The sequence below is a fragment of the Rhizobium sp. PAMB 3174 genome (genome assembly GCF_052908375.1).
On the sequence record NZ_CM128608.1, the window covers coordinates 1 to 56,304 of the forward strand.

Genomic DNA, 56,304 nt, shown 5'->3' on the forward strand with positions numbered 1-56,304 from the left:
ATTCGCTGCGGGTTGCCGGCGGTCTCGGCACCGTGCCGAAGCTGGTGGCGGAAAACATGGAAATCTACGCCCACCGGCTGCCGGTGGAAGAGGCGCTGGAACGGGTGGAGCGGGTCTACAAGCCCTATCACGCCTGCCTGCGCCGGCTGATCGCCCGGACACATGTGCATTTCGGCTTCGGCATTCTGGTCGACTGCCATTCGATGCCCGGCAATGTCCGCGTTGCCGGTCGCCGATCCGGCCAGATTTCATCATCGGCGACCGCTACGGCACGAGCGCGGCGGCGGACCTTTCCCGCGCGGCGATCCAGATCCTCGAGGAAATGGGCTTCAGCGCGATCCGCAACAAGCCTTATGCAGGCGGGTTCATCACCGAACATTACGGACGTCCGGCGCGCGGCCTGCATGCACTGCAGATCGAGATCAATAGGGCGCTCTATATCGACGAAGTAACGCTGCAGAAAAGGCCGGAATTCCATGCCGTGGCAGCAGCCATCGGTGCCTTCATGGAAAGGCTTTCCGAGTTCGTCGACGACTTCGCCGCCGATACTGCGCTTGCCGCAGAATAAAGCGACTTCTTTACTTTAGAATTGTCGGAAATACGCCGTCTCGGGCAAAAAAGAACCGCGCCTTAGGCGCGGTTAAGTCTAGGGAGGAAACACCCAAGGAGGGTATTTACAGTCGGAAGACTGTATGGAAACGTTATTTTTGCGGCGCACAAAAGTCAAGTGCCTAGCGAATGCGCGGCGATCAAAAAATGTGCATTTCGTCATTTTGCCGTGAAAATGCGCGCAAACTGCGGCATTTGCATCACACCCGTTTTCGGGTAGAGCAGGAGCATCGTTCCCGCCTGCAGATGGATGTCTCATGCTTCCCAATCGCGCCTTCTTTGATCTCCTCGCGGATGCCGCCAGCAAGGAAACCCTGCCGCGCTTCAGAAGCGGCGCCGCCGTCGTCAACAAGGAGGTCGGCAGCTTCGACCCGGTGACGGAAGGCGATCGCGGCGCGGAGACGGCGATCCGCGCGCTGATCGAGCAGCATTATCCCGAGCACGGCATCCTCGGCGAGGAGCACGGCAATATCGGCCTGGACCGCGAACTCGTCTGGGTCATCGATCCCATCGACGGCACGCGGGCGTTCATTTCCGGCGTGCCGGTATGGGGACGCTGATCGGGCTGCAGCAGAACGGACGCGCCGTCATGGGCATGGTCGACCAGCCGTTTACACGGGAGCGCTATTTCGCCGACGGCAACGCGTCCTGGTATGCCGGTCCGGACGGCACGCGCCAGATCAGGACGCGCGATTGCGGCTCGCTGTCGGACGCTATCCTGTTCACCACCTCGCCGCATCTTTTTGCAGGCGAGGACATGCCGCGATACCGGGCGGTCGAGGAGAAGGTTCGGCTGTTCCGCTACGGCACCGATTGCTATGCCTATGCGCTGCTGGCTGCAGGCTACGTCGACCTGGTGGTCGAAAACAGTCTCAAGCCCTATGACGTCGGCGCGCTCATCCCGCTGATCGAGCAGGCCGGTGGCGTCATGACGACGTGGGAAGGCGGCAGGCCGGAAAACGGTGGTCGCATCATCGCCGCCGGCAGCGCCGCGGTCCATGCGGAGGCGATGGCGCTTCTCGCCGGCTGATCAGGCCTCGGCGGCGGCCTCGGCGTCGCCGGCTTCCCGCTCTTCGGCATCCGCTCCCGGTATGAAGGCCTTGATCGCTTCCATCGCCTGGGCGCGAAAAATGTCGCGCTCCTGGAAGATTTCGTGGCGGGCGCCGGGAATGGTGATCAGGTGGCCGGCGCGGAAGTATTCCGCCAGCTTTTCGTGCGCCTCGATCGGGATCAGCCGGTCGTTGCTGCCGGCCAGCACCAGAGTGGGGATCATGATGGAGGCGAGGTGCTGGTGGCCGTGCACCTTTTTCATCGTCTTCGTCGCCTCGTAGATCCAGCGCGCCGTCGGCGGCCCGACCGCCAGCTCAGGATAAAGTTTCGTGATCTGCCGGCTGCGTGCAAACCGCGCCGGATCCGACGTCAGCACGTTACCGTCGAACGGCGGTTCACCAGCATCGGCGGTCAGCCTGCAGTCGCCAAGGCCAAGCATGGAAAATGCGCCGGCGATCCGGCCGATGGTGCCCTGCGACATGCCGTTGCGGCGAAGCGCAACGAAGGGCGAGGCGACGACGATGCGCTCGATGCGGTTGGCAAGCCTCGGCGCGGCCGACAGCGTGATCAGTCCGCCGGTCGAATGGGCGATGAGATAGAAGGGCAGGCGGGTATCGGGCAGCACCACCTTCTGCAGAAAGGTTTCCAGGTCTTCCTCATAGTCGGCGAAGCGCCCGACGTGCCCCTTGCGCGGATCGGGCAGAAGGCGCTCGGAGCCTCCCTGGCCGCGAAGGTCGAAGGTCGCCACCCAGAAGCCGTGCTGGTTCAGGTCCCGGATGGTTTCGAAGTATTTTTCGATGCTTTCGTTGCGGCCCTGGACAATGATGATGGTGCCGCGGGCGAGGCTGCGCTCGGTGCGGAAGATCGCATAGCGCAGTGCCACACCATCGCGTCCGGTGAAGAAACCCGCCGTGTAGTTGCGCGGCGGCGGATTGTCGGCGCTCAGGCGCAGATTGGCTTCCATCATCAGTCTGATCCGGTGCGTCGGGAATTGAACGGAGCACCCATGAGTAGGCGCAAGCCCCGGCGCTCGTCAAAGAAAAAAGACCGGCCCGTCCAGTTACGCGCGACGAGCCGGCCAAGATAGGCTGAGGCGGGCGGGACGTTTTGCCCCAGCCGCCGGACGCATTCGGTCCGACGGTCTCCTTCATATTAAGTTCAAGCTGAATTTGGGTGGAACCGGCCGTTCACCCGAGGTTCAGGTTTGCGGCTCGCGCGCGGCTCTTGAATTCGAAATCGGCAATTCCCATCTCGTTTCTGCGGGCGCCGCTCAAAGTCAATGGGTCCGCAAAGTGCTTCGGTTTCGCCAGAACGGGACGCCGAAGATAAAAGCAACCGCACATCGTCGCTTCATGAAGGAGGACACCATGCGTCAATTTGATTTCTCCCCCCTCTATCGTTCCACCGTCGGCTTCGACCGTCTGTTCAACCTGCTCGACGGCGTCGGCCAGCCCGAACAGGCTCCCGCCTATCCGCCCTACAACATCGAGCGGACCGGCGAGAACAATTACCGCATCACGATGGCCGTCGCCGGCTTCGACGAAACCGAGCTTTCGATCGAATCCCATGCCCAGGTGCTGATCGTGAAGGGTGAAAAGGCCCAGGAGCTCGAAGACGGAAACGAGTACCTCTACCGCGGCATCGCCAAGCGTGCTTTCGAGCGCCGCTTCCAGCTTGCCGACCATGTGGAGGTCCAGTCCGCTTCGCTCAAGAACGGGCTCCTGCACATCGACCTTCTGCGCAACATTCCGGAGGCCATGAAGCCGCGCCGGATCGCGATCGACGCGAGCGCTGCGAACCAGCAGAAGGCCATCGAGGCACAGGCCAACGCCGCCTGACGCGCGAGCCTGACAATGCCTTGAACATGGAACGGCACCCCGATCGGGGTGCCGTTTTTCGTTGGTGGGACCGTGCCCGGCTTGCTACGCGGCAATAGCTGCAACCGGCCGGCAGCGATGCCAGAGCAGGGCGTCGAGCGACACCAGGCCGGCTCCCTTGATGGCGAGATAGGCAAGCGGGAAGACCCAGAGCAGCCGCTGGTCGGCAATCACGCTGTCGGGAAAGCGGTCGAAGAGCGCGCCGATCGTTTCGGCATCGACCATGTGCAGGGTAATGTCGACGAGGGTCTGCACGGCGATGAAGCCGATCATACCCAGTGCCGCGGCGCGGGTGAACAGCCCTGCAACGATCAGGGCCGGCAGGACGAATTCGGCATAAGTGCCGAGATGGACGATCAGGCCCCAGGGTAGGAAGCCGATGGCGTCCACATCGCCGCCGGCGGCATCCACCGCCTGCGGGACGATCTGGTAGTAGGCGCCGGCGGACAGGCGCACGAGCCCGAGCAGTCCGTCACCGACCTTGGTCAGCGCCGAGTTCAGGAAATAGAGGTAGAGGACGGCCAGGAAGACCAGCCGGGCGGCAAGTCCCAGGAACCAGCCGTCCAATGCTCGCTCGATGGAGGAAAAGATATCGGCATAGAGCCTTGTCAGCGTTTGCAGGATTGTCATTTCATGGCCCCCCAGGTCCGTCCGGCTCTCAGCCGGTAGTGCATTTTGTAAAGACGCCGGCCTCCAGCGTGCCGGCGATCGTGCCGGACAGATCGAGTTCCGGATTTTCTGTCATCGCCACCGTGGCCGCATCGCCAAGCGTCCGCCCCGCGGCCAGCGCTTCGAGGAAGCTTGCCGCACCTTTTGGAAGGTGACGCAGCTCGACGTCGAAGCCGGGTCTGGTGATCAGTCCGTCCTCGGCCTTTGTCGGGTCGAGATCGGCAAGCGTCTGCCCGGAGCGATCGCGCGAGACAATGGAAACGGCGGCGTGCGACGCGCGGAAAATCCGCGTCGCCGGATGAACGGTGAAGCGCAGGTCCGCGATTTGTTCGGGCGGAAAGGCGGAGAGGGCCGCCGGATCAAGCGGCGAGGCATCGGCCGCGTGAAACGCATCCAGCCAAAGACGTTCCAGCCGGGCGACATCCGGCAGGAAGGTCAGATGCCTTGCCGGCTCGAAGTCTGCGACGAAATCGGCGAAGTTTCCGCCATACTCGAAGATCAAACGTGACTGCGGCGGATGCTCCTGGACATAGATCCGGGCCATGGCGCGAAAATAGTCTTCGCCGACCAGCCGCTGGACGGTCGGGAAAATGTCGGCCAGCGCGTTTACAAGGCTGACGGAGACGTTGTTGCGGTAGACCGAAAAGCGCTTCGTCGCCTGCTTGCCGGCCGGGCCGACGACGCCGTCGGGCAAAGGCCGGTCGGGATCGAACAGCGCGCCGGAAAAGGCCGCGGCGAGCCTTGTCGTGGCGGTCTCAGCCATGCCGGGCTCCCATGAGGTAATTGCCGGCGTGGCCGTCCAGAATGGCCTCCGCCAGCAGCGCTTCCCGTTTCAACACGTCCCATTCGGGCACGTCATTGTCCCATTCGATGAGCGTCGGCAGCGGCCCGGTCTGGCCGATGACGATGTCATAAAGAGACCAGACGGCTTCATCGACCGGGCGGTCGTGGGCGTCGATCAGCAGCCTGTCGCCTTCGTCGTCGGTGTCTTCGGCGTGTCCGGCGAGGTGAATTTCCTCGACGAGATCCAGCGGGAAGTCGGAGAGGTATCGGAGCGGTTTGAAATCGTGATTGGTTGCCGACACGTAGACGTTGTTGATGTCCAGCAGCAGGCCGCAGCCGGTGCGCGCCGCGATCTCGCGGATGAAATCCGTCTCGCTCATCGTCGACTGGTTGAAGGCCACATAGGTCGACGGATTTTCGAGCAGCATCTTGCGGCCGAGCGCATCCTGGACCTGGTCGATGTGTTCGACGACACGGTTCAGGGTGTCACGGTTATAGGGGACGGGCAAAAGGTCGTTGAAGAAGGTCGTGTCGTGCGTTGACCAGGCGAGATGCTCTGAGACGAGTGCGGGCTGGTAGCGCTCAACGACGGCCTTCAGTCGGGCGAGGTGGTCCGGATCGAGGCCCTGCGGGGAGCCGATCGACAGGCCGACGCCATGGATGGAAAGGGGGAACTGCCCGCGCATCGTGGTCAGGATGCGGTGCGGGTGGCCGCCGGCGCCCATGTAATTTTCCGCATGCACTTCCAGAAAGCCGATCCGGTAGTCGTCGGCGAGGATCTGATCGGCGTGGGTGGTCTTGAAGCCGGCACCGGCGCGGCGCGGCATGGTGAAGGCCGGAAAGCCGGTCGCAGTGAACTCGGACTGGAGTTTTGTTGCAGTCATGACGGCTCTCCCGGGTTGGTATTCTAGGGCGCATCGGGCCGGTTGGCCCGATGCGCCGTCCTAGCCGATCAAGCCTTGGGAACGTCGCGCTCGAGCGCAGTCAGCGAACCCATGCGGTCGCCGGGCAGCATCATGGTCGTGCAGCTGCCGGCTTCGACGTATTTCCAGGAGTTGCCCTGGTAGTCGACCTTGGAGGTGCCGGCGCAGGTCGTGCCCGGACCGGCGGCGCAGTCGTTCTGGCCGGCCATGGCGACGCCGAAGCACTTTTCCTTCTCGGCGGCCTGTGCGCCGGTGGCGGACAGGGCGGCAAGGCCGGTGACTGCGAGAGCAACGGCGCCGGCGAGAGCGGATGCATTGAAGGCGGTCTTGGTGGTCATTGTATTCTCCTCTGGAAATTGAAATCCGCATCTTCTCGTTGCGGACCGGTTCGTTCGTTCCGGTGAGGAGACACTCCCAAATGCCGCGATCAATTGGAAATCAATGGCGCGTTATTCAACGTCACTCTGGCGTGAGACTTTTTTGCGCATTTCTGACGGGTGCGTGATGGGGCGGTGATCAGGCAGGCATAGCAATGGCGCCAGATACCGATGCCAAAAGAAAAGCCGGCGCGGATATCCGGCCGGCATTCTGGATCGCGATATGGAGTCGCCTGTCAGGCGATCAGGTCGACAAAATGGCCGACATCCTCCTCGCTGGTCGCAAAGCTGGTGACGAGGCGGATCAGTCGCTGGTTGTCCTTCAGCATGTAGGGCTCGTCGACGGGGACCGGCCAGTCATAGAACTTCGCGCCGGCTTGCTCGGCCTTTTTCGCAACGCTCTCGTCGATGACGGCGAAGACCTCGTTCGATTGCGTCGGCCATGCCTGGTGTCCATGGGGGCTCTTGTCCAGTCCGTCGCGCAGCTGATCCGCCATGGCATTGGCGTGACCTGCAAGCTCCAGCCACAGGTCGTCCTTGAGGTAGGCGTCGAACTGGGCTGCGATGAAGCGGGTCTTGGAGAAGAGCTGTGCGCCGCGCTTGCGAATGAAGGGCAGGTCGCGCGCCATGTCGGGCTTGAAGAAGACCAGCGCCTCCGCACACCAGCAACCATTCTTGGTGGCGCCGAAGGACAGCACGTCGACGCCGCGCTTCCAGGTCATTTCGGCCGGGGTGGCTCCGAGCGCGACGAGCGCATTGGCGAAACGGGCTCCGTCCATATGAAGCGGCAGTCCGTGTTCGGCGGCGATGGCGGAAATCGTCTCTATTTCCTGCAGACTGTAAATGGTGCCGGCCTCAGTCGCCTGGGTGATGGTGACGGCCTGGGCGCGACCCTGATGTACGGCGTCCTGCGGAAAGCGGCGGATGGCGGCTTGCAGGCGTGCCGGGTCGATCTTGCCTTCGGGGCCGGGGACGGTGAACAGGCGCGATGCATTGGCGAAGAATTCCGGTGCGCCGCATTCGTCTGCCACCACGTGGGCGTCGGAATGGCAGAAGGTAACGCCGCCGGCCTTCTCTATGCTGGCGAGCGCGAGCGAGTTGGCGGCCGTCCCGGTGCCGACGAAGAAGACGGCGACCTCCTTCTCGAAGATTTCGTTGAACGTCTTTTCGACGTGACGGTCGAGGTCGCTCGTGCCGTAAGCGGCTGCGAAGCGGCCGGATTCCTTGAACAGGCGTTCGCTGATGGCGGGATGGGCGCCGGCCCAGTTGTCGGAGGCAAAGAACATGAAGGTGGGTCTCTCTGATGGTGGATCGTCGGCTTGCGGATATGTCAGGGAAGCGTCACGGTCTTGAGCCTTCGGTATACGCCATGTGACCACGGTTTCAATCCCGGCACAGCTGCCGTCATTTTCGATGCAGATTTGCCATTGCGCAGAAGATGGCGTTGACGGAAGCTTGTTTCAGAAATGTCAGCATTCGAGAAAGCTTCGACCGCCAGAGCCTGCAGAATTTATTTCGAGGCTCTTGCGAAAAGCCCGGCTTTCTGTCATAGATTTATCGAAATTAGGTCAGCTTTGTTGTCCTAATTTCAGCCTTGCGGCAAAAATATCGCCAAGGGGCCTGACCATACCGGCCGAAAACGCTATAGTCCTGACGATTGATCGGCGCCGACAACGGCACGCCTTCAGGGCCATTGTTTAAGAGAGCGGCCGCAGGCTCATTGGATACCGTCCCGACAGAGGATGGCTGCAGCTGGCTTCAAATGAATATTGCAAAGAGCCTGTAGACCCGGTTTTCCGGTGACCAGCACCCAACAGAACGCCCGGATTTGCGGGCCGGCAGGAGGAATGACGATGACGAAGATGACGCCATCAGCGGCCATGGCACGCCAGGCGGCCGGTTCGACAGCCATCCGGACCGTTATGCGTGAAGCGGCGCGCGGTCTTCCGCCGAAGCAGGGTCTCTACGATCCGATCAACGAGCATGACGCCTGCGGCGTCGGTTTCGTCGCCCATATGAAGGGCCAGAAGTCGCATCAGGTCGTCAAGGACGGCCTGTTCATGCTGGAAAACCTGACGCATCGCGGCGCTGTTGGTGCCGATCCGCTGATGGGCGATGGCGCGGGCATTCTCGTGCAGATCCCCGACCGTTTCTTCCGTGAGGAAATGGCGGCGCAGGGCGTGGCCCTGCCGAAGGCGGGCGAATATGCGGTCGGCTACTGTTTCATGCCGCAGGACGAAGAGCTTGCGGCACACTTCAAGGACATCATCACCGAAGTCGTTGCCGAGGAAGGCCAGGTCCTGCTCGGCTTCCGCGACGTGCCGGTTGACAACGCGTCGCTCTCCAAGGCGCCTGACATTGCCGCGACCGAGCCGCGCCACGTGCAGGTCTTCATCGGCGCCGGCGAGGATTGCACCGCCAACATCGAATTCGAGCGCAAGCTGTTCATCCTGCGCAAGGTCATCTCCAACCGTATCTATGCGGAAGAGGCGGGCCGCGACCTCGGCTTCTACTTCGTGTCCCTGTCGACCTCGACGGTCGTCTACAAGGGCATGTTCCTGGCCTACCAGGTCGGCGCCTACTACAAGGACCTGAACGATCCGCGCTTCGAAAGCGCCGTCGCCCTCGTCCACCAGCGTTTCTCGACCAACACCTTCCCGTCCTGGAAGCTGGCGCACCCCTATCGCATGGTCGCCCATAACGGCGAAATCAACACGCTGCGCGGCAACGTCAACTGGATGGCCGCCCGCCAGGCGTCCGTGTCCTCGCCGCTCTTCGGCGACGACATCTCCAAGCTCTGGCCGATCTCCTATGAAGGCCAGTCGGATACCGCCTGCTTCGACAACGCGCTCGAGTTCCTCGTGCGCGGCGGCTACTCCATGGCCCATGCGGTGATGATGCTGATCCCGGAAGCCTGGGCCGGCAACCAGCTGATGGGCGAAGAGCGCAAGGCATTCTACGAATACCATGCCGCCCTGATGGAGCCGTGGGACGGGCCTGCCGCCGTCGCCTTCACCGATGGCCGCCAGATCGGCGCGACGCTCGACCGTAACGGCCTGCGTCCGGCCCGCTATATCGTCACCAGCGACGACCGCGTCATCATGGCGTCGGAAGCCGGCGTGCTGCCGGTCAAGGAAGAGGACATCATCCAGAAGTGGCGCCTGCAGCCGGGCAAGATGCTGCTGATCGACATGGAAAAGGGCCGCATCGTTTCCGACGAGGAAATGAAGACGGAGCTTGCCTCCAGGCATCCCTACCAGAAGTGGCTGAGCCAGACGCAGCTGATCCTCGAGGATCTGAAGCCGGTGGAGCCGCGCGCGCTGCGCCGCGACGTGTCGCTGCTCGATCGCCAGCAGGCCTTCGGCTATACATCCGAAGACACCAAGATCCTGATGTCGCCGATGGCCACCACCGGCCAGGAAGCGATCGGCTCGATGGGCACCGACACGCCGATCTCGGCCATGTCGTCGAAGTCGAAGCTGCTCTACACCTATTTCAAGCAGAACTTCGCCCAGGTCACCAACCCGCCGATCGACCCGATCCGCGAGGAGCTGGTGATGAGCCTCGTTTCCTTCATCGGTCCGCGTCCGAACATTCTCGACCACGAGGGTGCGGCCAAGGCGAAGCGTCTCGAAGTGCGCCAGCCGATCCTGACGAACGGCGACCTCGAGAAGATCCGCTCGATCGGTCACACCGAGGACCGTTTCGACACCAAGACGCTGGACTTCACCTATGATGCCGAGCGTGGCGCCGAAGGCATGCCGGAAATGCTGGAGCGCCTCTGCGAGCGCGCCGAAGCGGCCGTTCGCGGCGGCTACAACATCATCGTGCTCTCCGACCGTCAGATCGGCCCGGACCGCATCGCCATCCCGGCGCTGCTGGCCACCGCCGCCGTGCATCACCACCTGATCCGCAAGGGGCTTCGCACTTCGGTCGGTCTCGTGGTCGAAACCGGCGAACCGCGCGAAGTACATCATTTCTGCTGTCTCGCCGGTTACGGCGCCGAGGCGATCAACCCGTATCTCGCCTTCGACACGCTGCTCGACATGCATGCGCGCGGCGAGTTCCCGAAGGAAGTCGATGCCAGCGAAGTCGTCTATCGCTACATCAAGGCGATCGGCAAGGGCATCCTGAAGGTCATGTCCAAGATGGGCATCTCGACCTACCAGTCCTATTGCGGCGCGCAGATCTTCGACGCCGTCGGCCTTTCCAAGGCGCTGGTGGACCAGTACTTCTTCGGCACCGCGACGACCATCGAAGGCATCGGCCTTGAGGAAATCGCCCGCGAAACCGCCGATCGCCACTCCGCGGCCTTCGGTCGTGACCCGGTTCTCGCCGGCACGCTCGACGTCGGCGGCGAATATGCCTTCCGCATGCGCGGCGAAAGCCACGCATGGTCGCCGGATGCGGTCGCCGAACTGCAGCACGCCGTGCGCGGCAATGCCCAGGATCGCTACAAGGCGTTCGCCGACATGGTGAACGGCGAGGCGCTGCGCATGAACGCCATTCGCGGCCTGTTCAAGATCAAGGACGCCGCGGCGCTCGGCCGTACGCCTGTGTCGATCGACGAGGTCGAGCCGGCGACGGAAATCGTCAAGCGCTTCTCGACGGGGGCCATGTCCTTCGGCTCGATTTCGCGCGAGGCGCACACCACGCTCGCCATCGCCATGAACCGGATCGGCGGCAAGTCGAATACCGGTGAGGGCGGCGAGGAAGCCGACCGCTACATGCCGCTGTTCGACGGCTCGAAGAACCCGGAACGCTCCGCGATCAAGCAGATCGCCTCGGGCCGCTTCGGGGTGACGACCGAATACCTGGTCAACGCCGACATGCTGCAGATCAAGGTCGCGCAGGGCGCCAAGCCCGGCGAAGGCGGTCAGCTGCCCGGCCACAAGGTGGATGCGACGATCGCCAAGACCCGTCACTCGACGCCGGGCGTCGGCCTGATCTCGCCGCCGCCGCACCACGACATCTATTCGATCGAGGATCTGGCGCAGCTGATCTACGACCTGAAGAACGTCAACCCCGAGGCCGACGTCTCGGTCAAGCTCGTCTCGGAAGTCGGCGTCGGCACGGTTGCCGCCGGCGTGGCCAAGGCGCGCGCCGACCACATCACCATCTCCGGCTATGACGGCGGTACCGGCGCTTCGCCGCTGACCTCGCTCAAGCATGCCGGCAGCCCGTGGGAAATCGGCCTTGCCGAAACCCAGCAGACGCTGGTGCTGAACGGCCTGCGCTCGCGCATCGCCCTGCAGGTCGACGGTGGTCTGAAGACCGGTCGCGATGTCATCATCGGCGCGCTTCTCGGCGCCGACGAATTCGGCTTCTCGACCGCGCCGCTGATCGCTGCCGGCTGCATCATGATGCGCAAGTGCCACCTGAACACCTGCCCGGTCGGCGTCGCGACCCAGGATCCTGTCCTGCGCAAGCGGTTCAAGGGCGCGCCGGAGCACGTCGTCAACTACTTCTTCTTCATTGCCGAGGAAGTACGTGAGATCCTGGCGTCGATGGGCTACACGAAGCTCAACGACATCATCGGCGAATCCGGTCTCCTCGAAAAGGAAACCATGCTCGACTACTGGAAGACCCAGGGGCTCGATTTCTCCCGCATCTTCCACAAGGTCGATGCGCCGAAGGAGGCGACCCACTGGACCTCGCGCCAGCATCATCCGATCGATGACATTCTCGACCGCAAGCTGATCGAGAAGGCCATGCCGGCGCTGGAACGCAAGGAACCGGTCGCCTTCGAAATGCCGATCCGCAACGTCGACCGGTCGGCCGGCGCGATGCTGTCGGGCGAGCTGGCCAAGCGCTGGAACCACAAGGGCCTGAAGGACGACACGATCAACGTGACGCTGCGCGGCACGGCCGGCCAGTCGTTCGGCGCGTTCCTGGCTCGCGGCATCACCTTCGACCTGATCGGTGACGGCAACGACTATGTCGGCAAGGGCCTGTCGGGTGGCCGCATCATCGTCCGTCCGCCGGAAAACACGAGGATCGTTCCGGAACAGTCGATCATCGTTGGCAACACCGTGCTCTACGGCGCGATCGAGGGCGAATGCTACTTCCGTGGCGTCGCCGGCGAGCGTTTCGCGGTGCGTAACTCCGGCGCCGTCGCCGTCGTCGAAGGCGTGGGCGATCACGGCTGCGAATACATGACGGGCGGCGTCGTCGTCGTCATCGGCGAAACGGGGCGCAACTTCGCGGCCGGCATGTCCGGCGGCGTGGCCTATGTTCTCGACGAAGCCGGTGATTTCTCGGCCCGCTGCAACATGGCGATGGTCGAGCTGGAGCCGGTTCCGGAAGAAGACGACATGCTGGAAAAGCTGCACCACCACGGTGGCGATCTCATGCACAAGGGACGCGTCGACGTCTCCGGCGACATGACGCGTCACGACGAGGAGCGGCTCTACCAGCTGATCTCGAACCACCTGCACTACACCGGTTCGGGTCAGGCCAAGAAGATCCTGGATCACTGGGTCGAGTATCGTCCGAAGTTCCGCAAGGTCATGCCGGTCGAGTACCGCCGTGCGCTGGAAGAAATGGAACGCATGCGGATGGGCATCGCTGCCGAGTAACGAATACGGGCGGCGCCGGACGGAGGAACCGTTCGGGCGCCGCTTCCCATGCGCTGAAAAAGCGTAGAGGCAACGTTTAAGATTTACGGAACGGATTATCACGATGGGCAAGGTTACTGGCTTTATGGAAATCGACCGGCAGGTGGCGAAGTATCAGCCCGCCTCCGACCGCATCCGGCATTTCCGCGAATTCACCATCCCGATGTCGGATCAGGAAGTGCAGAAGCAGGCGGCGCGCTGCATGGACTGCGGCATTCCCTATTGCCACGGCCCGACCGGCTGCCCGGTCCACAACCAGATCCCGGACTGGAACGACCTGATCTATAACGGCAACTGGAAGGAAGCGATCCGCAACCTCCACTCGACCAACAACTTCCCGGAGTTCACCGGCCGCGTCTGTCCCGCTCCCTGCGAGGAAGCCTGCACGCTGAACCTGGAAGACACGCCGGTTGCCATCAAGACCGTCGAGCAGGCGATCGCCGACAAGGCCTATGAGCTCGGCTACATCGTGCCGCAGCCGGCAACGGTGAAGACCGGCAAGAAGGTCGCGATCATCGGCTCCGGCCCGTCCGGCATGGCGGCTGCCCAGCAGCTCGGCCGCGCCGGCCACGACGTGCATGTGTTCGAACGCGAATCCAAGCCCGGCGGCCTGCTGCGCTACGGCATTCCGGACTTCAAGATGGAGAAGAATTTCATCGATCGCCGCGTCGAGCAGATCAAGGGCGAGGGCGTCACCTTCCATTGCGGCGTCAATGTCGGTGTCGACGTGACCGTCGAGAAGCTGCTCGCCGATCACGATGCGGTGCTTTACTGCGGCGGTTCGGAAACCCCGCGCGAAGCCGGCATTCCCGGCGTCGATCTGCATGGCGCCTATGACGCGATGCCCTACCTCGTCCAGCAGAACCGCCGCGTCGGCCGTGAGAACATCGATAGCGTCGGCTGGCCGTCCGAACCGATTCTGGCCGGCGGCAAGCATGTCGTCGTCGTCGGTGGCGGGGACACCGCGTCCGACTGCGTGGGCACCGCCTTCCGCCAGGGCGCGGTCAAGGTCACCCAGCTCGACATCCGCCCGATGCCGCCGGAGAAGGAAGACAAGCTCGCCGTCTGGCCCTACTGGGCAACCAAGATGCGGACCTCCTCCTCTCAGGCCGAAGGTGCCAACCGCGAGTTCCAGGTCGCAACGCTCGAATTCGTCGGCGAAGACGGCGTGCTGACCGGCGTGAAGTGCTGCAAGGTCGACGAGAAGCGCAAGCCGATCGCCGGTACGGAATTCGTCATCAAGGCCGACCTGGCATTCATCGCCATCGGCTTCCGCGGTCCCTTCTCGGACAGCGTGGTGAAGGAACTCGACGGAAAGCTGCAGCTCAATACCGACCGTCGCGGTTCGACCAACGTGGTCGCCAACGACCGGGACTACCGCACGTCGGTCGATCGCCTCTGGGTTGCCGGCGACGTTCGCCGCGGCCAGTCGCTGGTCGTCTGGGCGATCCGCGAAGGCCGTCAGGCAGCGCGCGCCATCGACGAAGCGCTGATGGGCAGTTCCGTCCTGCCGCGCTGACGGCGGGTTGCCGTTTTACTGCTGCCGGGGAAGGTCGTAATAGTCGACCCGGCCCGGCGGCGCGGACGTGGTGTCCGTGCTTTCCAGAAGAAGGTCGCGGGCCGTCAGTCCGCTGGAACCGGGATAGGGCGCTGCACCGAGCAGCGTCTTGCCGCCGTCCAGTTCCGGATCGAACAGGCCGATCGGCGGCACGCGCGTGATAGCCGCCAGCTGCGACGGTGGCAGGCTCATGAGATCCGGGAGGCTCGACCCACCGAGCAGCACGGAATTTCCGATCGAGGTGCCGCCCAGCAGACGGCGGATCGGCTTTTCGGCGTAAAAGGCGAGCTTTCGAAAGCCGGCATCGGTCATGTTGATGCCTTTCGGACCACGCAGGCGCACTTGCTGGCCGTTGACGTCGGGACCGCTCATGACGAACTTGCCGGCATCGTCGACGTAGCCGTCCCAGATGTCGACGAACTCGCCGCCCATCTTGCCGACCTCGCGGCGGTAGATTTCATTGAGCTTGATCATGTCCGCCGACATGGAGGCGTTGGGGAAAGACGGCAGGCCCATCCACATGACGGGGAGGCTCTTGCTCGTTGCCGTACGCACCAGCGCCTGCACGCGCTGGATATATTCCTTCTGCCAATCCTCACTCAGCGGCTGCGGATTGCCGGCAACGCCGCGAAGGGCCTGGCGATCGTTGGAGCCGACCATGATCACCACGATCGAAGGTTCGACCTGTTCGATAAAGGACGGCAGTTTCGCCTGCCAGTCGTAGTAGTCGTTGCGGACAAGGCCGGAGGCCGCACTGGTGCGCGATTCGATATCGACATTCGGAACGTCGGCGAAGGCGTCTTCGAGGCCCTTTGCCAGGCCGCTCGCCATGAAATCGCCGGCCACCAGGACCTTGAATACCGGGCCGGTGTTCTCCACCGCCAACGCGTCGCCTGCCTTCTTGGCATCGGCACTGACGGAGGGCTTCGTCTCAATCTTGACGACGCTGCGGCGTACCGACTTGCGGCGAGGTTGGGGAACTTCTACCGGCGGCGGCTCAGGCTTTTGCCGTTTGCCGAACAGCAGTTGCAGGATGGTGCGCCGCTTGCCGACCTTTTCGGCGGCGAATGTTTCGGCCGAGGATACGAGACCCAGCGGCGCAGCGCACAGAAGGATGATGCCGAGGCGGAAGGAGATGCTTCTGCCCGGGTGCTTCGCCCGTCCCGTTCGTGCCTGGCCGTCAGTCAATCGATCCCTCCCGATCGGATGCAGGCGCATCCGCCAGCCCAGTCATAACAAAAGAAGCGGGGGGCCTGCCAGCCTCATTCTCCCGGAGTTTCCTCGAGGCCAAAAAAAACCGGCCAGTGCGGCCGGTCTTTCCGTGTTCTTCGTTGACCGGGGCCTAGCGGCGCAGGGCGTTCAAAAGCCGTTCGCTCGGCTCGCCGTCGGCCGTCAGCCCGAGCCGGTTCTGGATGGCGGCGATTGCGGCGCGTGAACCGGAGCCGATGTTGCCGTCGACTTCGCCGTCATAATAGCCGAGTTCCTTCATCCGGGTCTGCAGCTCGAATTTCTGCTTCACGTCCAGCGTTCCCGCCGGGCGCGGCCAGCGCTGCTGCATGCCGCCATAGCCTGCGATCTCGTCGGCGAGCAGGCCGACTGCCAGGGCATACTTGTCGGCGGCATTGTATTTCTTGATGACAAAGAAGTTGCGCACCATCAGGAAGCCCGGTCCGTTGGATCCGGCCGGCATCTTCAGCACGGCGCGGTCGTCGGCGAAGCCGAAGCCCTTGCCGTTCGGACGGCTGAGGCCGAGGGCTGCCCATTGGGAGAGCGTCTTGGTCTGGCCTTCGTATTTCGACGCGCTGCGCGGAACGGCGACCTCGTATCCCCAGGTGCGGTGGCTTTCCCAGCCGTTCTTGGAGAGCAGGTTGGCAGACGTGGCGAGCGCATCGGGAATGGAATTCCAGATGTCGCGATGGCCGTTGCCGTCCTCGTCGACCGCATAGAGCAGGTAGCTCGTTGGAATGAACTGGGTGTGACCCATGGCACCGGCCCAGGAACCTGTCAGTCCCTTGGCGGAGACGTCGCCGTTCTGCAGGATCTTCAGCGCTGCGATCAGCTGGGTCTTGGCGTATTTCGACCGCTTCGGATCCGCATAGGCAAGCGTTGCCAGCGCCCGCGGGACATAGTGAAGCCGTTCGGAGTTCTCGAGGACAGCCCCATAGCTGCTCTCCATCGACCAGATGGCCAGGAGGACCTGGCGCTCGATGCCGAAGCGCTTTTCGAGCTTGGTCAGTGTCGAGGCATATTTGACCGCCATCTCGCGGCCGATGCGCACGGTGTAGGGATTGACGTGCGAATCGACGTAATCCCATACTTGCGAGGTGAATTCGGGCTGGTAGTTCGCCTTTTGAAGGACGACCGGATCCGGGTCGGTCACGCCGGCAAAGGCGCGCTGGTAGGTCTTCTTTGAAATGCCGTTCTTGGCGGCTGTTTCATAAAATCCGTTGATCCAGCGCTGGAATTTTGCGTCTGCACGGGCTGCGCCGGCAAAACTCAGCGTGGTGGCGCCGACGATCAGCGCAACTGCGGCTTTTTTCAGAATTGTATTCACGAGGCTCATTCGGGTCTCCCGCCGGTCTGATTTAAAAATCGGGGGTGGTTTGCGGCCATTGTTTGACCTGACACGAAAACATACCGAAACATGGTCAACAAAATGTTTACCACGAATGCTAGGAAGTCATCACCATAATGTTGCCGTTGACTGCATGCGGGCTATCTTTTGCGGGCCCGGCTTTGTAAAACGCCCCGGAAAAACCTTTATTCATTGTTCAGCAGTGCCATATCCCTCTATCACGCCCGATTTCAACGAGGAGGACCGCGTGACCATCAAGAAAGTTCGCAAAGCCATTCTGCCTGTTGCCGGTCTCGGCACCCGCTTCCTGCCGGCGACCAAGACCGTGCCGAAGGAAATGCTGACCGTCGTCGACAAGCCGGTCATCCAGTATGTCGTCGACGAGGCGGTCGAGGCGGGCATCGAGCATTTCGTTTTCGTGACGGGCCGCAACAAGGCGGTGATCGAGGATTACTTCGATATCCAGTTCGAGCTGGAGCAGCTGCTGCGGGATCGCGGCAAGCGCACCGAGCTGTCGCTTCTCTCCGACCTTCGCCCGATGGCGGGCACCACGAGCTTTACTCGCCAGCAGGAGCCGCTCGGCCTCGGCCATGCGGTCTGGTGCGCCCGTGACATCGTCGGCAACGAGCCCTTCGCGCTGCTTCTTCCCGACATGGTGATGAAGCACGAGACGCCGTGCCTGAAGGGCATGGTCGATCTCTACGACCAGGCCGGCGGCAACATCATTTCCGTCGAGGAATGCGATCCGGAGCTGACCTACAAATACGGTATCGTCGGGATCGGCGAGCCGGTCGGAGAAGGCTTCCGGATCACCGAGATGGTGGAAAAGCCGCCGCGCGGCGAGGCCCCCTCGAACCTGTTCATCAATGGCCGCTATATCCTGCAGCCGGAGATCTTCCAGATTCTCGAGCGGCAGGAGCCGGGCGCCGGCAATGAAATCCAGCTGACCGACGCAATGCTGAAGCTTGCCAAGGAGCAGGATTTCTCGGCCTACCACTTCAAGGGCGAGACGTATGATTGCGGCGCCAAGGACGGCTTCATCCTGGCGAACGTTGCGTTCGCCCTGCAGCGGGACGATATCCGTCCGTCGGTCGCGGAAAAGTTCAAGGCGATGGCGGCGAAGCTGTAAGGTTCGACGCATATCCTGACAAGCGGGCCGCGCGGAGAGATCTGCGCGGCCTTTTCGTTCAGCGTTTCAGCGTCAGGCCGATTTTGGCGGTCAGGTCTTCGACGTCCGAGCCGGTCTGGTTGTCGGTGTACTGGTAGGTGACATCGCCACCGAGTTCGAGATAACGGCTGAGCGACCAAGTCAGGCCTCCGCCGACGGACCAGATGAACTGATTGGTGCCCGTACTGTCGGATGGATAGGCCCGGAACGTCGTGTTGCCGGTCAGTCTGGCGACGAGATCGTCGCGGATCTCCCGGCTCAGAGTGTTGTTCATGGTGTAGAGCGTCGAGCCGCTGACCGCCCCGCTCGACGACGGTTCGACCTTCGTGGTCAGCGTTGTCGCAAGCGTCGTGCCGCGCATCGGTGACCAGAGCAGCTTTCCTTCCACCTTCAGCCCGCTGATCGTGTCCAGCCGGTCGTCGTCGAAATCGCTGAACTCGTAGCCCGCGGCAAGTTCGCCGCTCAATTTCTCTCCGCCGTCGAACTCCACGCCGGCGACGGCGCTATAGGTGTTGTAGGAGCGCTTGTAGCCTTCAGAATCCTCGGTCTTGTCGTAGAATGTCCGGCCGGCAGATGCCTCAAGGAACGGTATCAGCGCCGGCGACAGTTCGTATCCGAGCCTGGCGGTGCCGGTCACGGTGTCGGCATTGCGGTCGCTCTGCGAGAGGGACGTGCCGTCGGCAAGCTTGGCCGCCGTGTAGATGCTTCGCGACAGGTCCAGACCGGCCGTGCCGCGCAGGATGCCGATGTCGTGGCTGGCCTCAATTCCGGTGGAGAATGTATGAACACCGGATTGCGCCGTCGCACCTGTGATGGCGTTCGGGTCGTTCGCGTCTTCCCGCTGGAAGTCGTATCCCGCTTTCAGGGTGACGGTCGTGTCATTTGAGAGATCGAGGCGCAGTTCTGCATCCAGCGATGCAGTCGGGTCTTCCTCCAGCTCACCGTTCAGGTTTTTCTGCCAGACGCCGTCACCGGTGATCGTCAGCTGATGCAGCGACCAGTCGGAGGTCAGTGTGCCTTTCAGTTCGGTCTCGAGATAATTGCGCTTCCGGTTGTCCGTGTTGGTTTTTTGCTGCTCATAGCCATAGGACTGGCTCAGCGATGTCCGCAACCGCATCGTACCGATGGCAATGCCGTCGTCGTCGGTCTTCGGCGTGCTGGCGGTCTTCACGTCGTCGACTGTGCGTTCGCGCTGGTTTTGCCGACGCAGCTCTTGCAGAAGAAGCGTTTCCTGAAGCTTCTCGTCGTTGGCGGCATCATCGACGGGTGGCAGCGCCGGTGCGGACGTCGGAACGGTGCTTCCCGGTTCCATGATCGTTGTCGCGGCGATTGCGGCCGGATCGCCGACGGGAGAGCCGGACGGCGCCGTCTGAACATCGCTGGTGGTGTCGCTGCCGTCGTCGTCCACCGTCTGAGCATTGGCAACCGAGCCGACAGCCGCCAGCACGCAGAGTGCCGCCACAGCGAAACGCTGTGCGGAACCGGGTCCCACCGGACCGGCAGGTTTGCTGCGATGCTTCGCCATAACTGTCTGATTGCTTCCCGAACGCGAAAATGACTTAGCAAACCGTAAAACCATATGGTTAATGTTCGGTTTAGTGTTGGGCGTTCACTGCGGCATGAAATAGATGTTGGACAGCCGACACAGAAAGCGCTAACGCTCGTCGCCATGATCAAGACGGCTTTGAAAATTGAAGAGGCCGACGCGCTCGCGTCCGCCATTCGGACCCTCACCACCGAGCGCGATGGCCTGACGGCGCTGATCGACGTGCTGGAAAGCGACCTGGCGGAAAGCTTCCTGTCGGCGGTGCGGCTGATCGGCGAATTGCCTGGCAGGGTGATCATCACCGGCATCGGCAAGAGCGGCCATATCGGCACCAAGATCGCCGCCACGCTCGCCTCCACCGGCACGCCGTCCTTTTTCGTCCATCCGGTCGAGGCCAATCACGGCGATCTCGGCATGATCACGCCGAGCGACGTGATCATTGCGCTCTCCTGGAGCGGCGAGACGGCGGAGCTGCAGGGCATCGTCGCCTATTCCCGGCGTTTCTCCATTCCGCTGATCGCCATCACCTCCGGCGCGAATTCGGCGCTGGCGCGGGCCTCTGATATCGTGATCTGCCTGCCGAAGGCGCAGGAGGCCTGCCCGCACGGGCTGGCGCCGACGACATCGGCACTGCTGCAGCTAGCAATCGGCGACGCTTTGTCGATTGCGCTGCTGGAAGCGCGTGGCTTCAGCGCGCTCGATTTCAAGACCTTCCATCCGGGTGGCAAGCTGGGCGCGAGTCTCACCCATGTCGGGGACATCATGCACACCGGCGACCGCGTACCGCTGGTGGCGGCGGGCACGCCCTTGCCGGAAGCGGTCTCTACGCTCTCGAAGAAGCGTTTCGGTTGCGTCGGCGTGGTCGGCGAGGACGGCAAGCTCTGCGGCATCATGACCGAGGGCGACATGGCCCGCAACCTGCACCGCAATCTGTCGGAGCTGATGGTCGACGACATCATGACCCGGACCCCGAAGACGGTGAAGGCCGCGACGCTGGTTGCCAACGCCACGGCCCTTCTCAATCAGCTCGGCATTTCCGCCCTCATCGTCATCGACGACGATGGACGGCCCGAAGGCATCATTCACTTCCACGATCTCTTCCGGATCGGGGTCGCCTGATCAGGATGCCGGTTCGACCTTGAGGTCGCGACCGTGGCTGGAAATGACCTTCACCGTCGTTCCCGACGGCAGGTCCGGACCCATGACCGACCAGTAGGTATCATCCAGCCTGATGCGCCCACGACCGTTGGCGATCGGCTCGGCGAGCGTGGCCGTGCGCCCGACAAGGCTTTCGCCGCGCTGGTTCAGGAAGGGTTCGTCAGTCGGCCGGTTGGTGCGCGAAAACAGGCGCCGGCCAAGGATAATGGCGACCATGGACAGGGCGGCGAAGACCAGAAGCTGGATCTGCCACATCCAGATCGGATTGTCCCACAGACCAAGCGACAGAACACCGGTAACGATGGCCGCGGCGCCGATCCAGATCAGGAAGAACCCTGGCAGGGCGAGTTCCGCGGCAAGCAGGATGAGGCCGAGAATCCACCAGCTCCACGGGCCGAATGAGACCGCGAGACCGACGATCATGGCTTATTCCTCCCGCGGCGGCATGTTGAAGGGATTGACCGGCGGCGCGGTGCGGGCCGGGCGGGGCTGCGGCGTCGCTCCCGAGGAGGCCGGCGCGTCGCCGAACACTTCCCTGGCGATCGCACCGATACCGCCGAGCGTGCCGATCAGCGAAGAGGCTTCCATCGGCATCAGCACGATCTTGGAATTACTGGCCGAGCCGATCGCCTGCATGGCTTCGGTGTATTTCTGGGCGACGAAGTAGTTGATCGCCTGCACGTCGCCGGCGGCAATCGCCTCGGAGACCATGCGGGTGGCCTTGGCTTCCGCTTCGGCCAGGCGCTCGCGAGCCTCGGCCTCGCGGTATGCCGCTTCCCGCTGGCCTTCCGCCTGCAGGATCGCCGACTGCTTGGCGCCTTCCGCCCGGAGGATCTGCGCGTTACGGGAACCTTCGGCTTCCAGAACCTGGGCGCGCTTTTCGCGCTCGGCCTTCATCTGCCGGCCCATCGCATTGACGAGGTCGGTCGGCGGCTGGATGTCCTTGATCTCGACGCGGGTGATCTTGATGCCCCACGGGCTCGCCGCTTCGTCGACGACGCGCAGCAGGCGGTCGTTGATCGTCTCGCGGTTCGACAGGAGTTCGTCGAGATCCATCGAGCCCATGACCGAACGGATGTTCGTCATCGTCAGGTTGAGGATGGCGAGCTCGAGATTGGCGACCTGGTACGCAGCCTGGGCGGCGTTCAATATCTGGTAGAAGGCGACGGCGTCGGCGGAGACGCTGGCGTTATCCCTTGTGATGACTTCCTGCGTGGGAACGTCGAGCACCTGCTCCATGACGTTCAGGCGCGCGCCGATGCGGTCAATGAACGGGACGATCAGATGCAGGCCGGGATCGAGCGTGCGCGTGTAGCGGCCGAACCGCTCGATCGTGTACTTGTTGCCCTGCGGCACGGTCTTGACGCCCGCGAAGACGACCAGAATGACGAGCACGACAAGCGCGATGACGACGATGTCGAAACCGGTAAAACTCATGACAACCTCCCCTGAACCCCAGGTATAAGAATTCAACTAGAGTTCAAATGGTATGGATTGTTCGCGAACACAAGATGAAATCGGCAGGGAGCATAATCGGTTGCGGCGATCCTCAAGGATCGCGGCATGCCGGATTCGTCGTCTATTCTTGCCGTCCGGCCAGCCAGAGACAGCTCAAGCGGCGCCAGCCTTTCGCCGAAACTGACCTGGCGTGAGGCCGGTTTCCCGGGCGAAGACCGAGCGGAAGAAGGCCATGTCCGAAAACCCTGTCTGCCCGGCAATTACCTCGAGCGGCATGTGGCTTTCGGCAAGCAGACTTTTCGCCTTTTCGATCTTCCGCAGTTGCAGATACTTGACCGGCGTGACGCCATAGTTCGCCTCGAAATGCCGATGGAAGCTGCGCAGGCTCATGCCGCAAAAGTCTGCCATCTCCGCGACGGAGGGGCTGTCGGGGTGCCGGCGCTCGATCTCTGCTTCCAGCGCGGCGAACCTGCCAGCATCCTTCGGAGGCGCGGTGAGATGCACAGCATAGAGCGATTGCTTCTGCCGGATTGTGTCCGCCAGAAGATGCCGGCCGAGCCGCAGGGAAAATTCGCGGCCACAGGTCTTGCGGACGATGTGGAGACATAGATCGACGGCGGAGAGCAGTCCGCCGGCGGTGACGACGTCGCCGTGGTCGATCAGCATTTCCCGGCCGTTCCAGCGAACCGCCGGGAAGCGTCTTGCCGCATAATCGATGCGTGACCAGTGGGTGGTCGCTTCCCGGTCCTTGAGAAGGCCCGCCTCAGCCGTCAGGAAGGCGCCGAGGCAGGCGGACGCGATGACGGTGCCTGCGTCATGGGCGGCCTGGATCATGGCGATGTCCTTGTCGCGAAGCGCGGTCTCCTCAGAAAAGTCCTCGATAGGCGGGATCACGAGATAGGAGCCCGGTGTCATGTCCGTCATGGGCTGCAGGTTGATCTGTCCGTTCTCCCATTTGTGGTGTCTGTTGGCACCGACCAAACGGACGTCGAATAACATCTCGCCGGAAATTCGCTTTGCCAGTTTAAACACCGACTGGCAGAGCAGCGCATAGCTCACCGCGGCATGCTCATGAAACAGAATGCAGATCCCGGTCGGGCTTGGCATGAATGCCTCCAATAATGGCGAATTGGCCAATTGTGCGGCCTTTGCGTTGTTGTAGAGTGCTGGCAGTATCTTGTCAAAGGAGGTAAACATGCCACATGAGAGCTTCAGCGTCACGCTGATCAATGGACCAACGGTCCTGATCGAGTTCAGGGGCTTTCGGTTTCTGACTGATCCCACCTTCGACCACGCCGGATGCGAATATCATGGTGCCGTCACGCTCCGGAAAACCTCGGACCCGGTCATCGACCCGGGCTCGCTCGGTCCGATCGATGCCGTGCTGCTCAGCCACGACCAGCACAAGGACAATCTCGACGATTCAGGGCGCCGTCTCCTCGATAGCGTGCCTCTGGTGCTGACCACGGAGGTCGGCGCCGGGCGGTTGGGCGGTGCCGCCAGGGGGCTCGCGGTGTGGGGCCATGTCGAGTTGACGGCGCCCGATGGCAGTACCGTCCGTGTGACCGCGACACCGTGCCGCCACGGACCGGCGGGCATAGAGCCGATCGCCGGCGACGTCATCGGCTTCATGATCGAGGCCGAGGGCATGGAACCGGTCTATGTAACCGGAGACACAGTCTATTATGAGGGCGTGGCCGAGGTTGCCCGCCGCTTCTCGCCCGGCCACATCATCGCATTCACCGGTGCCGCCCAGGCGCGTGGCCCGTTCGATCTGACGATGTCGGTCAATGACGTGCTCGACACGGCGCATGCCTTCAAGGATGCGCTGATCATTCCGGTCCACAACGAAGGATGGGAGCACTTCACGGAAACCGCTGACGTGCTGGTCGAGGCATTTACGACCTTCGGGATCAGCGACCGGCTGCGGACGATCGCACGCGGCGAGCGGGTGGCGCTCGCCTGAGAGGCAAGGCGGTCAGACCCAGCCCTGCAGTTCCCGCCGGACGACATGTTCGAGGACGCGCATGCCGTCCTCGCCATCGTTCAGGCAGGGAATGTGCGTGAACTTCTCGCCGCCGTGTTCAAGGAAGCTGTGGCCAGCGGCCTCGGCGATTTCCTCGAGCGTCTCCAGGCAGTCGGACACGAAGCCGGGGTTCATCACCGCGATCCGCTTCACGCCTTCCTGTGCGAGCTTTTCGACGGTCTTGTCGGTGTAGGGCTGCAGCCACTCTTCCGGCCCGAAGCGGGACTGGAAGGTGATCATCAGCCGGTCACCCATGCCAAGCTTCTCGCGCAGCAGGCGGGCGGTCTTCATGCAGTGGCAGTGATAGGGGTCGCCCTTCTTGAAGTAGGACTGCGGAATGCCGTGGAACGAGGTGATGATCTTCTCCGGTTCCCAGTCCAGTGTAGCGAGGTGGCTGGTGACGGAATTGGCCAGCGCCTCGATGTAGACCGGGTCGTCGTGATAGGCCGGCACGGTGCGCAGCGCCGGCTGCCAGCGCATCTGCTGCAGTTTCTCGAAGGCCTTGTCATTGACGGTTGCCGTCGTCGATGCGGCATATTGCGGATAGAGCGGGAATAGCAGAATCTTCTCGCAGCCGGCCTGCTGCAGCGCGTCTATCTTCGATGCGATCGACGGCTGGCCGTAGCGCATGGCCCAGTCTACCGTCACGTTCGGCAGATCGGCGAGCGCAGTCGCCATCTTCTCGCCCTGGCTGCGCGTGTAGGTCCGCAGATAGCTTTCGTTGCGATCCTTGTTCCAGATCGACTCATAGGCCTTGCCGACCTTTCCCGGACGACGATTGAGAACGATGCCGTAGAGGATCGGGTACCAGAACAGGCGCGACCACTCGATGACACGTCGGTCGGTCAGGAACTCTTCCAGATAACGGCGCATGGACTTGAAATCGGTGCCGTCCGGCGTTCCCAGATTGACGAGCAGGACACCGACCTTGCCGAATTTGACGGGCGGGTGATCGGACGGGAGCGCGGAGGAAGCGGTGAGCATTTCGATATCAGTCCTTTGACGGAGTCATGTGTAGGCTATCTAGAAAGAAAATCCGGCCCGGCAAAGCCCGGGCCGGACATTTGTCTGTCCTTATTACGGTCGGTTCCGACGTTCCGATCACATTTTCGGAAGCGTCAGCTCCTTGCCGATCGAAATGACGTCCGGATGGCGCAGCTTGTTTTCCCTGGCGATCGCCGGCCACTTGCCGCCGTCACCGAGCTGCTCCTTGGCGATCGTCCAGAGGGAATCACCCTTCTTGACGACATAGCTCATCGACATGTCGGTCTTGGCCGGCATTTCCGACGTCGTGGTCGCCTCGGGCTTTGCCGGCGATTCCGTCGGAGTGGCGGTCTCGGCCTTCACCGGTGCCTCGGTCTTGGCGGGTGTTTCGGTCGGTGCCGCGGCTTCCGTCTTGGCCGGAGCAGCTTCTGTCGCGGCCTTCTTCTGGTCCTTGACCACTTCGGCGGCGGTTGCCGTTGCCGGTGCGGCCGTCGGCGCGACATAATCGGCCGGGGTCACGTCGGTGATACGGTCAGTGCTGTCGATCGGCTGATACGGGCTATGAGCGGCAACGTAGTCCGCGACCACCGTTTCCAGGCCCGGACCGTAGTCGTAGGCATTCTGGGCGGCGGTTGCGAAGATCTTGTAGCCGTCGCCGCCGGACCGCATGTAGTTGTTGGTGGTGACGCCGTAGAGCTTCTCGGGATCGAGCGGCACGTAGGCATCCCCTTCCTTGACCTCCACGGAGACGACGCGGCTGCCGGCCGGCTTCGACCGGTCGAAACTGTACTTTAGGCCGGAGACCTGCGGGAAGCGGCCGGCGCCGTCCTCGATCTGGCTGAGGCCGTTTTCAAGCGCGGTCACAACGTCGGCGCCCTTCAGCTGCATGGTGGCGAGCGTGTTCTGGAACGGCAGGACCGTCAGCACTTCGCCCATGGTGACGTCGCCGCCGTCGATCGAGGCTCTGAGGCCGCCGCCGTTCTGGATGGCGATCGTCATGCCCTGATCCTTGACGCGGTCGACCATGGCGTCGGCCACGAGATCGCCCATGGCGCATTCCCGGACGCGGCAGACCTTGCTCGACCCTTCGATCGGCGCGGTGCTGCTGCCGATGACCTTCTGGCGCAGTTCCTCGATCGGAGCGGCGAGTTCCTTGATGCGGGCAAGCACGGCTTCATCCGGCTTGAAGCTCGCATCGATGAGGATCGGGTCGCCCTGGGCGGATTTCACCACGCCGTTGTCATCGAAAACGACGTCGAGATTGCCGAGATACTTGCTGTAGGAGGCAGCCTGAACGACCGGCACCTTGTAGCCGCCCGGATTGTCGACCCAGGTCGGGTAGGGGCCTTCGGCCTTCTCGTCCGTGTTCGACAGCAGGGTGTGCGAATGGCCGCCGACGACCACGTCGACGTCGGGGATCTTGGCGATGACGGCGAGATCGCGCGGATAGCCGACATGGGTCAGTGCGATGATCTTGTTGACGCCTTCGGCCTTCAGCTTCTCGACTTCGGCGCTGATGGCGTCCTGATCGACGGTGATGCCGATGTTCGGACCCGGTGAAGAGAGTTCCGGCGTGTCGTTGGTGACGGCGCCGACGATGCCGACCTTCTCGCCGCCGACGGTCAGCACCAGCGAGGGAACGATGCGGTCCTTGATGGTGGAGTTGGCATTCGCCTTCACATTGGCGGTGACGACCGGGAACTGGATCTTGTCGAGGAAGGTCTTCAGCGAGTCTTCGCTTTCGTCGAACTCGTGGTTGCCGACGGTCATCGCGTCGAACTTCATCAGGTTGAGGAATTCGGCCTCGGCGGCACCATGATAGGTCGTGAAGAACAGCGAACCCTGGAAATTGTCGCCGGCATTGAGGAGGATGACGTTCTTGCCTTCACCCTTCAGCGTGTCGCGCGTCTGGTTGATCGCGGTCAGCAGGCGGGCCGCGCCGCCGAAGCACTTGCCTTCGGTCTCATCTTCGGCCGAGCAGGTGGAATCGTATTTGTTGATCGATTCTATGCGGGAGTGAAAGTCGTTGATGTGCAGGATATCGAGCTCGAAATCGGCAAATGCGCTGCCGCTCGACAGGGCGATCAGCGAGGCGCTGAACAGTCCCAGTTTCAATCGCGAAAACATGTGGCTCTCCTCTTTGTCCGGCCGAAGCCCTTATAGGCTGCTTACCTGCAAGCCTTTATGACGATTATTCATCGCTTCGGATGATGAGCAAGCCGGTTTTTTCCTTTTGGTCAAAAAATATGACTTCACAGGTTTGCTTATCGTGGTCCCGGGAGCGCGGCGACCTGCGGTTCGGCCATAAAAAAACTCCCGCCGGGCGGGAGTTTTTCAGGACGATGACGGGTCGGTATACGGCAGGACGTCAGCTGCGCCGTGTCAGCGAGAACTGGCCGCCGGATTCCGAGGTGCAGTTCAACTGGCTGGGCGTCACCAGCGCGCAATTGACCTTGGAGGTCGTGTTGCGCACCATCGAGGTCAGGTTGATCTCGATGAGCTTGTCGTTGATCTGCGCGTAGGTGCCCGATGCCAGGAGCTGGTTGGTGTCCGTCGTCCGGGTGGCGAAGGAGCCGCCCTGGAACGTCGAGATCAGCCCGTTGGAATCCGCCCAGGTGCCCTCGATCGTCTGAACCCGCGGCTGAGGCGGCAACGGACGATAGTAGCTGCCGCCGGTCTGGCAGGCGGTGAGCGCGGTTGCGCAGAGAATGGCCGTGCCGGCAATCTTGAATTTCATGAAGTCTCTCCAGAAACAGAGTCCCGCCCTTTTCGGGCCTTTGTCCTGACCTTGCCGTGATGAACGGGCGAAAGCAAGGGTCCCCGGGCAGGCAACCCGTGGTTATCCGGAGGCAAGCAATTGATAGCGTTGCAAAAAGGCCTCAAGCGGAGACTTGAGGCCCTTGAATGCGGTGGTTCTGCTTAGCGAACCAGGATGTTCTGGAACTGCCAGGGGTCGCTTTCGTCGATTGATTCGGGAAAGAGACCGGGACGGCCTTCGAGCGGAGTCCAGTCGGTATAATGCCCCTCGACCGGGCCGAGATAGGGCATCTGCACTTCCAGGCAGCGCTTGTAGTCCATCTCGTCGGCCTCGACGATACCGGCCTTCGGGTTCTCCAGGGCCCAGACCATGCCGGCAAGCACGGCTGACGTCACCTGCAGGCCGGTCGCGTTCTGGTAGGGCGCGATGCGGCGGGTCTCTTCCAGCGACAGGCGCGAGCCGAACCAGTAGGCGTTCTTCTCGTGGCCGTAGAGCAGCACGCCGAGTTCATCGACGCCGTCGACCAGTTCGTTTTCGTCGAGAACGTGCAGCACCGGCTGGGCATTGCCGCCATTGCCGAACATTTCGTGCAGCGACAGCACGGCGTCGTTGGCCGGATGGTAGGCGTAGTGGCAGGTCGGGCGGAAGGAAACGTCGCCGTCCTTGTCGCGGACCGTGAAGTAGTCGGCAATCGAGATCGACTCGTTGTGGGTGACGAGGAAGCCGTATTGCGGGCCGGGCGTCGGGCACCAGGTGCGAACGCGGGTATTGGCGCCCGGCTGCTCAAGGTAGATCGCCGCCTTGTTGCCCTTCTTGTGCTTCTTGGCGTTCTTCGGCATCCACTTCTCGTGCGTGCCCCAGCCGAGTTCCGACGGCTGCAGGCCTTCGGAGATGAAGCCTTCGACCGACCAGGTGTTCCAGAAGACGTTGAGCGGCTTCGGGTTGACGGAGCGCTGCGTGTCGCGTTCGGCGATGTGCACGCCCTTGACGCCGAGCTTCTTCATCAGCTTCGCCCAGCCTTCGCGGTCCTCGTGTTTGGGTTCCTCGAATTCGAGGCCGGTATCGTTGGCGAGATTGACGATCGCCTGCTTGACGAACCAGGAGACCATGCCCGGATTGGCGCCGCAGCAGGAAACCGCCGTGGTGCCGCCGGGGCGCTTTTCTTTTTCCTTGCGCACGGTTTCACGCAGCGCGTAGTTCGTGCGGTCGGCGTTCTTCATGTCCTTGTCGAAGTAGAAGCCGAGCCACGGTTCGACGACCGTGTCGATGTAAAGGACGTCGAGCTTGCGGCAGAGCTTCATGATGTCGAGCGAGGAGGTGTCGACCGACAGGTTGACGCAGAAGCCCTGGCCTTCGCCTTCCGTCAGCAGCGGCTTCAGGAGATCCTTGTAGTTCTCCTTCGTCACATGCTCCTGGATGTGGCGCACGCCGAACTTGGCGAGGATGCCAGTGTCGTCGGGCAGCGGGTCGATGACCACGAACCGGTTCATGTCGAAGCTGAAGTGCCTCCAGATCAGCGGCAGTGTGCCGCGACCGATGGAGCCGAAACCGATCATCACGATCGGGCCGGTGATTTCAGCGTAAACCGGGTAGGTCTGGTCAGTCATAATGCTTCTCTCCTGGGCGACAGTGCCCTTGTTCATTCCGCTCTAATCACAGTCTTCTGACATAATAAAGACGGTTCTATCATGCCTGTTCCACCGCGCCGGCTTTTTCGACGGCCAAACCGCGCAGAAACGCCACCAGGGGGTCGCGGAGCGTACGCAAGCCCTTGTAGGCGAGCTGGTCGTCGTTCAGGCCTTCGAGCAGCCTGGCCATGCTGGAAAGCTGTTGGGCCGCGTCGGGCCTTGCGGCGATTGCCGCCAGCGGATCGACGAAGACCCGGATGGTGAAGAGAATGTCGCCGGAGACCGGCAGCCGGCTCAGCGTCTGGCGTTCGGCGCGGACGAAGTTCTTCATCGCCTCCGCTCCCGCCACCGCGGGATCACCGGCTGTGTGTTTGGAGACGGGCTGCGGCAGGGCGCCGTCGCCCTTGATCGACCAGTTCATCCGTTCCACCGGCTTTTCGGAAAGAAGATTGTCGAAGATCCGATTGACCAGCTGGGCGTTGCGGGTGCCATTCTGGAAGCCTGGTACGCCGGAATGAACGCCCTCCATCGGTTGGCCGAATTTTTCGGACAGTGACCAGGACGAGGGGAAAGCGACATAGGCGGCGACGATGTGCCAGCCCGTTTCCTTGCGCCGCATCAGGACCAGATCGTCCTGGACGAGGGATCCGGCGCGCAGCAGGGCGGGCCGGCTAGTGTCGGCGATGTCGACGCGATGTCCGCCCATCTCGAAGGTTGAGCCCTCGCGACGGTAAAGGTCGGCATGCTCGCTCGCCAGATGATCGGTAAGACGCGCAAGGACCTCTTCCTGCGCTTCTTCCGTGCCGCTTTCCATCCGGAACACCTCGTCCAGGCCTTCGCGACAGACGCGGGCCTTTTCGTCGAGATAGAAGCCGATATCCGCGTCGGGTTCGATCCAGCGTGTGTAATCGATGGGCTTGAGGCCGATGCTGAAGGGCGTCGGCAGGCCGGCGTCGGGTGTGTAGATGGGCGCGTGTATCGTGGTGGCCATGCGAAGACGTCCAGTTGAACTCAGCTCAGACTATGCTGCCACCGTTGCTGCTGTCGAGATCAGCGAGGCGATATCTCTTCGCCCAGTCTTCTGGCTGCCTCAGTCCTTCAGGCCTTCCAGACCGGGAGCGGTCATGGAGATGGCTGCTTGCGTAAAGTCGTATGTGGCAACCCCGTGCACCGCGAACGGGTCCCGCGCGCAGAATGCCTTGACGTCGTCGAGATCACCCTTTGCCAGTAGTACGCCGCCTGTGCGCGGCACCTTGCGGCCGGACGCGATCAGAACGCCGCTCTCATAGCCCTCCTTGAGCCACGTCATGTGCGCCTCCAGATGCGCCTCCACAGCTTCGATTGGCATGACATAGGTGAGCGAAACGATGATCATGATGGTACCTCTTTGGGGTTTTGGTGGGGCTGGTCGCTTGCTTCTTAGGAGAGGCTGTCGTCCTGGAAAAATTGCGCGCGAACAAGGCCGCGGAGCGAATTTCCGAGATAGATATTGCCGGCTGCAAGATCGTCCGGCGTCAGCCTGTGTTCGCGCGCCTCGCCAGAGCGAAGAAGCTCGCCTCTGAGCACGCCGGCGAGCAGGCCGGAGGAAAGGGGCGGCGTCAGGAAGTTGCCCGGCGTGTGCTCGACAAATAGACTGGTGATCGTGCCCTCGCAGAGTTCGCCTTTTTCGTTGAGGAGCAGAACCTCGTCCGCCTCCTCCCGGGAATATTCCGAGCGGGCCGCAACGTAGACGTCGCGTTTCGATGTCTTGTGGCGCAACAGGGGATTGTCCGAGCGAAGCCGCGTCTTCGCGATCTTCACGGTCCAGGCCGTATCTGCGGGTAATCCTGCATGGGGTGCGGTCGCCACGTCGATCCTGCCGTCCGGGAAAAGCTCAAGGCGGACGCGAAGGGTGTCGTCTCCCGATACGGCGGCAAGCAATGCCGGTTCGGCCCTTTCGCTGCCTGTGAAGCCAAGTGCCGCGGCGGAGGCTTTCAGCCGTTCGAGGTGCAGGGGAAGTCGGATGAAGCCGACCTCCGGTTCCCAGCGCAGGGTTTCGATCAGCGAGAAATCCATTGATCCCCCACTGCGAAGCGCGCCTTCAGCAGGCATTCCTCGTATTCGGCCTCGGCATTGGAATCGAAGACGATGCCGCCGCCGACATTGAAGACCGCTCGCCCGTCATCAAACAGCGTCAGCGTCCTGATCGCCACGGAAAACCGCATGGCACCGGTTGGCGAGACGAAACCGATCGCCCCGCAATAGACGTCGCGCGGGCTGGCCTCCAGGTCATGCAGGATCTTCATCGCCCACATCTTCGGTGCACCCGTCACCGAACCGCAGGGGAAGAGGGCGGCGAAAATGTCTGTCAGCGTCGTCTCCGGAATGAGTTTCGCCTGCACGTGGCTGACCATCTGGTGAAGCGTCGGATAGGTCTCGACCTCGAAAAGCTTCGGAACGTCCAGAGTGCCGACTTCGGTAATGCGCGAGATGTCGTTGCGCAGCAGGTCAACGATCATGCGGTTTTCGGCCTGAGATTTCTCGTCGGCCTTCATCGCCGCGATGATCTCTTCGTCTTCCTTTGGGGTTCCCCCTCTTCGGGCGGTTCCCTTCATCGGATGGGTCTCGATCCAGCCCTGGTCATCCGTGCGGAAGAAGAGCTCGGGCGACCGCGACAGGATGATCGGGCCGCCGAGATCGATCAGCGCCCCGTATCTCACCGGCTGGCGCTCGATCAGGGAATGGAAGGCGGCGAGCGGGTCTCCGTTCCAGCGCGCCTCGACCGGCATTGTCAGGTTGCCCTGATAGCAATCTCCCTTGCGCAGGTGGTCATGCAACTTGTCGAAGCGCCGGCGGTAGGCTTCGAAATCCCAGGCAGCCTTCGGCTCGGTGATGAAGGGTTCGTTTTCGATGCGTAGCCTCGCTTCGGCGAGTGGATGGTCGTCGGGTTGCGGCGCATCGAAGATGCCGAAGTTCAGGAGTGGCGTCTCGCGATTGTCCTCGATCAGCGGCGCGAGCTTGTCTTCGAAGACGTAGCCCGCCTCGTAGGACATGAAGCCGGCGAGCCACTTGCCGTCCTGCCTTGCCTTTTCCAGCCGCTTGAGTGCCGGCAGGATGTCGGACTTGCGCCGAACGCAGACGATCTCCTCCGGCCCGGCAAAGACGAGGCTTTGCCGGGTGGTGTCGTCCCGGAAGAGGGCGAAGGCTTCACGCATGCGGTATCAGGTCAGCAAGGCGGCCTATCCGTCAAGCGCTTCCAGTTCGTCGATCAGGCCTTCGATCATCGACAGCCCCTTCGACCAGAAGGCCGGATCGGAGGCGTCGAGGCCGAATGGCTTCAGGAGTTCGCTGTGATGCTTGGTGCCGCCGGCCTTCAGCATCGCGAAATACTTCTCCTGGAAGCCGGTCTCGGCGTTCTGGTAGACCGCGTAGAGCGAGTTCACCAGGCAATCGCCGAAGGCGTAGGCGTAGACGTAGAAGGGCGAATGGATGAAGTGCGGGATGTACATCCAGTAATCCCGGTATTCGTCCGTGATCGAGATCGACGGGCCGAGGCTGTCGCCCTGGACGGAGAGCCAGAGGTCGCCGATCTGCTCCGCCGTCAGTTCGCCTTCCTTGCGGGCGGTGTGCACCTTGCGCTCGAATTCATAGAAGGCGATCTGGCGGACGACCGTGTTGATCATGTCCTCGACCTTCTGGGCGAGCATGGCCTTGCGTTCGCGCTTGTCGCTCGTCTTGGCGAGAAGGGCGCGGAAGGTCAGCATCTCGCCGAAGACGGAGGCCGTCTCGGCGAGCGTCAGCGGCGTCTGGCACATCAGCGCGCCCTGCGCGCCGGCCAGCACCTGATGGACGCCATGGCCGAGTTCGTGGGCGAGCGTCATCACGTCGCGCGGCTTGCCCATGTAATTGACGAGCACATAGGGGTGGACGGAGGGAACCGTCGGGTGGGCGAAGGCACCGGGCGCCTTGCCGGGCCGTGCCGGGGCGTCAATCCACTGTTCGTCGAAGAAGCGCTTCGCTATACCCGCCATGTCGGGGGAGAAGGCGCCGTAGGCGGAAAGCACGGTGTCTTTTGCCTGCGTCCACGGGATCACCGCGTTCGGGGTTTCGGGTAGGGGCGCGTTGCGGTCCCAGAAGTTCATCTGCTCCATTCCGAGCCACTTCGCCTTCATCTTGTAGTAGCGATGGGACAGGCGCGGATAGGCGTCACGGACGGCGGCGGCAAGCGCATCGACGACCTCGCGCTCGACCCGGTTTGCCAGATGCCGGCTGTCGGCGATGTCCTCGAAGCCGCGCCAGCGGTCGGAAATTTCCTTGTCCTTGGCGAGTGTATTGGTGATCTGGACGAAGAGCCGGCGGTTCTCCTTGAAGGTTTCGGCGAGCGCCATCGCCGCCTTCTTGCGGACCTCGCCATCGGGCTCCTGCAGCATGTTGAGAACCGGTTCCAGGGGCAGCTTTTCGCCATCGATATCGAAGCGCAGTTCGGCCATCGTCTCGTCGAACAGGCGGTTGAAGGCGGCGGCGCTGGTCATCGACTTTTCGAGGAATAGTTGCTCCAGCTTGTCATCGAGCTGATAGGGCTTGTCCTTGCGCAGATCGACGATCCAGGACTTGTAGTGGGCGGCGGCCGGATCGCTTTCCAGGCAGGCGTCGATCACGGCGTCGTCGATGCGGTTCATTTCCAGCGTGAAGAACAGTAAACGGGCGGAAACATCGGTCAATTTGGCCTGGGCGTCGCCGTAGAGCTTGCCGTTTTCAGGCTTGGACGTATCGCCGAAATAGGTGAGGCCGGCGAAGGAAGCGATCCGTCCGAGCAGGTCGTCGAGCACCTCATACTCCTTGAGCGCCTGGCCGATACCTTCATCTCCCGTCTTCGCCGCGGCCTCGGCCAGCCGGCCCTTCCAGCGCGCCTCGAAAGCCTCGGCCTTGTAGGCGGCCTCCTTGAGCGCAGACTTGAATTCGTCGGAGTCGGCGGAAGGGTAGAGATCGGTCAGGTTCCAGACCGGCAGATCGCCGAGTCCGGCCCCGCTTGCCCGTGCTTCGTCCGCCGCGCGGACAAGGAAAAGGGGATCGGCGGCCGGAATGTTCTTCATCGTCTTCAAGTCCTTCATGTTCATGCCGACGGCGCGCTGCCGTCCTCGTCAGCCCAAGAAGTAGTCAAGCCAGGCGGGCGGGGCAAGGCCGGAAGAAGACATGGTCTCATACGGAAACGGCAATCGCTAAAATGCGACCATTTCTCAAAACGGGATGTTCAATCGTTCATGGAAGAGTGCGATCGCCAGCCCTGAGCCTGTTTCAGGTTCGCAGCCGATTTGCAGGAGAGATAACAATATGTCCGCCCATGTTCTCGTTGCCGAAGATGATCCGATCCAGCGCCGCCTGCTGAAAAACGCGATCGAACGTCACGGGTATGTGGCCCACATGGCCGAGAACGGCCGCGAGGCGCTGGAATTCCTGCGCCGCGGCGAATACCAGGTCAACGTCATCGTGCTCGACCTGATGATGCCGGAAATGACCGGGCTGGAATTCCTCGATGCGCTGCGCCAGCGGGGAACCGAAATCCCCGTCATCGTCCAGACCGGGCAGGGTGGCATCGAGACCGTCGTGCAGGCCATGCGCGCCGGGGCCTTCGATTTCGTCGTCAAGCCGGTCTCGCCGGAGCGGATCGCATCCGCAATCTCCAACGCCCTGAAGCTCGACCAGCGGGAAGCCTTCGCGCGCGCCGGCCGCCGGCCGCGTACCGGACATATCTCGTTCGAGGACATCGTCTCCGCCAGCCCCGACATGCTGCGCGTGGTGGAACTGGCGGAACGGTCGGCCCAGTCGAACATTCCGGTCGTCCTCGAGGGCGAATCCGGCGTCGGCAAGGAACTTGTCGCCCGCGCCATCCAGTCTTCCGGCCCGCGCGCCAACCGTCCGTTCATCACCGTCAACTGTGGTGCAATCCCGCACAACCTCGTCGAAAGCATCCTGTTCGGCCATGAGAAGGGCGCGTTCACCGGCGCGACCGAGCGCCACAGCGGCAAGTTCGTCGAAGCCGATGGCGGCACGCTGTTCCTCGACGAGATCGGCGACCTGCCGCTCGAGGTCCAGGTCAAGCTCCTGCGCGCCGTCCAGCAGGGCGAGGTGGAAACCATCGGCTCCGCCAAGCCGCGCCGCGTCGATGTCAGGCTGATCTCGGCGACCAACAAGGACCTGATCGAGGAGGTCAAGGCCGGCCGTTTCCGCGAAGACCTCTATTACCGTCTCAACGTCTTTCCGATCCATATCCCGGCGCTGCGTCGTCGTCGCGAGGATATTCCGCATCTCGTCCGCGTCTTCGTGCAGCGCTTCGCCGAGGAGCAGAAGCTCGATACGGTTCCAGACGTCACCTCCAGTGCGCTTGCGCTGCTGACGGCCTATGACTGGCCCGGCAATATCCGGCAGCTGGAGAATGCGATCTTCCGCGCCGTCGTGCTCGCCAAGGATGGCCAGCTGACCGAGCATGACTTCCCGCAGGTCGCGGCTGAAATTCCCGGCGCGCTCAGTGACGAAGGCGTCTCTGTGCCGCCCGGCGGCTTCAAGCCTCAATTGCGCTACAGCGCGCCGCCGGTCTATCCGGACTTTGCCAGCCCCGCCGCCGCGGCGCCGGCCGAAGACAATCTTCAACCGGCGAAAACGGACGCGGCAGACGATTTTCCGGACAACGTGATCGTCAGCACCGATCCGCTCGGTGACGTCAAGAAGCTCGCCGAGGTCGAGGAGGAGCTGATTCGCTTCGCGCTGAAGTTCTATCGCGGCCAGATGAGTCGCGTGGCGCGCAAGCTCGGCATCGGCCGCTCGACGCTTTATCGCAAGTTGAGGGACTACGGCATCGATCCCGACGACCCCAAAAAAGATGCGGCATAAGAATTCATTAGGGCTTCCCCGTTAACCGTCGAGCAAGCCACATGGTGTATATCTCCCTAAATCTTGTTAGTGGATTATTCACTATGTCAGGAAGAAGTGGTAATCCGTGGCAAAATTGCCATTGTGTTACCGTATTTCAGCTTCATGTGAGACGGCATTGAAATTGTCTCTCGGACGGGGATCGAGTTGCAGGTTGTGACAGGTTACAAGCTGCCCGCAATGCACGGGCGGCCGGACTCTCGGCAAGTGCCAGCACGTAGCTTTTCGCTGCGGCAGGCCATGCTGCAGGTCCTGTGCTGGCTCATGCTCGTGTTTGCAGCGGCGCCAGTCTTCTTCGCGTCGGCCAATCATGCCGCCGCGGAAACACGCTCGCTGAAGATCTACTTCATCCACACCGGCGAGAAAGCCAACATCGTCTACAAGCGGAATGGTCGCTACGATCCCAAGGGATTGAAGCAGTTGAACTATATTCTGCGTGACTGGCGCCGTAACGAATCGACCAAGATGAACCCGCGTCTTTTCGACGTGCTCTGGCAGGTCTATCGCGAGAGCGGTTCCAACGGCTACATCAACGTCGTTTCCGGATACCGCTCGCCGGCGACCAATGCCATGCTGCGGTCGCGGTCCAGCGGTGTCGCCAAGGAAAGCCAGCATATGCTCGGCACGGCCGTGGACTTCTTCATTCCCGGCGTTCCGCTTTCCAAGATTCGTGAACTTGGCATGAAGCTGCAGGCCGGCGGTGTCGGTTACTATCCGCGCTCGGGTTCGCCTTTCGTGCACATGGATGTCGGCAACGTCCGCGCTTGGCCGCGCATGACGCGCCAGGAACTGGTCCGACTTTTCCCGAATGGACGCACCCTGCACATTCCCGCCGACGGCAAACCTTTGCCGGGGTATGAACTCGCGATGGCGGACTACAAGAAGCGACTGAGTTCGAACAGTGTCGTGATTGCCGACAAGGGCGGCGGAAAGTCGAGAGGCAAGACATTGCTCGCGGCCTTGTTCGGAGGCGGCGACGAGGACGAGGGCGAGGATGTGGGTGATGCGCCCGCCGTAGCCCCGGCCCCGGCACGGCCTGCCCCGCAGGTTGCCGAGCAGGCTCCCATTCAGGTCGCTTCGGTTGAACTTCCAGGTGTCGACGGCATAGAGCCGCCCGTGCCGCTGTTGAGACCTTCGCTCAAGGATGCGCCCGCCAATATCGCAGTGGCAGCCGCACTCGTGCCGCCGGCGCATAACGCAGCCGAAGACGCGCTTGCTGCAGCCATGCCGGAGAGCCCGGCGGATGCCGGCGAGGAATATGCCGATCTGGCGGACTACGATGACATTCCGGTCCCGACATTGCTGGCGGCCCGTGGCCTGCCCGGCGGTGCCGATCAGGGCAACATGACGGCAAGCGCCGACGACGGACAGTGGAATCGCTTTGGCGGTGATGCTCCGGCGCCGCAGGAACGCCCCGCCTATCAGGTTGCCTCGCTTACGCCTGCCGAATTGCGCAGCGCCGGCCTTTCCGCAGACGAGGTCGCCTCCTGGGGCAAGAAGCAGCAGGCCGGACATGTCCAGCATGCAGATCAGATCCTGACGGCTGCCGTGCTGAAGAGCGGCTTCGAGCAGGCGCCGATCATGACTGCCTATGCCGCGCCCGACCCGGTCAAGCAGGTGATCAAGCAGAACAACGGTCTCGGCGATGCCTTCGATGTTCCTGAAGCGGCCGACGACAGCCTTGCCAAGGGACTGCCCGTCAAGGGTGCGCGCCCTGACACGGCCGAGGCGATCGTTGCCCGTGTCGGTGACGACAAGGTTCGCGTCGAGTTGACCAAGAAGATGCTGTCCGAGTGGGCGGTTGCCAATGCGATTGCTCCGGATGGTGCCGGTGTCATCAAGGCGCCCCGCTTCGCCGGCGACGCCATGCGCCGCAGCCCGGCCGCGGCACGGGGTACCGGTTTCTCGACACAGACGCAGCCGATCGATGCCGGACGCTTCAGCGGATCTGCAGACGAAATGCTCTGAAGCATTCGATCCTGCTCAAGGACATGAAAAAAGCCGCCTCAAGGGCGGCTTTTTTGTCTTCGGATCTTAAACCGGATCATTCTTCCGGCGGCGCTTCGATCATGCCGAGCGCATGCAGGTAGGTGTCGAGGATCGCTTCCTGTTCCAGGCGCTCGTCCTTGTCCTGCTTGCGGATCGAGATGACCTTGCGCAGCACCTTGGTGTCGTAGCCCATGGACTTGGCTTCGCCATAGACGTCCTTGATGTCGTCGGCGATCGTCTTCTTTTCTTCTTCCAGCCGCTCGATGCGTTCGACAAAGGCGCGGAGCTGGTCGCGGGCAAGCCCGTGAGCATCAGACATGTCTTACTCCTGTTTGATGTGAATTCGGTTTGGTAGCGTCACCTGCCGCGAACGGGCGGCAAGGTCAAGCAGATTTCCGGCCGAGGCTGCTATTCCTTCGGTCTGTTGCGCTCGAACGACTGCAGATCCGCGGCGCTTGCCTCCTTCTGGTGGAGGGCTTTCCAGTCCTCGTAGGGCATGCCGTAGACGATTTCGCGCGATTCGTCCTTGGATACGTCGAGGCCTTCGACCTCGGCGGCCTCGCGATACCAGTTCGACAAGCAATTGCGGCAGAAGCCGGCGAGATTCATGAGGTCGATGTTCTGGACGTCGGTGCGTTCGCGCAGGTGATTGAGCAGACGGCGGAAGGCGGCGGCCTGCAGTTCGATTTCCTGTTGCGGCGTCGGTTTGGTCATCGTGTCGCTCTCCTTGGTTTCCGGTCAGCCCTGCGGGTAGGGGCCCGTGCGTGACGGGTGCAGTTCGACCGCGTGCAGGGATGGCTCGGCATTCATCGTTTCAAACAGCGGCGCCAGCCGCTCCGCCCAGGCATCGATCCCCGCCTGATCGCCGATCAGGTCCTGGCGCACCTCGAGAAGCGCGTGCGGGATGCCCTGCGACATGCAGTGACGGTACATGCAATCACCCTTCAGCGCACCGTCATAGGGCTCGTTGTCGCCGACCAGGATGTCGCTGGCTTGCGACAGGAGGTCGATCAGCATTTTCGGTGCGCGCGGGTCATTGTCCCACAGGACGGCCGCATGCCAGGGGCGAGGCGTCTGCTTCCAGAACGGCGTATAGGAATGGAGCGAAAGCACCAGCGGCGCCTTGCCGCAGGCCTTTGCGGTGCGCGAAATCAGCGCACTGACCGCCGTATGGTACGGCCGGTGGAATGTCTCGACCCGGTAGTTCCATTCTTCCTCGGTGATCGGGTGGTTGGCCGGGATGATCGCGCCGTCGGATATCTTCATGATCAGGGTCGGATCGTCCTCGCCACGGTTTGGATCGATCAGCAGCCGGGAAAAACACCCCATGATGGCCGGAACGCCAAGCATGGCCGACAGCCGCCGTGTGAGCCCTTCCACGCCGATGTCGAAGGCGATGTGTCGCTGGAAGGCGCTGTCGGGAAGTCCAAGAGAACCATACTGCTCCGGCAGGCCATTCATGGCGTGATCGGCAACGAGGACCATACCTTTGTCATAGTCGCCATCTAGCAATTCGAATGGTGAGAATTCACGCATGGGGCACATCCTGAAATGATAAGGCGCCTTTATTTACATGAGCTCGGAGGGCGTGCAAGCGCCGCATTCCAACGTCCGGGATACCGCCTTGCGCATGTCCCGGACCATTTATATCGATTAAACTGGCGTTGACTTTCTACAATGGCCGTCGCATGAAGACCCAAATGCTTAGCCACGGAGTTTCCCTGATCATCGTGCCACAGCGCTATTCAAAATACGGGCGGGGGCTGTCACGCTATGGCCTGCGTGTAGTGCTCGCGCTTCTCGCTCCGATTTTCTATTTTTCGGCCCCGGCCGCCCATGCCGACTTCCGCGTCTGCAATGGCACGGGGAACCTGGTTGGCGTCGCCATCGGCTACCGCACCGACAAGGGATGGGTGAGCGAGGGATGGTGGCAGGTGCCGGCAGCCGCCTGTGCGACCCTGATCGAGGGAGACCTCCAATCCCGCTATTACTATCTTTATGCCGAGGATGCGGCGCGCGGTGGGCGCTGGGCCGGCGACATCAATATGTGCGTTGCCGAGGATGAGTTCAAAATCCTCGGAGTCAACGACTGCTATGCCCGTGGCTATCAGAAGATGGGCTTCAAAGAATATGATACGGGCCGTCAGGGTAGCTGGATGGTCCAATTGTCTGACACTCCCGGGACGCAAGAAAGTCAAAACTGATGAAGCGTAATCGCAAGGTAAAAATTCTCGCCACTTTGGGGCCGGCCTCGAGCGAAGAGGACATGATCGAAAAGCTGCACCAGGCGGGTGCAGATGTCTTCCGCATCAACATGAGCCATGCCAGCCACGACGTGATGCGCACGCTCATCGGCCGCATCCGCAGCGTCGAGAAGCGCAGCGGCCGTCCGATCGGCATTCTCGCCGACATTCAGGGACCGAAGCTGCGCGTCGGCAAGTTCGCCGACACCAAGGTTGAACTGAAGATCGGCCAGACCTTCACGCTCGACAACAAGGACGTTCCCGGCGACGAGAACCGCGTCTTCCTGCCGCATCCGGAAATCCTCGAATCGGTGAAGCCGGGCCAGCGCCTGCTGATCGACGACGGCAAGCTGCACCTGCGCGCCGAAATTTGCGATGGCACCTCCATCGTCTGCACGGTCGTTTCCGGTACCACGATTTCCGACCGCAAGGGCGTGAGCCTGCCCGACACGATGCTCGGCGTTGGCGCGCTGACCTCCAAGGACCGTGCGGATCTCGACGCGGTGCTGGCCACCGGCGAGGTCGACTGGGTCGCCCTGTCGTTCATCCAGCGCCCCGAAGACATTGCCGAAGTGCGCAAGATCGCACGCGGCCAGGTTGGCCTGATGTCGAAGATCGAGAAGCCGCAGGCCATCGAGCGGATCGACGAGATCATCGAGCTTTCTGACGCGCTGATGGTCGCCCGTGGCGACCTCGGCGTGGAAATGCCGCTTGAGACGGTTCCCGGCCTGCAGAAGCAGCTGATCCGCGCCTGTCGCCGCGCGGGCAAGCCCGTCGTCGTCGCCACCCAGATGCTGGAATCGATGATTTCCGCTCCGGTGCCGACGCGCGCCGAAGTCTCCGACGTCGCGACCGCCGTCTTCGAAGGTGCGGACGCCGTCATGCTGTCGGCCGAGTCCGCTTCGGGCGCCTATCCGGTCGAAGCCGTCGAGACCATGGCGAAGATCGCCAGCAAGGTCGAGCTTGACCCCCACTTCCATGGTATCATCTATGCGCAGCGGCCGCAGCCGCAGGCTACCGGCGCCGACGCGATTTCGCTCGCAGCCCGCCAGATCGCCGAAACGCTGAACCTTGCCGCCATCGTCTGCTACACCGCGTCGGGCACCACCGGCCTGCGCGCCTCGCGCGAGCGTCCGGAAGTGCCGATCATCGCGCTGTCGCCGATCATTCAGACGGCGCGCCGCCTGTCGATCTGCTGGGGCACGCATTGCGTCGTCACGCAGGACGCTTCCGACCTCGACGACATGGTCAATCGCGCCTGCCGCATCGTTGCCGCCGAAGGCTTCGGCAAGCCCGGCGACCGCGTCATCATTTCCGCCGGCGTTCCGCTCGGCACGCCTGGTGCGACGAACATGCTGCGTATCGCCTATATCGGTTCGGACGGGCAGAGCGGCGTCTGAGCCGTCTCAATCGCCGGTCTACGTGAATTCGAAAGCCCCGCCATTGTGCGGGGCTTTTGCTATTTTGTCGCCAGTGGGGCTGTAAAGGTCCGGGCCATGTCCTGAAGATCGCGCTGGTGGCCGGCGATCTTCTCGATCGCGGCAATCGCGATGTCGGTGGCGATGTAATCCGGCTTGTGGCCGAGATCGCGGATGGTGACGAGTTCCGCATTCGCAATGTCACGGACCAATCCTACGGAATGGATGTCGGCGAGCACGATATCGTCGCTGTCGCCCGTAATGACGATCGTCGGAGCGGAGATGGTCGGATAGGACGGCGCTGCGCCTGTGACATAGTCCAGCAGTCCGGCGACATCCCTGGCATTGTTGCGAAAGGTTGCCGGGCGCAGAACGAGCGCTGGCGCGGTGCGCTCATGATAATCAGATGGCTGCGGATTGGGATGAAAAACCGCGCGAATCGCGCCGTGCATCCGCATCAGGCCGGCGGGCACCGCAAGTGTCCGCGAAAAGAGCCAACCCAGAACCGGCAGCGCCGTCAGCGTGTAGTACCAGTCGACGCCGCCCGGCCATGGGTGCGTGGCGGGTGACAGAAACAGAAGTCCGGCCGTCTTCTTTGGTGCTACCAGCGCAAAACTCGCGGCGATCGCGCCGCCAAAGGAGTGGCCGCATATGATTGCCCGCTCGATGCCGTAGCGCTCCATGAGGGTGGCGATGGCGCGCGCCTGTCCATCCGGCGTATCGTTCTCCGACCCGCCGCGTTCGGAATGGCCATGGCCGGGCCGGTCGACGAACAGCATTTCGGCGCGGGCGGAAAGCGGTGCCAGGAAGGGCGTCATCTGATCCAGGCAATTGCCGCTGGCGCCGTGGATGAAGACGAGCGGCGGCAGGTCGGCGGTGTCGGGTCGCTGCACATGGACGGCATGCAGGCGGTATCCGCCGACATCGACAAGATTGCCCTGCGGCGGAAAGCGTCGCGAGATCCTGCGCGCCACGATCCAGGAGAAGACCAGGAGAAGAAGGAGCGTCAGCAGGACGGCAAGCAGGATGAAGGCAAGGATGGAAGGCAAGGGGAGGGGACCGCGCTTGGGGCTATGGGATCAGGTACGCTGGCCGGCGAGCTTTTCCGAGATGTCTTCCATATTCTTGCGGGCTTCCTTGCTCGCCGGAAAGATCTCGAGGTATCGTTGCCATGCCTTCAATGCCAGCTCGTCATCGCCGATCTGGGTCATGATCTCGGCCATGCCGGCGATCGCGCCGAAATGACGGGGTTCCAGTTCCAGCGTCTTCTGGATGTCGGCCATGGCCTTGCGGTAGTCGCCCATCGTGTAGTGAACGGTGGCCCGGCGGTTCCAGCCCTCGGCAAAATCGGGCTTCAGCAGCGTGACCTGGTCGAGAAGGTCGAGGGTTGCGTCGGGGCTGCCTTCGGTGATGGCCTTGGTGGACTGATCCATCAGCAGGTTGACCGTGGGGCTGCCGGAATCTGTCAGCAGGCGACGGATCTGACGGGAGATGTCCTCCGCCTTGCCCGCATCGCGCTCACGCTTCAATTTCAGGAATAGCGAATCGAGTTGCTCGGCCTGCGTCAGCGCGCTGGTGTCCGGCTCTTCGATTCGGGCTGTGTCGTCGACGCAAAAGGCCGGTGTTGCCGCCAAGGGGCAAGCCAGTATTGCTATCAGGCAAAATGACAAAGGGCGCATGGCGGTCATGGTATCCGCAAAGCGCCCAATATCAAATGAAATCTGCCTGTCATCATGCCGCGCGGCAAAAGTCCTGTCGCGCAAGCCTGCCGATCTCGCGGCCAGCCGCCGGTCATGCCGGCGGCGCGGCAATCAGCCCTGACGGGCCTTGAAGCGCGGGTTCTGCTTGTTGATGATGTAGATGCGACCCTTGCGACGAACCAGACGGTTTTCGCGGTGACGGGCCTTCAGCGCTTTGAGCGAATTCTTGATCTTCATTTTCTTAATCCGCGTTTCTCAGTGGGGATGCCTCTCGGCGCTCCCGGTCTCTAAACAATCAAAAGCGCGCCGGTCGGAAAAGCCTTTGGCGCGCCCCTCGAAAAGTTGACAGGCAAATACCCTGTAGGCCTGGGCCTGTCAACCGGCCTTCAAGCCTTTTCATGCCCGTTTGCACCGGTCAGCCGGGTCACGTGACCCATTTTCCGGCCGGGGCGGGCCTCGGTCTTGCCGTAGAGGTGGACAAGGGTGTCGCTCGTCTTCAGCCAATCGCCGAGATCGTCGATCTCGTCGCCGATCAGGTTCTGCATCACGCAGTCGGAGTGGCGCGCCGGATCGCCGAGCGGCAGGCCGGCGACGGCGCGGATGTGTTGTTCGAACTGCGAGACGATGCAGGCGGCTTCCGTCCAGTGTCCGGAATTGTGCACCCGCGGCGCGATCTCGTTGGCGATCAGCGTGCCGTCCGCAAGGACGAAGAATTCCATGCCGATGACGCCGACATAGTCGAGCGCGGAGAGCAGGCTTTCCGCAGCCTTCAAGGCGACGGCCTGCGTCTGCGCGCCGATCCTTGCGGGCAGCGTCGACGTATGCAGGATGCCGTCGCGATGGACGTTTTCCGCGGGATCGTAGGCGCGAACCGCTCCATCCGTTGCGCGAGCCGCGATGATCGAGACTTCGCGCTCGAACGGGACGAAGCTTTCGAGGATGAGCGGCACGGAGCCGAGAGCTTCGAAGGCGCCGGCGGGGCTGTCCTGAGGTCCCTTGAAGACACGCTGTCCCTTGCCGTCATAGCCGAGGCGGCGGGTCTTCAGTACGCCCTTGCCGCCGAAATCGACGAGGGCCGCTTCCAGCTCGGCCTGGCTGTCGACGGCATGGAAGCGGGCGGTTTCGATCCCGCAGCCGTTCAGGAAGCGCTTCTCAGTCAGCCGGTCCTGCGCCACTTCCAGCGCCTTCGGCGGCGGATAGACGGGCACGCTTACGGCAAGCGTCTCGGCCGCGGAGACCGGCACGTTCTCGAATTCGTAGGTGACGACGTTGCAAAGGCTCGCTAGTTCGGCAAGGGCCGCCGGATCGTCATAGGCCGCGGTGATCTGGCCGTTGGCCAGCTGGGCGGCCGGACAGTCGGGCTGCGGTTCGAGGATGATGGTGCGATAGTTCAGCCGCGCAGCGGCCATCGCCAGCATGCGGCCAAGCTGCCCGCCGCCGATGATCCCGATCGTTCTGTCTTTCATTACACGTCGTCCATGGGGTATTCGGCAACAGCCTCGCTCTGGCGCGTGCGCCATTGGTCAAGCGCGATCGCGACATCCTCGTCGGTCAGCGCCAGCACGGCGGCGGCGAGAAGTGCTGCGTTGACGGCGCCGGCCTTGCCGATCGCCAGCGTTCCGACGGGAATTCCGGCCGGCATCTGGACGATGGAGAGCAGGCTGTCCTGTCCGGAGAGTGCCTTCGACTGCACCGGTACGCCGAAGACCGGAAGCGGGGTCATGGCGGCGGCCATGCCCGGCAGATGGGCGGCGCCGCCGGCACCGGCGATGATGACCTTGAAGCCTTCGTCGCGGGCACCCTTTGCGAAGGTGACAAGCCGGTCGGGCGTGCGGTGGGCGGATATGATCCGGGCGTCGTATTCGATGCCGAGCGCCTCCAGCGTGTCGGCCGCATTCTTCATGGTTTCCCAGTCGGACTGGCTTCCCATGATGATGGCGATCGGCGGTCGTTCCGCACTGGTCATATGTCGTCCTCTTTCAAGCTGTTCAGGCAATGATGTCGGGGATGATCTGATCTTCCAGCTTGCTGATCTTGTCCTTGATGACAAGCTTCTTCTTCTTCATGCGCTGGATGCGAAGGGCTTCGCAGCCGACCTGAATCATGGCGTTGATGGCGGCATCGTAGTCTTCATGCTCCTGGCGCAACCTTGCGACCGCCAGCCGAATTTCCGCCTGTTCCTGATCCGCCATTCCTGTCCCCGCCTCTCACGTCACAATGCCCTGCAAGCCGGTTCCCCAGCATTTGCGGCAAGCTCCTATCACTAAAACGTGCATTCGGGAAGTTATCTGAAACAGCTGTTCCGCATTTTGCGGAAGGCGAGGTCGCGGGAGGCCTTGGCAGCCTTGACGAACGGTCGGTAACCTTCCGTTAGGGATGGTTGTTGGAAGCGGGAGAAAATTCATGCAGCTGTCAAATTGCCTTCAAGAATCCACGAAATCGCCTTCGACAAGGGGGGGATCTTGTGGCACATTTCTCCTGTTAAAACCTGAAGCCACGGTCAAGTGTGGCCGGGATAGGTTAGGGAAGGAAGGACAGTAAAAATGACCATACAGGCTCATCTTGCATCGCTTGAACAAAAGCACGACGCTCTCGAGCAGGAACTGCACCAAGCGCTTATGTCCGTATCCAGTGACGACCGCGAAATTGCCGAGATCAAGCGCCGCAAGTTGCGCATCAAGGACGAGATGGAGCGCATCAAGAGCTCCACGCGGCACTAAGTCGAATTCTGTATGTGTGTTTACTCGGCTTTCCGGCATTTCGACCGGGAAGCCCGCCACCCGGCCCAGGAGGCCGGCCTCGATGAGGCCAGTTAGGGGTGGATTTGCCGGATAGATAGTCCGGCCCTTCAAAAAGCCGGTTCTGGGCGTCCGCTGTTGCCGTAGTTCACGCCCAGAACTGGTCCAGCCAGAGATTGAGCTTCATGAAGCCCTGGCTGTTGACGGCGTAGATGCGCCGGGTTCCTTCGGATTTCACGGAAACAAGGCCGCTTTCGAGCAGGGCCTTCAAGTGCTGGGAGACGGCCGGCCGGCTGATCGGCAGGCCCTCGGCCAGCTCGTTCACCGTCCTTGGTGCGCGCCTGAGCTCCTCCAGCAGGTAACGCCGGTTCGGATCCGCAATCGCACTGAAAGGATCGGTGTTGGACATGGGGTCGAACTTACGGGAAAGCCCATGGGCGGGCAAGAATATTTGTGCGCTGCAGCGAGAAAAGCCTGCACCTCGTCCCGGGCGCTACCATTGCAGTCCGTCGTAGAACAGTTTGGTCGCCGCGATCAGCACCATGACATACATGAACGGGTAGAAGAACTGCGGTTTCATGTGCCGCACCGCCCAGGCGCCGATCATGGTGGAGACGAAGGCCACCGGCAGAAGAAGAACGGACAGCGACAGGTTTTGCGTATCCAGTTCGCCGAGCGCGAAATAGGGAAGGACCTTGATTGCGTTGACGATTGCGAAGTAGCGCACGCTGGTGCCGGTATAGGTCTTCGGGTCGAGCTTCAACGGCAGGACGTAGATCTGGAAGGGCGGGCCGCCCGCATGCGCGACGAAGCTGCCATATCCCGACAGCGTCATCCACAGGGTGGCGAGCGCCGGACGCTGCCCCTTGGGCTTGACCTCGACATGCCGTTTCGGCCCATAGGTGTCATAGAAGAACTTCAGTGCGAAGACGATGGTGATCGCGCCGATGACGAGCCGCATGATGTTCGGCGAGACATAGGCCGAGGTCGCCCACCCAAGTGCAATGCCGATGACGGCTCCCGGCAGGCAGATGAGAAGGGTTTCGCGGTGGTTGTGGCCGCGCCAGGCCCAGAGCGCGACCAGATCCATGACAATCAGGATCGGCAGGAAGATGGCGGCGGCCTGAACCGGCGGCATGACGAGCGCGAGCAGGGGCACGCCCATCAGCCCCATGGCGCCCCCCATCCCGCCTTTCGACAGGCCGACGACGGTCACGGCGGGAACGGCCGCGAGGAAGAAAGTTATGTCTGGAAGAGTCACGGCGGGCCGTATTCCGGTTGATCAATTGGTGAGAGAGGTCTATCGGATTTGCATGGATAAGACGAGGGGCGATCTGTTCAAATGCGGTTCCTCCTCGGCTTCACTGACATGAATGCCGTGAGATTGCAGAGGGTAACATATGGCCGGCGCCGACAATCGTTGCAGACTTGTTCTCGTGGTTCCGGACATAGCGGAAACGTCGATCGCGGTGAAAGCCGTCGCCGACGCGCTGCGCGGCGGCGACGTGGCGTCGGTCATCATGCCGCAATACGGCATGACCGACCGCGACTTTCAGGACTATGCCGAAAAGCTCGTTCCGCTCATCCAGGAAGCCGGCGTTGCCGCATTGATTGCCGGTGACAGCCGCGTTGCCGGCCGCGCCCGTGCCGACGGCCTGCACATCGAGGCCGATTCGCAGGCGCTGGCGGATGCGATCGAAAAGCATTCGCCGAAGATGATCGTCGGCAGCGGCAACATCCCGGACCGTCACCATGCCCTGGAAATCGGCGAGTGCAATCCGGACTACGTCTTTTTCGGAAAGCTCGACGGCGATATCCGGCCGGAAGCGCATCCGAAGAACGTGGCGCTCGGCGAATGGTGGGCCTCGATGGTCGAGATTCCCTGCATCGTCATGGGCGGTACTTCGATCGAGTCCATCGTGTCCGTCGCCGAAACCGGAGCGGAGTTCGTGGCACTGCGGACGGCTATTTTCGGGGATTTGGCCGCCGCCGCGCGCGCGGTCGCCGAGGCAAACGCGCTGCTTGACGAAAAAGCGCCACGGTTTGGCGATTGAACGTTGGCATGATGCTCAGATTTGCCCGTTCTTGCTTGTTTCTTGCCGTGCTCGGCGCCCTTCCCGGTTCGGGTGCGCTGGCGGCCGACGATAGTCTGGGCGGATTGTTGCTCGAAGACGACGGTGGGTTCGCGCAGCCGCTACACAAGGGCGCAAGGCCCGGGGCGGCTTCGGGCGGCGAGAATGACCTGTTGCAGAGAATGGGTATCGAGCCGCCGGTGGGCGACGGTGGAACGCTTGTTCCAGACGCCCGATCCGGGCGGGTCGGTGCGGCGGATCGGGCGACGATCCTTCACCGCATGGCCGAAGGCCTGCCCGACCTTCCCGCTGAAAAGCCGTTTACCGGTGTTGTCGACGAGGCCTATGGCGCTTACCAGCGCGGCCTCTATGTCACCGCCCTGCAGAAGGCGCTGCCGCGCGCACAGCTGGGCGACGCGGTCGCCCAGACCCTGGTCGGCGTTCTCCTGTCGCGCGGCCTCGGCGTGCCCCGCGATGCCAAGGCTGCGGCCTTCTGGTTCAAGCAGGCGGCCGAAAACGGCGATCCTCCGGCCATGTTCCGCTACGCGCTCCTCCTAATAGAGGGCCAGGACGTTCAGCGCGACAAGGCAAAGGCCGACGAGATGATGAAGAAGGCGGCGGAGGCGGGCAACGCGTCGGCGCAGTTCAATTACGCCCAGATGCTTGTTGCCGACAATCCGGGCGAGCGCGGGCTCGAACAGGCTTTGCCCTATTACGAGAAATCGGCCGAGCAGGGCATCGCGGATGCGCAATATGCCGTTTCGCAGGTCTACATGTCGCTGCCGGATGTTCCGGAGGAAAAGCGGGCGAAGGCGCGGGAGTGGCTCTTGCGCGCGGCGCGGGCCGGCTACGACACCGCGCAGCTCGACATGGGCGTCTGGCTAGTCAACGGCGTCGGCGGGCCGCGCGACTTTGACAAGGGGTTTCAGTGGCTGAGGATCGCGGCGCTCCGCGGCAATGTCGCGGCCCAGAACAAGCTCGCCTATCTCTACATCAACGCGCTCGGAACGCGGCCTGATCCGATCGAGGCTGCCAAGTGGTATGTCCTGTCGCGCCGCGCCGGGCTTGCCGATCCCGGGCTCGAGGATTTCTACCTCGGCCTGACCGACGAGCAGCAGAAGCAGGCGATCGACGCCGCAAACAAGTTCCGGCCCGTCTGATCTGGATATCGTTTCACACGCCATCTCCGGCGACGCGCTTTCGGGCAGAACGAACTGGAAAGCCGGAAGGCGATCGTATATTCCGGGCATTCGGCAAATCACGGAAGTCATCGCCATGCTGTCAGAGCTCGACCGGATCGACGTCAAAATCCTGAAGCTGCTTCAGGAAAACGGCCGCCTGACGAATGCCGATCTCGCCGATCTCGTCGGTGTCAGCCCGGCAACCTGCCATCGTCGCACGCAGCGCCTGTTCGATGAGGGCTATATCCAGACGGTCAGGGCGATGGTCTCGCCGCAGAAGGTCAATCGTGGCGCCCTCGTCATGGTCGGCGTCGTGCTTGACCGATCGACGCCGGACAGCTTTGCCGAATTCGAAAAGGCCGCGCGCTCGCTGAAATTCGTGCTCGACTGCCATCTCGTGGCCGGCGATTTCGACTATTTCCTGAAGATCCGCGCGCAGGATATGGCGGATTTCAACCGCGTCCACGGAGAGCAACTGATCGCACTGCCGGGCGTGCGCCAGACGCGGACCTTCTTCGTCATGAAGGAAGTGATAGACAACGCGCCGCTCGATTTCTGAGCCTCATCGCCGCCAAGGCTTGAATTCCGGGCCGTTTTGTGGTCTTGAACCCGCCGATCATTCAATCCGCATCGACGAAGACAGCTTTCCGGGCTCGTGGAGCCGAAGCTGCACGATCAGTTCTCAAGGATAAGAAGCCTCATGGCCCGCTCCGCTCTCCTCAATGTCATGGTTCAGGCCGCCTTCAAGGCTGGCAAGTCGCTGGCGCGCGATTTCGGCGAGGTGCAGAACCTGCAGGTGTCGCTCAAGGGCCCCGGCGATTATGTGTCTCAGGCAGACCGCAAGGCCGAGAAGATCATCCGCGACGAACTCCTGAAGGCACGCCCGACCTACGGCTTCCTCGGCGAGGAAAGCGAAGAGATCATCGGCACCGACGGCGCGCATCGCTGGATCGTCGATCCGCTCGACGGCACCACGAACTTCCTTCACGGCATCCCCTGCTTCGGCATCTCGATCGCGCTCGAGCGCAATGGCGAGATCGTTGTCGCCGTCGTCTTCAATCCGGCGACGGATGAGCTCTACACGGCTGAAAAGGGCGGCGGCGCCTTCGTCAACGACCGCCGCATGCGCGTTGCCGCGCGTCGCGAGCTGTCCGATGCCGTCATCGGCTGCGGCGTGCCGCATCTCGGCCGCGGCCATCATGGCCAGTTCCTCGTGGAGCTGCGCAATGTCATGGGCGAAGTCGCCGGCATCCGCCGCATGGGCGCGGTGTCCATCGATCTTGCCTATGTGGCCGCCGGTCGCCTCGACGGTTTCTGGGAAACCGGGCTGCAGGCGTGGGACCTCGCGGCCGGCCTCTTGTTGATTCGTGAAGCCGGCGGCTATGCGACAGACATGGACGGAGGCACGAAGAGCCTGGAAACGGGCGGCGTGCTCGCCGGCAACGAGCATATCCATCGCGCACTCGGCGAAGTTTTGAAGCGCCCGATCGCAAAAGCGTGAGCCGGGCTCGGCAAATCGGCCAATTCGTCGGCCGCGCGACGAAGTTTTGCGCGGCTTTTCCCTTCAATTTTCCACGATTTTCTAATAGCCTCCGGCGCACTGGTTGTGGAGGCGAATGAAATATGGCGAGATTCGGACTGTCTGGCTTTGGTAAGTCGGATCTGGAGGCTGAGGAGTACGGGCAGAAGCTCTCCAGCCCGATGCCCTATTTCTGGACGATGGTGCTGTTTCTCATCATTGTCGGCTTCATCGTCGCCATTCTTTACCGCCAGGCCCAGACCGCCTTCATGGCCAACCCCGGCCTGAACGGCCTCATCGTCTTCGTTTTGTGGATCGGTATCCTGCTCGTCTTCAGCCATGTGCTGCGGCTGGGGCCGGAGGTCCGCTGGTTCAACTCGTTCCGCGCCGTCGGCAGTGCCGACAAGGTGGGACGCGAGCCGAAGCTGCTCGCGCCGATGCGCTCGCTGATCGGCAGCTGGCAGACGATTGCCCTGTCGACGACCGCGCTGCGCTCGATCCTCGATTCGATTGCCACGCGCCTCGATGAATCACGCGAGATTTCCCGCTATCTCATCGGCCTCCTGGTCTTCCTCGGCCTGCTCGGCACCTTCTGGGGCCTGATCAGCACCATCGGCTCGATCAACAACGTCATCCAGTCGCTCGATCCGGGCTCAGGCGACAGCGCCGATGTGCTCGGCACGCTGAAGGAAAGCCTTGCCGCACCACTTTCGGGCATGGGCACGGCGTTTTCGTCCTCTCTGCTCGGCCTTTCCGGCTCGCTGATCCTTGGGTTCCTCGACCTGCAGGCCGGCCGCGCCCAGAACCGCTTCTACATGGAGCTGGAAAACTGGCTGTCGTCGGTCACCGATGTCGGCTCGGAAATCGCCGCGGTTGCCGAAGCGGTCACCACGACGTCCGCCGACAGCGGATCGTCGGAAGACATGAAGCTGCTCGTCGAACAGCTGCAGAAGATCGCCGAAGGCGGCGGATCTAGCCAGCGCACGGTCCAGGCGATGGCCAACCTCGCCGAAGGTATCCAGGGCCTGGTCAAGAACATGCGGTCCGAACAGCAGATGCTGCGCGACTGGATCGAGGCGCAGCAGGAGGAATCCAAGGCTATGCGCCGCTCGCTCGACCGCCTCACCGACATCGTCAGCGGGGAATAGCGGATGGGTCTTTCCCGCAACCGTCGGCAGGCTCATACGGTCGATTACTGGCCGGGCTTCGTCGACGCGCTGTCGACGCTTCTGCTCGCCATCATGTTCCTGCTGACCGTCTTCGTCATCGGTCAGTTCATCCTGTCGCGGGAAATCAGCGGCAAGGACGAGGTGTTGAACCGGCTGAACAGCCAGATCAACGAACTCACCCAGCTTCTGGCACTGGAAAAAGGCAACAAGCAGGATCTCGAAGACCAGCTCGCCAACCTGCAGGCGTCGCTGACGACGTCGGAAAGCGAACGGTCGCGGCTGCAGAGCCTGCTTGATTCCGGGTCCGGCAGCGCCGAGGCTGCGCAGGGTCGTATCAGCGATCTCAACGAAGCGCTCGATTCCGAGAAGCAGGTGAGTGCCAGGGCACTCAGCCAGATCGATATCCTGAACCAGCAGATCGCCGCCCTTCGCAGGCAGATCGCCGCCATCGAGCAGGCGCTGGATGCCTCGGAGGCGAAGGACCAGGAAAGCCAGACGAAGATCGCCGATCTCGGCCGCAGGCTCAACGTCGCCCTTGCCCAGCGCGTGCAGGAACTCAACCGCTACCGTTCCGACTTCTTCGGGCGGCTGAGGGAAATCCTGTCCGACCGCAAGAACATCCGCATCGTCGGCGACCGCTTCGTCTTCCAGTCTGAAGTGCTCTTTGCGTCGGGCAGCGCCGATCTCAATCCGCAAGGCAAGGAAGAGCTTGCGAAACTCGCAAGCGCCGTCGTCGATATCGCCAAGGAGATCCCGAACGAGATCAACTGGGTGCTGCGCGTCGATGGCCACACCGACGACGTGCCGCTGTCAGGCTCCGGCAAGTATGCCGACAACTGGGAACTGTCCTCCGGCCGCGCGACGTCGGTCGTGAAGTTCCTGATCACGCAGGGCGTGCCGGCCAATCGCCTTGTTGCGGCGGGCTTCGGCGAATACCAGCCGATTGCCGAAGGCGAGAGCCCGGAGGCGCGGTCGCAGAACCGCCGTATCGAGTTCAAGCTGACGGAACGCTGACCGACTCGCAGCCGGCAACTTCGTTGGCGAAGCAGGTTTGGGAGGACCGTGCATGGATTTCGACGTCCTGATTGTCGGCGCCGGACTTGCCGGTCTCGTCGCCGCCGCGGAAGCGGCCGATCGCGGGCTTAGGGTCTGCCTCATTGATCAGGAGGGCGAGCAGAATCTCGGTGGCCAGGCATTCTGGTCGCTGGGCGGTCTCTTCTTCATCGACAGTCCCGAACAGCGTTTCATGCGCATCCGCGACAGCCTCGATCTTGCCCGCCAGGACTGGTTCGGCTCGGCGGCTTTCGATCGTCCGGAAGATTACTGGCCGCGGCAGTGGGCCGAAGCCTATCTGCAGTTTGCCGCCGGCGAGAAACGCAGCTGGCTCCGACAGATGGGCATGCGCTGGTTTCCCGTTGTCGGCTGGGCTGAGCGCGGGGGCTCGCTTGCCACCGGCCACGGCAATTCCGTTCCGCGTTTCCATGTGACCTGGGGTACGGGACCGGCCGTATTGCAGCCATTCATCCGGCGTGTCCGCAGGGCCGAGAAGAAGGGCTTCGTCACCTTTCGCTTCCGCCATGCCGTCGATGAGCTGATTGTCGAGGGCGGGGTCGTTTGCGGCGCGCGGGGCAGGGTGCTGGCAACCGATCCGGTGGCGAGGGGCGAGCGCAGTTCTCGCGAGACGACCGGCGCATTCGAGATACGCGCTCACGCGGTCGTCGTTGCCTCCGGCGGCATAGGCGGCAACCACGATCTGGTGCGCAAGGCATGGCCTGTCGACCGGCTCGGAGCGCCGCCGTCGACCATGGTTTCCGGCGTGCCGCAGCATGTCGACGGCCGCATGCTGGCGATCAGCGAGGCCGCCGGCGGCCGGGTGATCAATGGCGACCGCATGTGGCACTACACGGAAGGCATTCGCAACTGGGATCCGATCTGGCCGAACCATGGTATCCGCATCCTCCCGGGCCCGTCATCCTTCTGGTGCGACGCCGATGGCAACCGGTACGGCGCGCCCGCCATGCCCGGCTTCGACACGCTTTCGACCTTGAAGGCGATCTGCTCGCGCGGCCATGGCCACAGCTGGTTCATCCTGACAAAGGCGATCATCAAGAAGGAATTCGCACTGTCCGGTTCCGAACAGAACCCGGATCTGACCGGCAAGAATATTCGCCTTCTCCTCAAGCGGCTCGGCAAGGAACCGCCGGGACCGGTGCAGTCCTTCATGGACAAGGGCGAGGACTTCGCCGTCCGGGAGACGCTTGACGATCTGGTCGAGGCGATGAACGCGATCGCCGGCGATTCACGCCTCGATGCTTCCCATATCCGCAGCCAGATCGAGGCGCGCGACCGCGAGATCGACAATGCCTTTTCCAAGGATGCGCAGGTGACGGCGATCCGTGGCGCGCGCAACTATCTCGGCGACAAGCTCATGCGGACCGCGAGACCGCACAGGCTCCTCGATCCGGATGCCGGTCCGCTGATCGCCGTGCGCCTCCACATCCTGACGCGCAAGACGTTGGGCGGGCTGGAAACCGATCTTTCGGGGCGTGTGCTTGATGCCGCCGGCCATCCGGTTTCCGGGCTCTTCGCTGCAGGCGAAGTCGCCGGCTTCGGCGGTGGCGGCATGCACGGCTACAATGCCCTCGAAGGGACCTTCCTCGGTGGTTGCCTTTTCTCCGGTCGCGCCGCCGGTCGGGCGGTGCTCGCCTGAGAGGTCAGATTGCAGCGGGCGCCGCAGCCGGCATGGAAACGTCGGCCTCGATTTCGTGATTGAACTGCAGGCGTGCCAGACGAGCGTAGATGCCGCCCTTCTTCACAAGGCTCTGATGCGTGCCTTCCTCGACGATCTTTCCCTGATCCATGACGAGAATGCGGTCGGCCTTCAGCACGGTCGCCAGCCTGTGGGCGATGACGACCGTCGTGCGGTCTTCCATGAGCCCGTCCAGCGCCTTCTGCACCAGTGTTTCGCTCTCCGCGTCCAGCGCCGAGGTCGCTTCGTCTAGCAGCAGCACCGGGGCGTCCTTGAGGATCGCCCGCGCGATGGCGATGCGCTGGCGTTGTCCGCCGGACAGCGTGATGCCGCGTTCGCCCACCATGGTGTCGTAGCCGTTCTCCAGTCGCGCGATGAATTCGTCGGCCTGGGCCGCAACGGCTGCCGCGCGGACGGCTTCGCGACTGGCGCCCGGCGAGCCGAAGGCGATGTTGTCGTGGACGGAAGAGGCAAACATCGTCACGTCCTGCGGCACGATGGCGATGCGGGCGCGCAGGTCTTCCGGCGTCACCGCCTTGGCGTCGACTCCATCCAGCGTGACGACGCCGGATTGCGGATCGTAAAAGCGCAGAAGCAGCGAGAAGACCGTGCTCTTGCCGGCGCCCGAGGAGCCGACGATCGCCACGCGCTCGCCGGAGGAGACCTTGAAGCTGAGCCCGTTCAGCGTCACCTTGCTGACCGAGGTGGGATAGGAGAAGGAGACGTTGCGGAATTCGATTTCGCCTCTCGCCGGCTCGGGCAGTGACAGCGGCTTCGCCGGCGCGCGGATCGCCGGCTCTTCGCGCAGGAGTTCGCCGATGCGTTCGGCGGCGCCGGCGGCCTGCGCCAGTTCTCC

At 62.6% G+C, this 56,304-nt stretch carries 50 protein-coding genes and 4 pseudogenes (1 of these 54 only partly in view); 21 read left to right on the forward strand and 33 right to left on the reverse strand.

Annotated elements, in window-relative coordinates; translation table 11 throughout:
- Positions 1-2: 2 nt before the first annotated feature.
- Positions 3-568 (forward strand): annotated as a pseudogene (locus ACU5AY_RS00005) (N-formylglutamate amidohydrolase); the annotation flags it as partial.
- Between the two features lie 298 nt (positions 569-866).
- Positions 867-1,639, forward strand: a pseudogene (gene hisN / locus ACU5AY_RS00010) (histidinol-phosphatase).
- Here the strand turns inward: hisN and ACU5AY_RS00015 are convergent.
- Positions 1,640-2,626, reverse strand: coding sequence for an alpha/beta fold hydrolase (locus tag ACU5AY_RS00015; protein WP_446827504.1), 987 nt, complete (start codon positions 2,624-2,626; stop codon positions 1,640-1,642).
- A 400-nt stretch (positions 2,627-3,026) separates the two neighbouring features.
- Between ACU5AY_RS00015 and ACU5AY_RS00020 the strand changes: the two genes are divergently transcribed.
- Positions 3,027-3,497: an Hsp20 family protein gene (locus ACU5AY_RS00020; RefSeq protein WP_446827505.1), complete on the forward strand. Its 471-nt coding sequence runs from the start codon at positions 3,027-3,029 to the stop codon at positions 3,495-3,497.
- Between the two features lie 84 nt (positions 3,498-3,581).
- Here ACU5AY_RS00020 and ACU5AY_RS00025 read toward each other — a convergent pair whose 3' ends face one another.
- The 5 genes from ACU5AY_RS00025 to ACU5AY_RS00045 form a co-directional block, all read right to left on the reverse strand.
- The gene (locus tag ACU5AY_RS00025) at positions 3,582-4,166 is read right to left on the reverse strand and encodes a DoxX family protein (RefSeq protein ID WP_446827506.1); all 585 of its coding nucleotides are present in this window, start codon (positions 4,164-4,166) and stop codon (positions 3,582-3,584) included.
- A 28-nt stretch (positions 4,167-4,194) separates the two neighbouring features.
- Positions 4,195-4,968 (reverse strand): HvfC/BufC N-terminal domain-containing protein, encoded by a 774-nt coding sequence (locus ACU5AY_RS00030; protein ID WP_446827507.1) that lies wholly within the window; start codon positions 4,966-4,968, stop codon positions 4,195-4,197.
- Positions 4,961-5,872: an MNIO family bufferin maturase gene (gene bufB, locus ACU5AY_RS00035; protein ID WP_446827508.1), complete on the reverse strand. Its 912-nt coding sequence runs from the start codon at positions 5,870-5,872 to the stop codon at positions 4,961-4,963. Before bufB ends, ACU5AY_RS00030 begins: the two co-directional genes overlap by 8 nt.
- Before the next feature lie 68 nt (positions 5,873-5,940).
- A complete protein-coding gene (locus ACU5AY_RS00040) occupies positions 5,941-6,249 on the reverse strand; it encodes a BufA1 family periplasmic bufferin-type metallophore (RefSeq protein ID WP_446827509.1) in 309 nt (102 codons plus the stop codon).
- Between the two features lie 275 nt (positions 6,250-6,524).
- Entirely contained in the window at positions 6,525-7,574 is a 1,050-nt protein-coding gene (locus tag ACU5AY_RS00045) for a threonine aldolase family protein (protein ID WP_446827510.1), read from the reverse strand.
- A gap of 567 nt (positions 7,575-8,141) precedes the next feature.
- Here ACU5AY_RS00045 and gltB point away from each other — a divergent pair.
- Complete coding sequence (gltB, locus tag ACU5AY_RS00050; RefSeq protein ID WP_446827511.1) at positions 8,142-12,866, forward strand: glutamate synthase large subunit; 4,725 nt, start codon at positions 8,142-8,144, stop codon at positions 12,864-12,866.
- A gap of 103 nt (positions 12,867-12,969) precedes the next feature.
- On the forward strand, positions 12,970-14,424 hold the full coding sequence (locus ACU5AY_RS00055) for a glutamate synthase subunit beta (protein WP_446822813.1): 1,455 nt from the start codon (positions 12,970-12,972) through the stop codon (positions 14,422-14,424).
- Between the two features lie 15 nt (positions 14,425-14,439).
- Here the strand turns inward: ACU5AY_RS00055 and ACU5AY_RS00060 are convergent, their stop codons facing one another.
- The gene (locus tag ACU5AY_RS00060) at positions 14,440-15,651 is read right to left on the reverse strand and encodes an SGNH/GDSL hydrolase family protein (protein WP_446827512.1); all 1,212 of its coding nucleotides are present in this window, start codon (positions 15,649-15,651) and stop codon (positions 14,440-14,442) included.
- A gap of 154 nt (positions 15,652-15,805) precedes the next feature.
- The gene (locus tag ACU5AY_RS00065; RefSeq protein ID WP_446822815.1) at positions 15,806-17,026 is read right to left on the reverse strand and encodes a lytic murein transglycosylase; all 1,221 of its coding nucleotides are present in this window, start codon (positions 17,024-17,026) and stop codon (positions 15,806-15,808) included.
- Positions 17,027-17,285: 259 nt separating this feature from the next.
- On the opposite strand from ACU5AY_RS00065, the gene galU reads away from it, so the two are divergent.
- Positions 17,286-18,167, forward strand: a complete 882-nt coding sequence (galU, locus tag ACU5AY_RS00070) for a UTP--glucose-1-phosphate uridylyltransferase GalU (protein WP_446822816.1) — start codon at positions 17,286-17,288, stop codon at positions 18,165-18,167.
- A 58-nt stretch (positions 18,168-18,225) separates the two neighbouring features.
- On the opposite strand, the gene ACU5AY_RS00075 is transcribed toward galU, so the two are convergent.
- Complete coding sequence (locus tag ACU5AY_RS00075) at positions 18,226-19,731, reverse strand: outer membrane beta-barrel protein (protein WP_446827513.1); 1,506 nt, start codon at positions 19,729-19,731, stop codon at positions 18,226-18,228.
- A 144-nt stretch (positions 19,732-19,875) separates the two neighbouring features.
- On the opposite strand from ACU5AY_RS00075, the gene ACU5AY_RS00080 reads away from it, so the two are divergent.
- Complete coding sequence (locus tag ACU5AY_RS00080; RefSeq protein WP_446827514.1) at positions 19,876-20,871, forward strand: KpsF/GutQ family sugar-phosphate isomerase; 996 nt, start codon at positions 19,876-19,878, stop codon at positions 20,869-20,871.
- Here the strand turns inward: ACU5AY_RS00080 and ACU5AY_RS00085 are convergent, their stop codons facing one another.
- The 3 genes from ACU5AY_RS00085 to ACU5AY_RS00095 all read right to left on the reverse strand — a co-directional run bounded on the left by ACU5AY_RS00085 (position 20,872) and on the right by ACU5AY_RS00095 (position 23,475).
- Complete coding sequence (locus ACU5AY_RS00085; RefSeq protein WP_446827515.1) at positions 20,872-21,333, reverse strand: NfeD family protein; 462 nt, start codon at positions 21,331-21,333, stop codon at positions 20,872-20,874. It lies immediately after the preceding gene.
- A gap of 3 nt (positions 21,334-21,336) precedes the next feature.
- Entirely contained in the window at positions 21,337-22,347 is a 1,011-nt protein-coding gene (locus tag ACU5AY_RS00090) for an SPFH domain-containing protein (protein WP_446827516.1), read from the reverse strand.
- Between the two features lie 174 nt (positions 22,348-22,521).
- Positions 22,522-23,475, reverse strand: coding sequence for a GlxA family transcriptional regulator (locus ACU5AY_RS00095; RefSeq protein WP_446827517.1), 954 nt, complete (start codon positions 23,473-23,475; stop codon positions 22,522-22,524).
- Positions 23,476-23,563: 88 nt separating this feature from the next.
- On the opposite strand from ACU5AY_RS00095, the gene ACU5AY_RS00100 reads away from it, so the two are divergent.
- Complete coding sequence (locus ACU5AY_RS00100; protein WP_446827518.1) at positions 23,564-24,334, forward strand: MBL fold metallo-hydrolase; 771 nt, start codon at positions 23,564-23,566, stop codon at positions 24,332-24,334.
- A gap of 12 nt (positions 24,335-24,346) precedes the next feature.
- Here ACU5AY_RS00100 and hemH read toward each other — a convergent pair whose 3' ends face one another.
- The 9 genes from hemH to ACU5AY_RS00145 all read right to left on the reverse strand — a co-directional run bounded on the left by hemH (position 24,347) and on the right by ACU5AY_RS00145 (position 34,836).
- Complete coding sequence (gene hemH / locus ACU5AY_RS00105) at positions 24,347-25,378, reverse strand: ferrochelatase (RefSeq protein ID WP_446827519.1); 1,032 nt, start codon at positions 25,376-25,378, stop codon at positions 24,347-24,349.
- A 117-nt stretch (positions 25,379-25,495) separates the two neighbouring features.
- Positions 25,496-27,505 (reverse strand): 5'-nucleotidase C-terminal domain-containing protein, encoded by a 2,010-nt coding sequence (locus ACU5AY_RS00110; RefSeq protein ID WP_446827520.1) that lies wholly within the window; start codon positions 27,503-27,505, stop codon positions 25,496-25,498.
- 241 nt (positions 27,506-27,746) lie between these two features.
- Positions 27,747-28,115 (reverse strand): outer membrane lipoprotein Omp10, encoded by a 369-nt coding sequence (gene omp10 / locus ACU5AY_RS00115; RefSeq protein WP_446822825.1) that lies wholly within the window; start codon positions 28,113-28,115, stop codon positions 27,747-27,749.
- A gap of 182 nt (positions 28,116-28,297) precedes the next feature.
- Entirely contained in the window at positions 28,298-29,743 is a 1,446-nt protein-coding gene (locus ACU5AY_RS00120) for a homospermidine synthase (protein WP_446827521.1), read from the reverse strand.
- A gap of 79 nt (positions 29,744-29,822) precedes the next feature.
- Entirely contained in the window at positions 29,823-30,755 is a 933-nt protein-coding gene (locus ACU5AY_RS00125) for a heme-dependent oxidative N-demethylase family protein (RefSeq protein ID WP_446827522.1), read from the reverse strand.
- Positions 30,756-30,854: 99 nt separating this feature from the next.
- The gene (locus tag ACU5AY_RS00130) at positions 30,855-31,139 is read right to left on the reverse strand and encodes a YciI family protein (protein ID WP_446827523.1); all 285 of its coding nucleotides are present in this window, start codon (positions 31,137-31,139) and stop codon (positions 30,855-30,857) included.
- A 44-nt stretch (positions 31,140-31,183) separates the two neighbouring features.
- Complete coding sequence (locus ACU5AY_RS00135; RefSeq protein WP_446827524.1) at positions 31,184-31,819, reverse strand: aminotransferase class IV family protein; 636 nt, start codon at positions 31,817-31,819, stop codon at positions 31,184-31,186.
- Positions 31,804-32,958 (reverse strand): aminodeoxychorismate synthase component I, encoded by a 1,155-nt coding sequence (locus ACU5AY_RS00140; RefSeq protein WP_446827525.1) that lies wholly within the window; start codon positions 32,956-32,958, stop codon positions 31,804-31,806. Before ACU5AY_RS00140 ends, ACU5AY_RS00135 begins: the two co-directional genes overlap by 16 nt.
- Before the next feature lie 24 nt (positions 32,959-32,982).
- Complete coding sequence (locus ACU5AY_RS00145) at positions 32,983-34,836, reverse strand: M3 family oligoendopeptidase (RefSeq protein ID WP_446829068.1); 1,854 nt, start codon at positions 34,834-34,836, stop codon at positions 32,983-32,985.
- A 238-nt stretch (positions 34,837-35,074) separates the two neighbouring features.
- Between ACU5AY_RS00145 and ACU5AY_RS00150 the strand changes: the two are divergent.
- The 3 genes and pseudogenes from ACU5AY_RS00150 to ACU5AY_RS00160 all read left to right on the forward strand — a co-directional run.
- A pseudogene (locus ACU5AY_RS00150) lies at positions 35,075-36,259 on the forward strand (sigma-54-dependent transcriptional regulator); the annotation flags it as partial.
- Between the two features lie 168 nt (positions 36,260-36,427).
- Positions 36,428-36,631, forward strand: a pseudogene (locus tag ACU5AY_RS00155) (helix-turn-helix domain-containing protein); the annotation flags it as partial.
- Positions 36,632-36,877: 246 nt separating this feature from the next.
- Positions 36,878-38,638, forward strand: coding sequence for a DUF882 domain-containing protein (locus tag ACU5AY_RS00160; protein ID WP_446822831.1), 1,761 nt, complete (start codon positions 36,878-36,880; stop codon positions 38,636-38,638).
- 76 nt (positions 38,639-38,714) lie between these two features.
- Here ACU5AY_RS00160 and ACU5AY_RS00165 read toward each other — a convergent pair whose 3' ends face one another.
- From ACU5AY_RS00165 to ACU5AY_RS00175, 3 genes are all read right to left on the reverse strand, one after another.
- Positions 38,715-38,978, reverse strand: coding sequence for a DUF2312 domain-containing protein (locus ACU5AY_RS00165; RefSeq protein WP_261928778.1), 264 nt, complete (start codon positions 38,976-38,978; stop codon positions 38,715-38,717).
- A gap of 89 nt (positions 38,979-39,067) precedes the next feature.
- Positions 39,068-39,373 (reverse strand): DUF1244 domain-containing protein, encoded by a 306-nt coding sequence (locus ACU5AY_RS00170; protein WP_446827526.1) that lies wholly within the window; start codon positions 39,371-39,373, stop codon positions 39,068-39,070.
- Positions 39,374-39,397: 24 nt separating this feature from the next.
- Positions 39,398-40,195 (reverse strand): N-formylglutamate amidohydrolase, encoded by a 798-nt coding sequence (locus tag ACU5AY_RS00175; protein ID WP_446827527.1) that lies wholly within the window; start codon positions 40,193-40,195, stop codon positions 39,398-39,400.
- A gap of 152 nt (positions 40,196-40,347) precedes the next feature.
- Between ACU5AY_RS00175 and ACU5AY_RS00180 the strand changes: the two genes are divergently transcribed.
- Together ACU5AY_RS00180 and pyk are read left to right on the forward strand one after the other, a co-directional pair.
- A complete protein-coding gene (locus ACU5AY_RS00180; RefSeq protein ID WP_446822834.1) occupies positions 40,348-40,863 on the forward strand; it encodes a DUF1036 domain-containing protein in 516 nt (171 codons plus the stop codon).
- Positions 40,863-42,302, forward strand: a complete 1,440-nt coding sequence (pyk, locus tag ACU5AY_RS00185) for a pyruvate kinase (RefSeq protein ID WP_446822835.1) — start codon at positions 40,863-40,865, stop codon at positions 42,300-42,302. Before ACU5AY_RS00180 ends, pyk begins: the two co-directional genes overlap by 1 nt.
- A 59-nt stretch (positions 42,303-42,361) precedes the next feature.
- Here pyk and ACU5AY_RS00190 read toward each other — a convergent pair whose 3' ends face one another.
- From ACU5AY_RS00190 to ACU5AY_RS00215, 6 genes are all read right to left on the reverse strand, one after another.
- Positions 42,362-43,360, reverse strand: coding sequence for an alpha/beta fold hydrolase (locus ACU5AY_RS00190; protein ID WP_446829069.1), 999 nt, complete (start codon positions 43,358-43,360; stop codon positions 42,362-42,364).
- A gap of 39 nt (positions 43,361-43,399) precedes the next feature.
- Positions 43,400-43,954 carry a tetratricopeptide repeat protein gene (locus ACU5AY_RS00195; RefSeq protein ID WP_446827528.1) on the reverse strand — a complete coding sequence of 185 codons (555 nt, stop codon included), beginning with the start codon at positions 43,952-43,954 and terminating at the stop codon, positions 43,400-43,402.
- Positions 43,955-44,131: 177 nt separating this feature from the next.
- Complete coding sequence (gene ykgO / locus ACU5AY_RS00200; RefSeq protein ID WP_093004239.1) at positions 44,132-44,257, reverse strand: type B 50S ribosomal protein L36; 126 nt, start codon at positions 44,255-44,257, stop codon at positions 44,132-44,134.
- Between the two features lie 149 nt (positions 44,258-44,406).
- On the reverse strand, positions 44,407-45,486 hold the full coding sequence (locus ACU5AY_RS00205) for a 5-(carboxyamino)imidazole ribonucleotide synthase (protein WP_446827529.1): 1,080 nt from the start codon (positions 45,484-45,486) through the stop codon (positions 44,407-44,409).
- Entirely contained in the window at positions 45,486-45,986 is a 501-nt protein-coding gene (gene purE / locus ACU5AY_RS00210) for a 5-(carboxyamino)imidazole ribonucleotide mutase (protein WP_261928785.1), read from the reverse strand. The genes ACU5AY_RS00205 and purE overlap by 1 nt, the downstream gene beginning before the upstream one ends.
- Before the next feature lie 22 nt (positions 45,987-46,008).
- Positions 46,009-46,212 (reverse strand): YdcH family protein, encoded by a 204-nt coding sequence (locus ACU5AY_RS00215; protein WP_261928786.1) that lies wholly within the window; start codon positions 46,210-46,212, stop codon positions 46,009-46,011.
- Positions 46,213-46,563: 351 nt separating this feature from the next.
- On the opposite strand from ACU5AY_RS00215, the gene ACU5AY_RS00220 reads away from it, so the two are divergent.
- Positions 46,564-46,740 (forward strand): YdcH family protein, encoded by a 177-nt coding sequence (locus ACU5AY_RS00220; protein WP_261928787.1) that lies wholly within the window; start codon positions 46,564-46,566, stop codon positions 46,738-46,740.
- A gap of 166 nt (positions 46,741-46,906) precedes the next feature.
- Here ACU5AY_RS00220 and ACU5AY_RS00225 read toward each other — a convergent pair whose 3' ends face one another.
- Both ACU5AY_RS00225 and ACU5AY_RS00230 read right to left on the reverse strand, forming a co-directional pair.
- The gene (locus ACU5AY_RS00225; RefSeq protein WP_261928788.1) at positions 46,907-47,167 is read right to left on the reverse strand and encodes an ArsR/SmtB family transcription factor; all 261 of its coding nucleotides are present in this window, start codon (positions 47,165-47,167) and stop codon (positions 46,907-46,909) included.
- Positions 47,168-47,251: 84 nt separating this feature from the next.
- On the reverse strand, positions 47,252-48,019 hold the full coding sequence (locus tag ACU5AY_RS00230) for a sulfite exporter TauE/SafE family protein (protein WP_446822839.1): 768 nt from the start codon (positions 48,017-48,019) through the stop codon (positions 47,252-47,254).
- A 139-nt stretch (positions 48,020-48,158) separates the two neighbouring features.
- On the opposite strand from ACU5AY_RS00230, the gene ACU5AY_RS00235 reads away from it, so the two are divergent.
- From ACU5AY_RS00235 to ACU5AY_RS00265, 7 genes are all read left to right on the forward strand, one after another.
- Complete coding sequence (locus ACU5AY_RS00235; RefSeq protein ID WP_446827530.1) at positions 48,159-48,812, forward strand: thiamine phosphate synthase; 654 nt, start codon at positions 48,159-48,161, stop codon at positions 48,810-48,812.
- A gap of 8 nt (positions 48,813-48,820) precedes the next feature.
- The gene (locus tag ACU5AY_RS00240; protein WP_446827531.1) at positions 48,821-49,990 is read left to right on the forward strand and encodes a tetratricopeptide repeat protein; all 1,170 of its coding nucleotides are present in this window, start codon (positions 48,821-48,823) and stop codon (positions 49,988-49,990) included.
- Positions 49,991-50,105: 115 nt separating this feature from the next.
- Positions 50,106-50,570, forward strand: a complete 465-nt coding sequence (locus tag ACU5AY_RS00245; RefSeq protein ID WP_261928792.1) for an Lrp/AsnC family transcriptional regulator — start codon at positions 50,106-50,108, stop codon at positions 50,568-50,570.
- 141 nt (positions 50,571-50,711) lie between these two features.
- A complete protein-coding gene (locus ACU5AY_RS00250) occupies positions 50,712-51,512 on the forward strand; it encodes an inositol monophosphatase family protein (protein ID WP_446827532.1) in 801 nt (266 codons plus the stop codon).
- Positions 51,513-51,634: 122 nt separating this feature from the next.
- The gene (locus ACU5AY_RS00255) at positions 51,635-52,678 is read left to right on the forward strand and encodes a MotA/TolQ/ExbB proton channel family protein (protein WP_446822842.1); all 1,044 of its coding nucleotides are present in this window, start codon (positions 51,635-51,637) and stop codon (positions 52,676-52,678) included.
- 3 nt (positions 52,679-52,681) lie between these two features.
- Positions 52,682-53,713 (forward strand): peptidoglycan -binding protein, encoded by a 1,032-nt coding sequence (locus ACU5AY_RS00260; RefSeq protein WP_446822843.1) that lies wholly within the window; start codon positions 52,682-52,684, stop codon positions 53,711-53,713.
- Between the two features lie 52 nt (positions 53,714-53,765).
- Positions 53,766-55,409, forward strand: coding sequence for an FAD-binding dehydrogenase (locus ACU5AY_RS00265; protein WP_446827533.1), 1,644 nt, complete (start codon positions 53,766-53,768; stop codon positions 55,407-55,409).
- A 4-nt stretch (positions 55,410-55,413) separates the two neighbouring features.
- Here ACU5AY_RS00265 and ACU5AY_RS00270 read toward each other — a convergent pair whose 3' ends face one another.
- Positions 55,414-56,304, reverse strand: partial view of an ABC transporter transmembrane domain-containing protein gene (locus ACU5AY_RS00270; RefSeq protein ID WP_446827534.1) — the end only. Its footprint extends 930 nt past the window's final position; 891 of the gene's 1,821 nt are visible here — the last part of the coding sequence; the start codon falls outside the window, past its right edge; its stop codon occupies positions 55,414-55,416.

Coding starts and splice junctions, on each gene's coding strand:
- ACU5AY_RS00015 (WP_446827504.1), bottom strand. CDS start 2,626: ATGATGGAAGCCAATCTGCGCCTGAGCGCCGACAATCCGCCGCCGCGC.
- ACU5AY_RS00020 (WP_446827505.1), top strand. CDS start 3,027: ATGCGTCAATTTGATTTCTCCCCCCTCTATCGTTCCACCGTCGGCTTC.
- ACU5AY_RS00025 (WP_446827506.1), bottom strand. CDS start 4,166: ATGACAATCCTGCAAACGCTGACAAGGCTCTATGCCGATATCTTTTCC.
- ACU5AY_RS00030 (WP_446827507.1), bottom strand. CDS start 4,968: ATGGCTGAGACCGCCACGACAAGGCTCGCCGCGGCCTTTTCCGGCGCG.
- bufB (WP_446827508.1), bottom strand. CDS start 5,872: ATGACTGCAACAAAACTCCAGTCCGAGTTCACTGCGACCGGCTTTCCG.
- ACU5AY_RS00040 (WP_446827509.1), bottom strand. CDS start 6,249: ATGACCACCAAGACCGCCTTCAATGCATCCGCTCTCGCCGGCGCCGTT.
- ACU5AY_RS00045 (WP_446827510.1), bottom strand. CDS start 7,574: ATGTTCTTTGCCTCCGACAACTGGGCCGGCGCCCATCCCGCCATCAGC.
- gltB (WP_446827511.1), top strand. CDS start 8,142: ATGACGAAGATGACGCCATCAGCGGCCATGGCACGCCAGGCGGCCGGT.
- ACU5AY_RS00055 (WP_446822813.1), top strand. CDS start 12,970: ATGGGCAAGGTTACTGGCTTTATGGAAATCGACCGGCAGGTGGCGAAG.
- ACU5AY_RS00065 (WP_446822815.1), bottom strand. CDS start 17,026: ATGAGCCTCGTGAATACAATTCTGAAAAAAGCCGCAGTTGCGCTGATC.
- ACU5AY_RS00075 (WP_446827513.1), bottom strand. CDS start 19,731: ATGGCGAAGCATCGCAGCAAACCTGCCGGTCCGGTGGGACCCGGTTCC.
- ACU5AY_RS00080 (WP_446827514.1), top strand. CDS start 19,876: ATGATCAAGACGGCTTTGAAAATTGAAGAGGCCGACGCGCTCGCGTCC.
- ACU5AY_RS00085 (WP_446827515.1), bottom strand. CDS start 21,333: ATGATCGTCGGTCTCGCGGTCTCATTCGGCCCGTGGAGCTGGTGGATT.
- ACU5AY_RS00090 (WP_446827516.1), bottom strand. CDS start 22,347: ATGAGTTTTACCGGTTTCGACATCGTCGTCATCGCGCTTGTCGTGCTC.
- ACU5AY_RS00095 (WP_446827517.1), bottom strand. CDS start 23,475: ATGCCAAGCCCGACCGGGATCTGCATTCTGTTTCATGAGCATGCCGCG.
- ACU5AY_RS00100 (WP_446827518.1), top strand. CDS start 23,564: ATGCCACATGAGAGCTTCAGCGTCACGCTGATCAATGGACCAACGGTC.
- hemH (WP_446827519.1), bottom strand. CDS start 25,378: ATGCTCACCGCTTCCTCCGCGCTCCCGTCCGATCACCCGCCCGTCAAA.
- ACU5AY_RS00110 (WP_446827520.1), bottom strand. CDS start 27,505: ATGTTTTCGCGATTGAAACTGGGACTGTTCAGCGCCTCGCTGATCGCC.
- omp10 (WP_446822825.1), bottom strand. CDS start 28,115: ATGAAATTCAAGATTGCCGGCACGGCCATTCTCTGCGCAACCGCGCTC.
- ACU5AY_RS00120 (WP_446827521.1), bottom strand. CDS start 29,743: ATGACTGACCAGACCTACCCGGTTTACGCTGAAATCACCGGCCCGATC.
- ACU5AY_RS00125 (WP_446827522.1), bottom strand. CDS start 30,755: ATGGCCACCACGATACACGCGCCCATCTACACACCCGACGCCGGCCTG.
- ACU5AY_RS00130 (WP_446827523.1), bottom strand. CDS start 31,139: ATGATCATCGTTTCGCTCACCTATGTCATGCCAATCGAAGCTGTGGAG.
- ACU5AY_RS00135 (WP_446827524.1), bottom strand. CDS start 31,819: ATGGATTTCTCGCTGATCGAAACCCTGCGCTGGGAACCGGAGGTCGGC.
- ACU5AY_RS00140 (WP_446827525.1), bottom strand. CDS start 32,958: ATGCGTGAAGCCTTCGCCCTCTTCCGGGACGACACCACCCGGCAAAGC.
- ACU5AY_RS00145 (WP_446829068.1), bottom strand. CDS start 34,836: ATGAAGAACATTCCGGCCGCCGATCCCCTTTTCCTTGTCCGCGCGGCG.
- ACU5AY_RS00165 (WP_261928778.1), bottom strand. CDS start 38,978: ATGTCTGATGCTCACGGGCTTGCCCGCGACCAGCTCCGCGCCTTTGTC.
- ACU5AY_RS00170 (WP_446827526.1), bottom strand. CDS start 39,373: ATGACCAAACCGACGCCGCAACAGGAAATCGAACTGCAGGCCGCCGCC.
- ACU5AY_RS00175 (WP_446827527.1), bottom strand. CDS start 40,195: ATGCGTGAATTCTCACCATTCGAATTGCTAGATGGCGACTATGACAAA.
- ACU5AY_RS00180 (WP_446822834.1), top strand. CDS start 40,348: ATGAAGACCCAAATGCTTAGCCACGGAGTTTCCCTGATCATCGTGCCA.
- pyk (WP_446822835.1), top strand. CDS start 40,863: ATGAAGCGTAATCGCAAGGTAAAAATTCTCGCCACTTTGGGGCCGGCC.
- ykgO (WP_093004239.1), bottom strand. CDS start 44,257: ATGAAGATCAAGAATTCGCTCAAAGCGCTGAAGGCCCGTCACCGCGAA.
- ACU5AY_RS00205 (WP_446827529.1), bottom strand. CDS start 45,486: ATGAAAGACAGAACGATCGGGATCATCGGCGGCGGGCAGCTTGGCCGC.
- purE (WP_261928785.1), bottom strand. CDS start 45,986: ATGACCAGTGCGGAACGACCGCCGATCGCCATCATCATGGGAAGCCAG.
- ACU5AY_RS00215 (WP_261928786.1), bottom strand. CDS start 46,212: ATGGCGGATCAGGAACAGGCGGAAATTCGGCTGGCGGTCGCAAGGTTG.
- ACU5AY_RS00220 (WP_261928787.1), top strand. CDS start 46,564: ATGACCATACAGGCTCATCTTGCATCGCTTGAACAAAAGCACGACGCT.
- ACU5AY_RS00225 (WP_261928788.1), bottom strand. CDS start 47,167: ATGTCCAACACCGATCCTTTCAGTGCGATTGCGGATCCGAACCGGCGT.
- ACU5AY_RS00235 (WP_446827530.1), top strand. CDS start 48,159: ATGGCCGGCGCCGACAATCGTTGCAGACTTGTTCTCGTGGTTCCGGAC.
- ACU5AY_RS00240 (WP_446827531.1), top strand. CDS start 48,821: ATGATGCTCAGATTTGCCCGTTCTTGCTTGTTTCTTGCCGTGCTCGGC.
- ACU5AY_RS00245 (WP_261928792.1), top strand. CDS start 50,106: ATGCTGTCAGAGCTCGACCGGATCGACGTCAAAATCCTGAAGCTGCTT.
- ACU5AY_RS00250 (WP_446827532.1), top strand. CDS start 50,712: ATGGCCCGCTCCGCTCTCCTCAATGTCATGGTTCAGGCCGCCTTCAAG.
- ACU5AY_RS00255 (WP_446822842.1), top strand. CDS start 51,635: ATGGCGAGATTCGGACTGTCTGGCTTTGGTAAGTCGGATCTGGAGGCT.
- ACU5AY_RS00260 (WP_446822843.1), top strand. CDS start 52,682: ATGGGTCTTTCCCGCAACCGTCGGCAGGCTCATACGGTCGATTACTGG.
- ACU5AY_RS00265 (WP_446827533.1), top strand. CDS start 53,766: ATGGATTTCGACGTCCTGATTGTCGGCGCCGGACTTGCCGGTCTCGTC.